Raw genomic sequence first — 57,671 nt, forward strand, 5'->3', positions numbered from 1 at the left:
ATGAAAGAAAAAACAATCTGCTAAAAAATGGTGGACAGGTTTCGACAAAATTATTAGGCCCAATGGTGTTAATGCTGATTATAACCATTGCAATAATAATGGTACCCGCACTATTGTCCATTAACATTTAGCAGAAAGATTTTATGAAAAAAAGTAATTCAAACAGCAAGGCAATTTATATAACAAATTAACTTGGATAACAAACTGATTTAGGAAACAAATATGAAGCAGAAAATAAAATGAACAAAGTTTATTTTTAGGAATGTATCGATGAAATACCCACGACTAAAAGGAGGGGCAATAAATATTATAGTAGGAGGAAATAGCGAATGAAGAGTGTGGTTATGAATTTTATAAATAAAATAAAGAAAAATGTTAATGACGAAAGTGGAATGGGAGTAATTGAAATTGTATTGATTATTTTAGTTTTGGTAGGCTTAGCATTGGTATTTAAAGAACAGATTAGTGGTGTTGCCAATGGCGTATATGAATCAATTAATGAACAGATTGAAAACTTTTAGAATATGAGGATTAATAAAACAAAAAAAGCAAGCATTACAATATATCTTAGCTTAATATTTGTTACAGTATTATTGCTTATTAGCATAATAATAGAATCGGCAAGAATGAATATGGTGCAAAGTGAGTGTAAGACTTTTACATACTTAGCAACGGATTCTGTTTTGGCAGGCTATGCAAGACAGGTATATGAAGACTATGGTGTACTAATGTTTTGGGAAAACGAATCAGTAAATGAGAACTTAAAAAAATATATTCAGGCGAACATCGAATTGGGTGATGTGGAACATAAGGGCTCGAATCTTTTAATGACAAGACTTAAGAATATAAAAGCAAAAGAAAAGAAATATGTGTGGAGTAACGGTGGAGAAGAATTTGTCAGGGAAGTTTCTAATTACATGAAGTATGCAGTAGCTACAGAAGCAATAGATAAAGTTATAAACATATCCGCAAACAAAAGTGATGACCATAGCAATAGTAATATTAGTGGCAATAACAGCAATAGTAACAGCAATAAAATAAACGGCACTGGCAATAATAACGGCAAGAATGATAGCACTGATAGTAATAGTAATGGCAAGAATGATAGCGCTGATAGTAATAGTAATGGCGGTGTTGGGAGTGGTGAGTATAATCTCGGGGATGTAGATGAGATTATAGATGATTCAAAAAGCAAAGAAATCCAGGAAAATGTTGAAAAAATCTGTGATGAAATAAAGAATCTGAAAGATGCAGATATTCAAAAGAAACTAAAAACAAAGAAAAAGAGAGAAATGTTTTTAGAGAAAATAATGTCCATAGAAGAAGATATTAAACTATATCAAAAGGACAAGAAGGAATTTTTAAGTGAATTAAACAAAGATGGTCAAAATAAAGACAATCAGAATAGTATGAAGGATTTTATGGATGATAATTTAAATATATTGAAGTCTATAGAAAAGCAATTAACAGAGGAAATTAACAGATTACCTGAGAATTCAAAGGAGCAGTGGGAGACGATTGCCAAGGATATAGAAAGCAAAATTAGTTCATTGCAAATAAATGAAATAAGTGAAGAGGATAAGAAAAACAAAGGTATTTATGAGAGTGCAAAAGGCTTGATAGAAAAGGGGATTTTATCTTTAGTTATAGATGAAACAGATAAAATTTCGCCAACTACTGTAGAGTTAAAAGACTTGCCCTCGACTATTGACAATAAAGGTGAGAATAGTTTAGACAACGTTAAAACAAAAGCTGCACTTGTACTTTATGGTGCGATGAAGTTTGGAAATTTCACAAATCTTATAAAGAACAGGGAAATAAGTTATGAGCTTGAATATATTGTTGCTGGAAAAGATAGCGATAGAAGTAATTTGGCATCTACTGTGGAACAGATTGTTGCTGTGAGGAACGTTGTTACTTTAGCGTATTTAGTAACTGACAAAGAAAAAATGGCTTTAATTGAAACAACAGCAGCTTCGGCTGCAACAGCAATAGGTCTGCCTTTTTTGGAACCGGTTATTAAAGGTGTACTGTTAGAAGGCTGGGCTTTAGCAGAGGCAATTAATGACGTAAAAACTTTATTAAAGGGTAAGAAAATAGACCTAATGAAAAATGCTAACAATTGGAAAACCAGTTTGAAAAATCTATTAGCAAGTGGCAGTAGTGAATCTAAAAACAAAGCAGCAATAGATTATAAACAATTCTGCATGATATTAATAATGAAAAACAGCATAGAGACAACAGCATACAGAATCATGGATTTGATTCAGTTAAATGTTAGAAAGAACTATAATCAACAATTTGACATGAAGAAATGTGTAACATCATTGGATGTTGAGGCTCAATATGAGTCGGAACCATTGTTTGTTGCAATGCCATGGGTAATTAATGGATTAAATGGAAATATAGGCTCATATAATTTTAGCATAGAAAGTCAGTTAGAATATTAGTACAGATGAAAGAATGTGAGGAGGTGAATAAATATGCCCTTTTTCCCACCTGTTGTACATAGTGAAAAACATAAAAAAATAAAATTAGGATGTGATTCTCTCCAAGTACAGAAGCCAAAAAAATATAAAGAAAAAATAAAAAAAATAAATGTGTCCCAGGGAAAAAGGGTATATTTATTTACCTCCAAAGGAAGCATTACTTTGGAAGCTGCTATTGTTATAACAATTTTTATGTTGGCAATTCTTTCGGTGATAAGTTACATAACAGTTCTTAACAAACAGTTACATAATCAAAAACAAATAAATAATATGGGAATTGCGTTATCAAAACTAAATTACTATAAACAATGTACAGAAAAAAGTAAGAAGTATAGTGAGGATTTAGGACTGTTAGAAAGTGGAGTGCAAAGCCTTAAACAAAGTGGCGAGATAGAGAAAAAAACTTCAGAAGAAGGAGTAATAGATATTGTTTTTCCGTATATCGTTAGAATTCCGTACATTAATAAGCCTATAGTTTTAACTCAACGGTGCTATTTAAAGGATTGGACAGGTTATGATTTAACAAAGGAACAGGAACTTGTTTATATTACAAAAAACGGAAAAGTCTATCATGTTACTAAAGAATGTACACATCTGTCTCTGAAAATAAGCAAGATTGGCGTTATAGAATTAAAAATTAAAAGAAACTGTTACGGGCAGGCGTACAGTAGATGTTCTATATGTGTAAATAAAAAAGGCACATTAGGATCAGAGGTGTTTATTACTGAAGATGGAAATAAATACCATAATAGTTTAATGTGTAGCGGACTTTTGAGAAATATTATCACAGTAGAAAAGAGTAAGGTTAAAAATATGCCACCTTGTAGTAGATGTTCAGGAAAATAATACAAGGTTATATATGGCAATTTGTAGCAAAATATTATGGGCTTTTTATGAAGACAGTATTAGATATATGTATTAGGAGAATAAAATGTATGAAATATGGAGTGTAGTGTTTTTACTTGTATGTGCAATTGCAGATTATAAAACAAAAGAAATTTATGTATGGTTCTGCTTGCTAAATTATTTTTTAGCCATAGTAATGAAAGCGGTAACCAATAATTTGAAATTAGAAAATATTATAATCGGCATTATTGTGTGTACATTATTATATATTATTGCGTTAGTAACAAAGGAAGCAGTAGGTGTAGGAGATATTTTGATAATTTTAACCTTAACGGCAATGGTTGAATTGAAGGTTGTCTTAAACGTAATGATGATTGCATTTATTATTAGTGCGATTTTTTCGATAATAGGTGTTTCTATCGGTAAGATGAGTTTGAAAACAAATATCCCGTTTGTACCATTTATATTTTGTGGAAATATTCTGTTTTATTTATGCAAGGCATAGAAAAGGAAGGTGTATGATAAAAACATTGTACAGGAAAATGGTCAGGAAAACTTTAAAAGGACAAATTACAATTGAGGCATCAATAATTGTACCAATAACAATATTAATTGTAGCATCGTTAGTTTATGTTTCTCTTTATTATCACGACTTGGTGACTGTGAGAAGCACAGCGCTAACTTATATTGACGGTGAACAAAATGGTAATGGAGGGTGCTTTGTAATAACCCCTTTAATAGTTAAAGACGAAGATAAGATTAGCACAAAAGTAAGTGCTGATTTTGGAAGTAAAAGTAATGCTAATTTTTTAAATAAAATAATTAGTCGGAAATCAAAAGATGAAATTAAAATTCAAAAAGTGATGAATAGAGAGCTTTTATACGCAATAAGAGCTATGGAAGATGGATTTGGAAGGAAGTGATAGTATGGAAATATCTTATATAAAAGACGGAAATAGAAACACGATGATTATAAAAGACATAAAAATAGAGAAGAATGATTATAAACTTCAGATGGTATTAAACAATCATATTGAGGGATTAGTTCAAATAAGTGTGGAGTCAATAAATAATGAAACCATGTTATATTATGATATTTCGTCTAAAACACAAATGTCTAACATGTTTACCAGAAAACAAATGTCAGGTAAGGAACTTTACATATTTATAAAAGATATAAAAATGCTATCCGAGAGAATGAGTGAATATTTACTTACATTAGACAATATAATATTTGACACAGATTTAATATTTTTCAACAGACAAAAAGGAAAATATGAGTTTTGTTATGTTTCTGAGAATAAAGAAGATTATCAGGTAAATCTGAGAACTCTTTTTGATAAACTATTGGAATACATAGATCATAATGATAAAGAAGCTGTGCTTATTGCTTATGGAATTCAGCAAATGACAACAAATGCAGATTTCACATTGCAGGAGTTACTTAGATGTGCATTTGAAAATATACAGGAATATAAGAAAGAAAAAAGCAATAGCGAAAAAATAAGAACAGAAGATATAGTAAAACTTGATATAGAAAATAAAAACGAGAATTCAAAGGAAAAATATAGCATAAGAAAGAAAAACAAAAAGGAAGACAAAAAAGAAAATAGAAAACAAAATGAGAAAGAATCTGAAAAAGAAAATGAAAAGAGAAATATATTAAAATCCATAGCAGGTATATTTAAAAGAAAAGACAAATATAAAACGGAAGAAGATTTAGATTTCTTTGATTATCTTGAAGAGGAGGAAGCTTCTTTTGTTGCAGAAGAAACTGGAACTTATAAAGCTGAGGGTTATGGGGAGGAAACTTATAAGAAAGAAATACACAAAAGTGTAGGAGATTACTTTGATAATTCCGTAAAAAGTTTTTGCACAAAGAACAGTCAACAGTTTCAGGAAGACAGGACTATGGTGTTGATTAATCCACTACTATCTAAAGACATAAAACTTGTAGCAGTGGGGACAGAAATACCAATAAATATTAAGCCGTCAAACTATCCTTATATAATTGGAAAAAGCAGTTCAAGTAGTGATTTCTGTATTGATAGTGCAGTAATTAGCAGAGTACATGCACGAATTACAGAAGAGTTAGGAGATTACTTTATTGAAGATTTGAACTCGACTAACGGTACATTTTTAAATGGAGAAAAATTAGAACCTCATAAGCTGTTACCGATAGAAATTGGGGACAAAATTACCCTTGCAAACATAGACTTTATTGTAGAGTAAGAATTGTAAAGATGTTATAATAATACCAGTGTAGCTAAATATAATTGTATTTATACTTATATTTATATTTATAGTTGGTATTAAATAAAATCCTTAATGTAAACCAGTTGTTTGAGAGTGAGTAACAGAACAAGAAAAAGAGGTGCTTATAATGGAAGAAAACATAAAGAAATTAAAAGAGATTATTGATGGAAGCGATAATATTGTATTTTTTGGTGGAGCAGGTGTTTCTACAGAAAGCGGAGTACCTGATTTTAGAAGCGTGGATGGATTATATAATCAGGAATATGCATATCCACCGGAAACTATTTTAAGCCACAGTTTCTATAGAAGAAATCCGGAGGAGTTCTATAGATTCTACAGAAATAAGATGCTTTTTCCTAGTGCAGAACCTAATATGGCTCATAAAGCTTTAGCCAAATTAGAGGAAATGGGAAAATTAAAAGCAGTGATTACTCAGAATATAGATGGTTTGCATCAGGCGGCAGGTAGCAAAAACGTATACGAATTACATGGCTCAGTACACAGAAATCATTGTCAGGATTGTGGAAAATTCTACGGTTTTGATCAGGTTTATGAAATGGAAGGCATACCAAGATGTCAGTGTGGTGGAATTATCAAACCAGATGTTGTGTTATATGAGGAAGGATTAGATCAGAAAACAATACAACTTTCAGTGGAGGCAATTGCCAAGGCTGATGTTCTAATTATTGGTGGAACATCACTGGCGGTATATCCGGCAGCAGGTCTTGTGGATTACTATAGAGGAAATAAGCTTGTTCTTATTAATAAGAGTAAAACACAAAAAGATCAAAGAGCAGACCTTGTAATAAATCAACCGATAGGTGAAGTTTTAGGTCAGGTTGTGGAGTTATAAAGATTAAATTGTAATTAACAAGGCACTGGTGTATTCCCAGTGTCTTTTTTGTCGCAAACTTTTACAAGGGTTCAAACTGTTTTTGACAAAATAGAACAGAGCCTATGTGCTATTATCATTGGGTATTATAGAAAAGGAGGGGCCCATGATAGAGATGGTATATAGTAGCAAAGAGTCTGAGGAACAGGGAAATGTAACTATTCCTAAAAACATACGCCAAATAGGTGAAAATAATTCCAATCAAAAAATTTACGTTGAGGATAATGTTATAACAAATTTAAAGAAAAGAACAGGAAAACAGGAAGATGTAAATTATGGAGTTTTACTTGGGGAAATAAAAAGAAAAAATGGAAATACATATGTTTTTGTTAAGGGAATGGTAGAAGTAAGGGAAGTGATAGAAAATAGTTTGATTTTCAATGATGACATCTGGGCAGCAATATATAAAGACATAAAAAAATATTTCTCTAAAATGAATATTGTTGGATGGTTTGTTTCAGTACCATATAGAGTTCGGGATGATTTGAAAGGCATACGCAAACTGCATTTAGATAACTTCGCAGGCAATGATAAAGTTTGTTTTCTTACAGACAGAACTGAAAATGATGAAAATTTCTATATGTGCAAGCAAGGGAACTTAGAAAAGCAATCCGGATACTATATCTATTATGAGAGAAATGAAAAAATGAAGAAATATATTAAAAGTTTAAATAATGAGAAAAATGAAAGTAATGAGAATAATGTAGCAAAAGAAAATAGTAAGGGGGTAACTTCAAAACAAAAAGCAACCAATGACAATTTGGTGAATAATGATTTGAAAAAAAACTTGGCCGGGAATTCATCGCATAATTCAAGTCAGAATGCAAATCAGAATTCAATCCAAAATTCAACCCGCAAAAACGAAAATCTAATAGACCAAAATAAAAACAAGCTTGGCACAAAGGGTGGAAAGTTAGCAGCAACTTTTAAAAATCAAAGAAATAATATGCGGGCGGGCGGCACAAATCAACATAAGACAATCAAGGGTAGTGAACATGTAGAAATAAAAGAAAGAGATATTAACAGACCAAAAAGCTTTAGAGAAATACTGAAAGAAGAAAGTGGCAACAGAAAGCAGGGGAGAGTTGCTTATGGAATAAGTAGTCTATTAATTATAGCATTATTGCTATCAACGGTTGTAATGCTAAATAATTATGGAGAACTAAAAAACATAAAACAAACATTATCCGGCTACAGCATGAATGAGGAAGCAAGAGCGGTTAATCAACAATTAAATAGTAACAGTGAGGAAACAAAGGAAATTTTAGAAGATAGTAAAGACAAATCCAAAAGTGCTACCAATAGCAATTTAGATAAAAACAACAAAGTAAGTGAAAAGGATGGTGTACAATCTGATGGCGTGAGTAAAGATATGCAAGATGAAAACGACAATCAGGAAAATATTAATCAGAAGAGTAAAAACCAGGGTGATTCTTCTCAAACCGGAACCCAAAAAAACGAAATACAAAACAACAGTTCGCAAAATAGTTCATCAAAAAATAACAGTGAGCAGAACTTTAATGAATTGGAAAACGAAAATGCAAATAGCAGTGTAAAGAAGGAAGCGAATGCAGCTAATGATTCTTCTAAAAAAACGAAAAAAGTAAACAATGTTGCAGGTATGTCTTATACGGTAAAGAAGGGACAAACCCTATACGATATTAGTATGAAAGTTTATGGAACGAGCAAAATGGTAGATGAAATAAAAGAATATAATGATATTGATGATGACTATACAATTATTGAAGGTCAGAAAATTTTATTACCATAAAAAACATAGTGCCATAATCCAAAACTTATTGTATAATCGTTTATAGATTTTAGATAGGAAGTGAGATTGTGGCACAGAGTAATAAAAATTCTGATAAAGTAAGACAGTTTAAAAAGTCTTATTTAGATTTTAATTTTATAGAGGTAATAAAGAAACATACAAATAGATTTACAATAAAAATTGCAATTTGCGTTTTGGTGGCAATCGTAGCAGTTATTGGTATATTCTTGTATAAACGATATAGTAGTTACGATGGCTATAAGGTAATTAATTCCATTAAGATTGATGGAAGTACAGAAAGTAAATATTTATCTTATAAGGATTTCGTAATCAAATATAGTGGAGATGGAATTTCTTATATTGATGATGATGGTACTGTTTGGAATGAAGCTTTTCAGATGAAGTCTCCAATGGTAGATATATGTGGAGATTATATAGCTGTTGCCGACAAAAACAGCAATGATGTTTACATATATAATCAGGATGGCAATCAGGGAAAGGTAACAACTAATTTCCCAATTGTGAAAGTGGAAGTTGCAGAGCAGGGCGTTATAGCTGTTTTGTCAGAAGATAAAGATGCCAATTATATAGAAGTTTATGACAGAGACGGAAATAAGTTGGTTATTCACAAAACCCTTTTAGATGAAAACGGATACCCTCTTGATTTCTCAATATCAAAAGATGGGGACAAAATGGCAGTATCATATATAACTGTCAATAACGGTTCTATGAGTAACAGAGTTGTGTTTTACAATTTTTCTAATGCAGGTAAAAATTCCACTGACAAAATAGTGGGAGAGTTTGACCAGTACAAAGAGGTTATTGTACCTACGGTAAAATTTGTGACAAACGATGATGTTGTAGCAGCAGGTGAGAACATTCTGTCTTTGTATGGATTTAAAAATAAACCTTCATTAAGGGAAGATGTTAAAATAAATGAAGAGATTCAGAAAATATTTTATAGTGACCAGTATGTGGGCGTGATTCTAAAAAATACTAATAGTAAGTTCCCATACAGAATACAGGTTTATGACTTGAATGGAAACAAAAAAATGGAAAAGGAAATCAAATTAGAATATGATAACGTTTCTTTTTCAGGGGATAATGTTTTAATGTACGATGACATGAACTGTCAGATTATATCTTTTGATGGAGTTCAGAAGTTTAAGGTGACATTTAATGGAGCAGTAAATGCAATTATTCCAATTGATGGTTCAAGAACTTTTCTTATTATGACAAAGTCAAAAATACAGAAAGTTAAATTAAAATAAAAAATTAATTGTGTGAAAACAGAAAAATCTTATAAAGTTGTTTAAGATAGATTATACAAATTATAAGAACGAATCAAAAAAAGATAAGGGAAAAGATAAAGAACAAAATAATTTAAAAAATCAGATTAACGGAATAACAAAAAGAAAAGGAAATTTCTTTAAGGAGAATACTAATGGGAAATACATTATTAATAATAGTAGGTATATTTATGGTTGCAATGACGGCAATCGGCTTAAAAAGAGGAATGCTTAAGATGGCATTTTCGCTTATATCAGTAGTAGTAGTTTTATTATTGGTTAATATTTTGACCCCTCCAACTAAGCAGTTGTTGAAAGCAACACCAATTTATACAGGCATACAAAACACAATAGAGGAATATGTTAGTAATAACATAGAATCATCGGCACAAAGTGTAACACAAACAGGTGTTGGTGCTCAAAAGAAAATTATTGAAAAATTGCCTTTACCAAAGGAAATAAAAGCAACGCTTAATGAAAATAACACTGAAGAAAGTTACGCAAGTTTGAAAGTAACTACTTTTTCAGAATATATAGCTGAGTCTTTAACTGATATGGTTATGAATGCAGTTACCTTTATTATTTTATTTGTTATATTAACAATTCTTGTGAAGATTGTAGTTCATGCCTTAGATATTATCGCTAAGTTACCTGTTCTTAGAACTTTCAACACTATTGGTGGAGCATTAATAGGTTTAGGTGAATCATTAGTAATTATATGGATTGCCTGCATTGTTGTAACAGCATTCAGCGCAACAAGTTGGGGACAGCAGATTTGTACAGGAATATCAGAGAATGGATTGCTAAGTCTGATTTATGACAACAACATTATTCAGCATTATATAAGCGGAATCTTCAGCTAAGAATAAAGATTATAACAATGAAAATAATATAAAAATAAATATAAAAAACTCTTGACAAATAAAAATACATTTGATAGACTACTAAAGCTGTTAAGAAACAAACAGCTTTATATGGCTCCTTGGTCAAGCGGTTAAGACATCGCCCTTTCACGGCGGTAACACGGGTTCGATTCCCGTAGGAGTCACTTCCGTTAAGAATTTTATTTCTTGACGATAACAAGAACCCTTGATATAATAAAGGGGTTCTAAATATAAGGCGCAATAGCCAAGTGGTAAGGCACGGGTCTGCAACACCCTGATCACCAGTTCAAATCTGGTTTGCGCCTCTTGAGAATCGTTCATGTGAGCGGTTCTTTTTTTTGTAGCAAAAGCCCAGCAAGCGATATCGTGCTTGCACGAAATATCATTTGCCGGGCGTAAGAACATCGAAACGCTATGCTTTGAGATGTCTGCTAGCTACAATCGAGTAGGAGACAGCCTACTCGGTTGTAATAAAAAAATCCTTCGTAATTTCTTATTACACAAAAAACGTTCCGCTAAAAAACGATATTCTTTGCTATGGATTTTAGTGTACTGCTGTGGTATCATTAAAATAGTGGGCTAAAATTAGAAACAGAATTTGCCGATTATTATGGGAAGGAAACGTTATATGTTTGTAGGAAGATATGGAAGAAATACAGCGGGAGGTTTTGTTTCAAAGACTAAACCACCAATTAAGAAAATAGTAATTTCATTTATTATAGTAGCAGTTATTGAGTTTTTAGCATTTTATGCATTTCTCCCACCATTGAATATTCATTCTATGGAGTTTTGGGAGTTTCAGGGATTCTTTATAGTAGCATTCTTTTTGCTCACATTTAAAATTCCTAATTTTGAAGAGGCAAAAATTCAGTACAATATTGTATCAAAGATATTTGGTATAATTATTTTGTTGGCAGTAATAATTGTAATTATTGGAAATGTAATTTCTGCAAAGATATTTAAAGCAGGCAGATATTCATCTTTAATAGATATAGAGAACACAAAATTTGAAGATACTATTAAAGAAACAGATACAATAACAGACGTAGCTTTAATGGACACAGATAGTGCAAAGGTAGTTGGACAAAGAGCTATCGGAGCATTATCAGATGTAGTAAGTCAGTATGAGATTGGAAGTGATTATAGCCAAATTGCATTAAAAGGTGAACCGATGAAAGTGGCATCTTTGGAATATGCAGGCTTTTTCAAATGGTTTAATAATAGAAAAAACGGAATACCAGGTTATGTATTAGTTGATGCTGTTAAATTTGAAGCTAATTATGTAAAATTAGACAAGCCAATTAAATACACAGAATCTGGCTGGTTTAATGACAATTTGGAAAGACATTTAAGATTTAAATATCCAACAGCAATATTTGAAGGCTATTATTTTGAGTTAGATGAAGATGGCAAGCCATATTATATCTGCCCTACAATGACTGCGCGAGTAGGCATGTTTGGTGGTATGGATGTAAATGGCGTTGTTATCTGTGATCCATGTACAGGCAAAACTAAGAAATATGATTTAGACGATGTGCCTAAGTGGGTCGACAGAGTATATGATGGAGATTTGATTGAGCAGAAGTATAACTGGCATGGAATGTTGGCAGACGGATTTATTAATAGCGTAATCGGTCAAAAGGATTGCAAGAAAGCAACGGAAGATTATGGCTACAAAGTAATTGACAATGATGTTTGGATTTACACAGGAGTAACTTCTGTTATAGATGATTCTTCAAATATTGGATTTGTAATGGTTAATGCCAGAACGGGCAAGGCAAAATATTTTAACGTGGCAGGAGCAGAAGAGTTTTCAGCCATGGAAGCCGCAGAAGGTCAGGTACAGAATCTTGGCTATGATGCAGCATTTCCATCTTTAATAAACATTGATGGAAGACCAACTTATTTTATGGTGTTGAAGGACAAAGGAAATCTTGTAAAACAATATGCATTGGTTGATGTAAAAAAATACAGCATTGTAGCAACAGGAACAAGTCAAAAAGATACATTAAATACTTACAGAAAACTTATAAAAGAAAATGGTGTAAAAACAAGTTCAGGTAAGTACAAAAATATTGAACAACAGTACAAGCATGAGCAGGTTACTGTTAAGGATATTAAATATATAAATATGTCAGGAGAAACCTATGTGTACATTACAAGTAATGTCGGTAATGTATATAAGATGAAGTTTTCTGATGATGAAACAATTGTTTTTGTTCAACCGGGAAGTAAAGTCGAGATATTTTATGACGAAAGCAATGAAACAGGAATACGCAGTATAGAAGAGTGGAAAGTGCAAGGTGAAAACGAAACAAATGAAACAACTAACGAACAAACAGGTAAACAAACAGAAGAAGCAACAAAAAACAATAATCAGTAAATGTGTAAGCGCAGTTTTAGTGCTGGCAATGGTTATAACTTTATGTAATGTTCCATACAAAGCAAAGGCGGCAACAACATATTCAATGTCAACGTCAGCGATAACATTACTAAAAGGAAAGAAGCATAAATTAAAAATTGTCAATGCACCAAAAAATGCAAAGATTAAATGGAAAACTTCTAACAAGTTTGCAGTTACCGTATCAAAAAAGGGTAAATTGAAAGCCGTTAATTACGGAACAGCAACAATTAAAGCTACTTATAAAAAGAAAAATTATTATTGTCAGGTTACAGTTCCTGACAGTTCAAAACGAGTTACATTAAATACTTATAATGTAAGTTTGGTAGAGGGAAGCACATATCAGTTACAGCCAACCTCAGCCAAAACAGTTAAGTATTTTTCAAACAATGATCACATTGCAACAGTTCATGCAAATGGATTAATAAAGGCGCATAATCCGGGAACAGTAGCCATTGCAGCAGAAAATTCTGAAGGATATGCAACATGCACAGTTACAGTTACTCCAAATGAAGAAAATCAGACAGCTTTGGATAATTCAGTTAGCAAAAAAACTACAGCAATTAGACGTTTAACAACTAAGAACAATATAAAATACGAAAGAATTACATGGGCTAAGAATAAGATAATACGATTTAAGATTGCAAATTTAGATTCAGATAACGTAAAAAAATGCGTTTGGTCTACTCAGGATGATGAAATATTGTCAAAGCCAAACAATGACAGCAACGTAATAGTGGCTGGTGCCAAAACAGGAACAACAGGAAAAACAACTATTACGGCTACAGTAACAGATAAGACAGGAAAAACAACAACATATAACAATACCGTTTATGTAACAAAACCCGGAATTAACACAAAGAATCTTGTGCTAATGGGACCTAACATGGGAGCGAACAGACAGCAGTACATATCTTTTTCCGGAATTTCGAAATACAGTAAGATAACATGGGATATGTCACATGCACCGCATGTATCTATTGTAAAATATCACAATAAAGCCAGCATAGTGGGAAACAAGGCAGGTTCAGGTGTGATTAAGGCAACTGTTGATGGGAAAAAATATAATGTAAATTACACAGTTTACAATCCTAAATTTAAGTCAATTAAAGCTGTTTTAGCAAAGAAGAAAACAACAACGATTAAAATTGACGGCATTACAGGCCTTACACCTACATATAAAAGTAGAAATACTGCAGTTGCAACAGTTGATGCTAACGGAAAAATCAAAGGAAAAGGTTCAGGGGTAACATTTGTAGATGTGAAACTTGGTAGCTATACAAAGACATATCGTGTGGAAGTTGCAGCCACAGGTATGAAAACAATAATTTCTAAAGCACAGAAAATCGTTAATACTTGGAAATACAATCAGGGAAAACGTATGCAGTATGGGTATTATGATTGTTCATCATTAGTATGGAAGGGATATCAGGTATACAAAAATTACAACAAGAAGTTGGGTAGCACTTCCTGGGCATATACAGCAGGAGAGTTATTTGACTACTTAAAAGGTAAAAATCAGATAGTATACTACGGCTATATAGGATACAACTATATGAAACCTGGTGACCTTATTTTCTATGGCGATTACAATAGTGCGGTAATGTATAGCACACCTGGAAGAACATTAGATATTTACCATGTGTCAATGTATGCCGGAAATGGTAAAGTTGTAGAAAAAGGCGGTAAGACAATAAATTATAACAACACAAAACACATTGTTGGAATAGGAAGGGTAGTTAAATAGTGGAGTACAATATTGGAAATATAGTAACGCTAAAAAAAGGCCATCCCTGCGGAACAAATCAGTGGAAAATCATACGAACAGGGGCGGATTTTAAGTTGAAGTGCTGTGGATGTGATAGAATAGTAATGATTCCGCGGAAAACATTTGAAAAAAGTGTAAAAAAGATAATTTCGGAATAATACCTTAAGATAATTTCGAAGTTCTGTTTTATGCAACCAATCCAGAAGTTAGTTTTGCATTCAACCAATTAATTATAATTAAATAAGTTTTAATTATAATTAATTGAAAATTAAATACACAAAATTAAACAAAATGTAGAAAAGCCCTTGATTTAGGGGCTTTTTTATGTTATTATGTATATTCGTGAAAAAAATAATTTTTCCTTGCTTTTTTACTTATAGGTAGAAAGGCCAGAGACCAAAAGGAGGTAAACGCATGAACAAATATGAGATGACAGTTGTTATTAGTGCAAAACTTGAAGAAGAAGGAAGAACTGCAGAACTTGACAAGGTAAAAGCTTTTGTTGAAAAGTTTGGTGGTACTATTGCTAACATTGATGACGCTGGAAAGAAGAAATTCGCTTATGAAATCCAGAAGATGTCAGAAGGTTACTATTACTTCATCACATTTGATACTGATAATGTAAACGCTCCAAGCGAAATAGAAAGCCAGCTTCGTATTATGGAAAATGTCCTTAGATTCATGACTGTTGCAGTAGAAGCATAGTTAAGATAGAGAGGTATTTAATATGAACAAGATTATACTAATGGGTCGTTTGACTCGTGATCCTGAAGTTAGATATTCAACATCAGGTGACAATCAGTTAGCTATTGCTAGATATACATTAGCAGTAGACAGAAGATTCAAAAGAGATGGAGAGCAGACAGCAGATTTTATCAGATGTGTAGCATTTGGTAGAAGCGGTGAGTTTGCAGAAAAGTACTTCCATCAGGGAACTAAAATCGTAGCAGAAGGTCGTATTCAGACTGGAAGTTATCAGGACAAAGATGGTAAGACAGTTTACACTACAGAAGTAGTTGTAGAAAATCAGGAGTTTGCAGAAAGCAAAGCAGCGTCTGATAATAACGCAGGATTTGCTCAGGCACCTGCAGCGTCAGCACCAACAGCTCCAGCAGGAGATGGTTTTATGAACATTCCTGATAATGTAGACGATTCAGGATTACCATTCAACTTTTAATTAAATTAGGAGGTCAAGTTATGCCATATAATAAGAGTGAAAGACCAGATTCTCCAATGAGAAGAAGAGGCGGTCGTAGAAGAAGAAAAGTTTGTGCATTCTGTGCAAGCGAAAATAAGGCAATCGATTATAAAGATGTAGCAACATTAAAGAGATACGTATCTGAAAGAGGAAAAATTCTTCCTAGAAGAATGACAGGTACATGTGCTAGACATCAGAGAGCTCTTACAACAGCAATCAAGAGAGCTAGAAATATCGCATTAATGCCATATACAGTAGAATAATCGCGAAGCTTTGAGCAAAGCGTCACAATAAAAGAAGAGACAGGCAACCCGTTATGCTTGCATAAACGGGAGTCTGTCTCTTCTTTTATTGAGCGGCATTCGTTTTGCGAATGCCGCGTGCTTATTGATTTTTCTCAAATGCTTACACAAAATAAACAAGTAAAAATAAAAATCAATAAGTAGTGAGGTATTATTTTTCCGAACTATTTATTTCCATGTTTACTTCATTTTTATTTTTATCCATATTTACATTTACATCCATGCTTTCATCTTCAATAGTATCCTTGTTTACATTCACCTCCATTTCTTCATCGTTACTTTTATAAATGTATTTCCCTTTTTCTGTTTCCTTTAGTTCTGTCTTTTTGCCGTTTTCATCTGTTAGCATTACCTGTATGTTTTTGGTAATACTAGAGCCGGTAGCTGCATATGACACAACGTTTGATGTAGCGAATAAAGCTATAAGAACTAGTGCTACAGCAGCATAACGTAATCTAAAGTTTTTGATTTTATTATTTTTTGCTTCCATATTTCTTACCTTTCTTAAACAGTCATCGGAAATATTAATTTCGTCAAACATTTTTTTATAATTACTCATCTAACCAATCTCCTTTCAACTTGTTTTTTAATTGAGCTCTTGCACGCATTAATCTAGTTTGAATAGTGGTTTCTTTTATATGCAGGATTTGAGAAATCTCCTTTATGGAATATCCCTCGTAGTAATACAAATGAACCACGATTCTATACTTTGAATTTAGATTCATTACTGCATCGTAGAGCGTTGATGTTTTTTCGTCTTCAAAAGAAAATTCGGCATCTGATACAGATTCATCCCAGGATACAATTCTTTTATGCCAAAAAGAAGTACACATATTCTTTGACTCGTTTATGGCTACACGAATAAGCCAGCGTTTTATATGTTCTTCGTCTGTGAAGCCATCCTTGCGCTGTAATAATTTTAAAAAAGTATTCTGCACAACATCTTCTGCATCATATTTGTTTTTGCAATAATTGTAGGCAATTTTGAATACAGTATTGGCATGTTTAGTTACGATCTGATTGTATAATTGTATGTCCACAGGACTTCCTCCTTAATGTCTTGAAAGATCTTTCTAATAATACAACAATTCAAATGGAAAAAATATCACAAAAAAATAATTTTATGAGATAATAAGTTGTATGCAAATCAGAAGTTAGTTTTGCATTCAACCCCTTGAAATTTTTTCGAGACCTTTTTCCACCCCACACCGTCTAATTAATGTATACAAAAAAAGATGATCATCAGGAAGGACGTACAAACAGTATGAAAAAAGAAAAGTTAGGTGAGACAATAATCGAGTCTCAGGAAAAACTGTATCATATAGCAAAGTCAATGCTTTTTGATGATGAAGACTGTTCAGATGCAATTTCTGAGACTATTGTTAAGGCTTTTAGTAAGATCCACACACTCAAGTCAGAGGAATATGTAGATACATGGTTAGTGAGAATCCTAATAAATGAGTGCTACAACGTTATCAGACAGAAGAAAAGAGTAGTGTCATTAGAGGATTATATGATGAAAAGTCAGACGACAGAGCATAAGGATTATACGGATTTGTACAATGCAATCGGACATCTAAGTGAAAATGAACGTATTTGCGTATCGTTATATTATTTAGATGGTTACAAAGTTAAGGATATTGCCGAGATATTGAAAACAACAGAAAGCGCTGTAAAAAATAGATTGGCAAGAGCCAGAGCAAAAATGAATGATGAAAGTTATTCCATGGATAAGATAATGTACATTAATTTTGAAAAACAGTATTATGTAGTCCAGTTAAATCTAGGTGAAGATATTTCAAAAGATGAAGCCGTTAAAATAGCCGAAGGTGTACAACTTGTTGAATCAAAAGTAGCTGACAGAGCGGTTGAAGATTACAGTGACAGTGTGGCTCAGGGAAAACTCGAGTCTACAGATGCTACAGCGGAAGTTACAAGTGTAGATAAGGCTAAAGTTAATTTAGCTAAGGTTGGTAACAGCTTTAAGGAAAGTGGGGCTGATGATGAAAATAAACTCCTAACAGGTAAGGTTACAGATGTAAAAATTTTTGATAACCTTAACATTTTAGGAGCTGATAAGAAAAACTATAGCGAGGTAATTGATTCAAAAGGAAATCTTTTACAGGACACAATTAAATACTACAAGAGTGGGGATGGTGAAAATAGTATAGATAAGGTTGTTAAGTCACGCAAGGTTAATCAGAAATTTATTTATGCAACTGTTCAGTACACAAAAGCTATATTATTATATTGTATCAGAAATAGGTGATATGATACAATGAAAATATAGTATAGATACGGATTAAATTTAAGGAGGGAATTTTTATGAAAAAAATTATTACATTTATTGTAGTGGGAGTTTTGATGCTTTCGACAAACGCTGCAGTGTTTGCTAATAGCACTACAACCTCTATGAGTGTAGGAACAACACATACAGGATTGGTAAAGGAAGATGGACAGCTTGTCATGTGGGGGATGAATGAATATGGAGAGTTTGGAATAGGGAAAACATCTATGTTTAAACAGGGATTTACAGATAGTGAAAAAGATGTTGTAGATGTTGCCTGTGGATATTTTTATTCTACTGCAATATTAAAAAAAGATGGAAGTATGTGGGTTTGTGGCAGGAACAATTATGGACAACTAGGTAACGGAAAACATGGAATTACGCAGATAAGTAAAGAATTTGTCAAATTGGACACGAATGTAGTAAAAATTGGTGCAGGTGAAGGCTATTTCATATATTTGAAAAAAGATGGTAGCTTATGGGGAGTTGGTAGTTCAGACTCAGGTAAATTGACTAACAAGTATAGTGGAGATTACGTTACAAAACCTGTAAAATTAATTGATGGAATTAGAGATTTTTCTACCTACTGTAGAAACACAGCTGCAATTAATAAAAGTAATGAACTCTATATGTTTGGAAATAACACAAACGGTCAGTTAGGAATTGGAAATAATAATGAATCTGTTAATGTAAATTTACCGGTTAAGGTTTTAGAAAATGTAAGAACAGTTTCATGTGGTGTGGATTATGTGTTAGCAGTAAAAAATGACAACACATTATATAGCTGGGGAAAAAATGACTATTGCCAGCTTATGAATGGAAAAACAGCTTATGACAAAGATTATGTTCAGGTATATAAACCAACCAAAGTGGCAGACAATGTTTTGAAAGCCTGTGCGGGAGGAGATGATTCGGCATACATAACAATAGATAATAAATTATACATGACAGGTCGCAGTTTATATGGACAGTCAGGAATAGATCCGGTTACATATATAATTAAAGAGCCAAGATTAGTGGCAGAAAAAGTAAAGGATGTAGCAGTTCAGGAACATACAATATATACCACTTTAGATGGGAAAACTTATACAGCAGGCCATAATATGAATGGGAGTGGGGATTTCTATGATGGATTTATGGAAAGACCTTATACAATAGCAGAAGAATATGAATTTAGTAAATTACTTGATTTTAATAATAAAAGTTACGTTGTTCCAAAAAAAATAAAACAATCCATAATTGTAAAAACAAAAAAGGTAAAGGTTAAGCAGAAAAAACTTAAAAAGAAAAAACAAATCGTAAAAGCCATTACTGTCAAGAATGCTCAAGGAAAAGTAAATTATATAAAAATAAAAAAGGGATCATCGTCCAAACTTTCAATAAATAAAAAAAGTGGAAAAATCTTAATTAAGAAAGGCACGAAGAAAGGAACATATAAGATAAAAGTTAAGGTGGTAGCAGCAGGAAACTCAAAATATGAATCAACATATAAAGTTGTAACGGTAAAAATTAAGGTAAACAAATAAAGATAAAACATTGAAATAATAACAAAGGAAACATTTTTCAAACTTATTGAAGTGCGAAAGATGTTTTCTTTTTTGGTAAACTTTGTTAAAAAAATATCTATTATAGATTTTTGAAAAAAAGAGTTCTATAATAGTAAATCGAGGTGTTATAAATGAGAAAGAAAGTATGTATATTGGCTATTTCAGCGATGACTATATGTTCCGTACCAGTTTCGGCAAATACTCATACTATATCCACAACTCAGAAGGTATTGGAACATTCATCTGAGAATCAAATAGTCGATGATGGCGTTTTTGAAGTAGACAAGGTATCAGAGAAGAAGATTATAAAGTTCTACAAGAAAAATTCCAAAAAGAAAAAATTAACAAAAATTGATAAATATAAATTAAAAGTAGAAGATTTAGGAATTGTTAAGAATTCAAGGGATGACGATTTTACAAAGATTAAGTCAGAGGATAATAAAAAGTCAAAAACAGCAGGCTATATCAAAAACAATTCGGCTGTTAAAGTAATTGAGTATTCTAACAATTTTTACAAAATAAAATCAGGAAAAGTAACAGGCTATATTGGTGAAAAAAATTTATTGGTAGACAAAGAAGTAGAGCCTTTTTTGCTGAAAAATAAAAACGTTACAGCAAGTTTCCATAAAGGAAATACAAACTTAAGAAACAGTGAGAGAAGCAAAAGCACTGTAATTGGTGTTTGCTATAAGAATAGTGAGTACCCAATTGTTAAGTTTTCCAAGGATTATAAGAAAGCAGAAATTAAAAGAAGCGAAACTGTAACAGGTTGGGTTTCGGTGAAAGAAATTAATATTGGAATCGAATCTCATAAGGCAATGACCACGAAAGCATATAAAGAGTATATTGCAGCAGAGAAGAAAAAAGAGCAGGAAGCTTTAGATCAGGCTTTGAAGCAGGCAATTAATGCAAGTGTTGGTACAACGGGCAATAGCTTGGTTGACGCATCAATTTCTTTGATTTCACGTAATGAATCGGGAGATTTTAGAGCCGCAAGAAACAAGTTGTCAAGATTCGCAGGCGAAAAGACAATTACTGTTGGCGCATGGCAGTGGTATGGCGAGAGAGCTCACAATCTTTTGAAGGAAATATATGCTGCTGATAAGGATAAAGCATTTAATCTTGCAAAAAGCGTTTATTATGGCAAAAAGCGAGAAGAAAATGCAAAGAAATTTATTGCAGATATCACTTCATCAGACAACTGGGAAAGTACAAAGCGTAAATTTACTGACAAGGAAATTACGGCTGTAAAAGCACTTCTTGGAAGTGGAAATGGCGTTGCGGTTCAGAAATCGCAGGTGAAAAAAGACGTTAATAACATTGTAAGTATTGCAAAGAATACATATAAATTAAAAAATCCGGCACTTGTTGTATATTTCGCAGATATGTTTTGGCAGAGCCCTAATACGGCAAGAGAAGTGGCAAAACAGACAATAGATTATTTCAAAGGTACAGACAAGTTGAATGCAGACAAAAATGGATTAGCAAAAATGCATGAGTTTGCAACAAAAAGCTCAACTTTTGGAAAATTTTCAACAAGACGCAATTATACATATTCTGCATGTAAAAAACTTAATTCAGGTACTGTGGATACAATAGCGATTGAGAAAAAGAAGCAGAAACTAGCCCAGGAGAAGGCAAAGAAAGCAGAAGAAAAGAAGAAACGTCAGGAAGAAAAAGCCAAAAAGAAATTAGAGCAAAATAAAAAACAGGAAAAGCTCGAAAAAGAGCAGAACAAATAAGAAAATAACTAATATTAGGGAATCCCCCAAAAACGTAAAGCAATAAAAAAGAGATGCTGCTAAGGTTAAAAACTTAGCGGTGTCTCTTTTTTTGAACTAATAATAAACAAGGGGTGACCGATTAGGTCGCCCCTCTATATTACCTTGAAGAACCATTACATCTTCATAAGATCTTCCTGTGAAACTAATTTCACGCCATTCTTTTTCATAATGGCTGCAACTTTGTCATTGTCTTTAACGCGACAAACCATAAGTGCATCGTCAGTTCCTCTTGCAAGGAATGTGTAAACATATTCAACACTTACACCAGCTTCTGCAAGAATGTTCATTGTTTTTGCCATGGCACCTGGTTCATCGGGAATTTTCACACCAACAACCTGTGTAAGATTGCAAATCCAATCGTTATCTTTTAACAATGTAAGCGTATCTAAGGGCTTATCTACAATTATTCTAATAATACCAAAATCGCTTGAATCAGCAATTTCAAAAGCACGCATGTCAACGTGATTATCTGCTAAAAAGTTTGTAAACTTGGCAAGGTTGCCTGGTTTATTTTCTATAAAAACTGAAATCTGATTTATATACATAACTGACCTCCTAAAATATTAAATTTTTCTCTTGTCAATAACACGAACAGCTTTTCCTTCTGAACGAGTAATTGATTTTGGCTCTACTAGTTTTACCTTTGCATAAATTCCAAGCATGCTCTTAAGGGCGGCAACAATATCTTTTTCTTTTGTTTCAATGTCGCTAATTGTGTCAGAGAACATTTCAGGAGTCATTTCAACTAGAACTTCCATTGTATCGCTATTGTTTACGCGGTCAACAATAAGCTGATAGTTTGCAGGCATGCCCTGTTTAATAAGAACTTCCTCAATTTGTGAAGGATAAACATTAACGCCTTTAATAATAAGCATGTCATCTGAACGCCCCATAAGTCTGTGAATTCTTGCATGTGTACGTCCGCATTTACATTTTTCTCTTGTAATGTATGTAATATCTTTTGTACGGTATCTGATAAGTGGAAAGGCTTCCTTAGCAAAACTTGTAAATACTAATTCGCCGATTTCTCCATCAGGAAGTGGTTCAAGTGTATCAGGATCAACTATTTCAGCAATAAAATAGTCTTCGCAAATATGCATGCCCTCCTGAGCTTCACATTCAAAAGCAACACCTGGCCCTTCAATTTCTGTTAGACCGTAAATATCGTACGCTTTGATGCCAAGCTTTTCTTCCAAATTGTGTCTCATTTTTTCAGACCATGCTTCTGCACCGAAAATACCGGCTTTTAACTTGATTTGGTCTTTGATTCCACGCTCTTCAATTGATTCTGCCAAATATGAAGCATAACTTGGTGTACAGCAAAGAATAGTTGAACCTAAGTCTGTCATAAACTGAAGCTGTCTGTCTGTGTTCCCTGATGACATAGGAAGAGTCAGGGCTCCAACTTTATGAGAACCACCGTTTAATCCAGCACCACCTGTAAAAAGTCCATAACCGTATGAGACGTGAACTACATCTTCGTCTGAACCACCTGCGGCAACAATTGCTCTTGCACAACCGTTTTCCCATTTGTCAAGATCTCCATGTGTGTAGAAGTCAACTACTCGTTTTCCGGTTGTACCTGAAGTTGAATGAATTCGCACACAATCCTTAAGAGGAAGTGCCACTAAGTCATATGGGTAAGCATCTCTTAAATCATCCTTAGTTAAAAAAGGTAATTTTGAAATGTCATCAATTGACTTGATATCATCAGGAGTAACTCCTACAGCTTCCATTTTTTTTCTGTAAAAAGGTACGTTTTCATATACTCTTTTTACTACATCTAAAAGTCCGTCGTTTTGCCATTGATTAATCTGCTCTCTTGAGGCAGTTTCAATATCTTCTTGAAAATATTTTCCCATTGTTTAAGTTCCTTTCCTACGTTCATTTTGTAGTAAAATTTTTTGAAAAATTAACTACACATAGTAATTTAATTTTAACTTATTTAGCGCGTTAAAGCAATAAATTACAAAGGGTAAACATAACCAAAAAAAGTTTGAAAATTTATAATAATTATCCAATAAATTTTATATTAAATATGGGAAAAAGATTTTATAGTGTTAAAATATCGTGCGTGATAAAAATACAGTGTTGGGATTAGCGCAATTAGGACAGAATTTGATTAGGAAGAATTAACGGATGATAATGTTGAACAATATAAGGAATATGGTACTCAATTAACAAAGGGCACCAAAAAACAGAAAAGACAGGCACACATTCGGCACTAATAATGTCTCTGGCGACATTATTTCTTGAAAAAAAGTAATAAAAAGTATTTTGTGTTTAAAAATAAAAACGTTACAATTACAGACTGACATTATGTATAATGCCTTTTCACTCTAATAAAAAACAGAAATAAAAATGTTTTCAAAAAAGCGGCAAATTCACGCTAATAAAAACATTTTTCTGCCCATAAAATCTAGTAATTCCCATTTCCCTATGATATAGTGATTTATAGATATTTAGCGTGAGATTTTTAATGAAGAAATCATTGAATTTAATTATGTTAAGGGATAATAAAGTTGGAGGAAAATTGAATGAGCGAGAATTTAAGGGGCGTTCCTGTTAAGGGATTCGCAGAAAAAAGCCGAGAAGCGGCAGTTGAAGGCATTGTTTTACTAAAGAATCAGGACAATGTACTCCCATTTTCAACAGAGGATAAGATTTCAGTTTTTGGTAGACCACAGTTAGAATATTATAGAAGCGGAACCGGTTCAGGTGGAGCTGTTCAGGTAGAATATGCTACAAATATTATAGATGGTTTCAAAAAAAGCAATCTTAATATTAATGAAGAACTTGCAAATGGTTATGTAGAATGGCTTAAGGACCATCCATTTGACAATGGTGGCGGCGGCTGGGCTTGCGAGCCTTGGTTCCAGAAAGACATGGACATTACTGTAGAGTACGCAAAGAAACAGGCGCAGGTATCAAACAAGGCTGTTTATATTATTGGACGTACAGCCGGAGAAGACAAAGATAACTATAATGGTGCGGGAAGTTATTTACTAACAGAAGAAGAAATAGCAAATATTAAAAATATAACGGAAGCATTTGAAGATGTGGTAGTTATATTAAATGTTTCTAACATTATTGATATGAAGTGGGTTAATGATCCACAGTTTAACGGTAAGATTAAGGCGGTAGCATACGTTTGGTCAGGCGGAATGGAAGGTGGCAATGCAGTTGTGGATGTTCTTTCAGGAAAAGAAACACCAAGTGGTAAGTTACCTGACACAATTGCTGAGAACCTTGAAGATTACCCATCACATGAGAATTTCGGAGATCCACTTAAAAATCTTTATAAAGAAGATATTTATGTTGGTTACAGATATTTCGAAACTTTTGCACCTGAAAAGGTTGTATATGAATTTGGCTTCGGACAGTCATACACAACATTTGGTATAGAAACTTTATCTGCAAAGGTTGAAGAGGAAAAAGTTAAACTTCAGGTGAAAGTTACAAACACAGGTGATACATATTCAGGAAAAGAAGTTGTTCAGGTTTATTATAGTGCACCTCAGGGTAAATTAGGAAAGCCTGCAAAGGAATTATGTGCTTATGTGAAAACAAATAAACTTGCACCATCAGAAAGTCAGACAGTTGACATTGAATTTGCTGTAAAAGATATGGCTTCTTATGATGACAGTGGAGTTACAGGAAATAAGTCATGCTACGTTTTAGAAGCAGGTGACTATGCAATATATGTAGGTAATAGTGTAAGAAACGTAAAAGAAGTTCTTACATACAATGTTGAAGAATTAGTACTAACAGAACAGCTATCAGAAGTTTGTTGCCCAAATGATGAGAACTTAACTATTTTAAAACCGGGCAAACAGAAAGCTGATGGAACTTTTGAAAAAGAATATATCCCTTCACAGAAGCCAACAGTAGACATGGTAAAGAGAATTGAAGATAATTTACCAAAAACAATGGAACTTACAGGTGATAAGGGAATTACTCTTCAGGATGTATATGAAGGAAAGAATACAATTGAAGATTTTGTGGCTCAGCTTTCAGTTGAAGAATTAGCACAGATTGTAAGAGGTGAAGGTATGAGTAACCCTAGAGTAACTCAGGGTACAGCTTCAGCTTTTGGTGGAATTTCAGATGCATTATTTAATTATGGAATTCCTGCAGCGTGTTGTGCAGATGGACCAAGTGGTCTTAGATATGATGGAAAAGCTACACAGCTTCCAATTGGTACAGCTCTTTCAGCTTCATGGAATGCTCCGTTAGTAAGAGAACTTTACACAATGGAAGGTGAAGAATTAAGAGCAAATCAGGTAGATACTTTACTTGGACCTGGTGTAAACATTCACAGACATCCGCTTAACGGACGTAACTTTGAATATTATTCAGAAGATCCATACCTTTCAGCAACAATGTCAGTTGCTTCAACAGGAGGTATTAAGGATGGTGGTACCTGGGGAACAATTAAGCATTTTGCTTTAAACGGACAGGAATCACATAGATTTAAGGTTGACGCTGTTTGTTCAGAACGTGCAATTAGAGAAATTTACTTAAAGTCATTTGAAATGGCTGTAAAAGAAGGCACTGTAATGACTCTTATGACAAGTTACAATCCTATTAACGGACATTGGGCTGCATCAAACTATGACCTTTGTACAACAGTTCTTCGTGGAGAATGGGGATACAAAGGTATTGTAATGACTGACTGGTGGGCAAAGATGAACGACGTTGCCTTCGGTGGAGAAGAATCAAATCAGGATATAAGAGACATGGTTCGTTCACAGAATGATGTATACATGGTTGTAAATAACAATGGTGCAGAAGTAAACTCAAACAACGATAACACAGAAAGCTCTGTTGAAGCAGGAACTTTAACAGTTGGAGAACTTCAAAGAGCAGCAATTAACATTTGCAACTTTATCCTTAACGCACAGGTAATTGAAAGAGAATTAGTTGACACAGATGTTGCTAAACATTATCCTTCAGTTCCTGTAAGTGAAGCAAAATATGAACAGTTTAACTTAGCAGAAGACAACAAGGTTATGTTCAACAGTGGCAAGGAAGCAACAATGATTGTAGAAGAAGATGCAGAATACACAATCATTGTAAATATTGCATTTGAGAAATCAAACTTAGCTCAGTCTACTGTAAATGTAAATGCAAACGGCGAGAACATGGCAGTTATTCAGACAAACGGTACAGACGGGAACTGGATTACTCAAAAACTTTGCAAGGTTAAGTTAGACAAGGGTGCATATAATATTAAACTAGAAGTTGTTTTAGCCGGAATCAAGGTTAAATATATGCAGTTTAAGAAACTTAAAAGAAAATAAATTTAGATAAGCCATATATCAAAAAGGAGAGGTCTCTTCAAAACAGTTTGTAGTTTTGGAGTGACCTCTTTACGTTTGAAAATGAATCGTTTTTATACGGTTTATCTCTTGTGTATGAAAAATAAAAAAGTAACGTTACTTAAAGGTGCTATAACCATCAATCTTACTTGAAAATAAGCCCTAAATTTTGTATACTTAAAAGAACTGAAAGGTTAGTAAAACGTAGGAGGCAGAAATGATCAAATTATCAAATGGCGGAGCGTATCTCATTAACGGAACAGAAGTTATTGAGGACGGAAACGAAGAACTTTTAAAAAGTAAATTAGGAAGTAAGTATCTTTCAAAAGAAGAAGCAGGCAAGAACACAATTGCTTATGGAATTTTGAAGGATCATAACACATCTGGAAGCATGGACAAGCTTCAGATTAAGTTTGATAAATTAACATCTCACGATATTACTTTCGTTGGAATTATTCAGACAGCAAGGGCATCAGGACTTGAAAAATTCCCAATTCCTTATGTACTTACAAACTGTCATAACAGTTTATGTGCAGTAGGTGGAACAATTAATGAAGATGACCATATGTTTGGACTTACATGCGCAAAGAAATATGGTGGAGTTTATGTACCACCTCATCAGGCAGTTATTCATCAGTTTGCGAGAGAAATGTTAGCTGGTGGTGGAAAGATGATTCTTGGTTCTGATTCACATACACGTTATGGTGCCCTTGGTACTATGGCAATGGGTGAAGGTGGACCTGAATTAGTAAAACAGCTTCTTTCACAGACATATGACATTAACAGACCTGAAGTAATTGGAATTTACATGACAGGAGAACCTGCAAAGGGAGTTGGACCACAGGACGTTGCACTTGCAATTATCGGCGAAGTATTTGACAAGGGCTATGTTAAGAACAAGGTTATGGAATTTGTTGGACCTGGTGTGTCAAGTCTTAGTGCAGACTTCAGAATCGGTGTTGATGTAATGACTACAGAAACAACATGTTTATCATCAATTTGGAGAACAGATGAAAAGATTAAGGAATTCTATGACATTCATGGAAGAGTAGATGAATACAAGGAATTAAATCCTGGAGAAGTTACATACTACGATGGAATGGTTTATGTAGATTTATCAAAGATTAAACCTATGATAGCAATGCCTTTCCACCCAAGTAACACATATACAATTGAAGAAGTAAATGCAAATCTTGAAGATATTTTAAGAGATGTTGAAAAGAAGGCTTTAGTTTCATTAGATGGTCAGGTTGACTACAAGCTTACTAACAAAATCAGAAACGGAAAGTTATATGTTGATCAAGGTATCATCGCAGGTTGTGCAGGTGGTGGATTTGAAAATATTTGTGCAGCAGCAGATATTCTTGATGGAAAGAGCATTGGTGCTGATGAATTTACACTTAGTGTATATCCTGCTTCAATGCCTGTATACATGGAACTTATAAAGAACGGTGCAGCAGCATCAATTATGGAATCAGGAGCAGTTATGAAAACAGCATTCTGTGGACCATGTTTCGGTGCAGGTGACACACCAAGTAATAATGCATTTAGTATCAGACATTCAACAAGAAACTTCCCTAACAGAGAAGGCAGTAAATTACAGAATGGTCAGATTTCATCAGTTGCACTTATGGATGCAAGATCTATTGCAGCTACAGCAGCCAACAAGGGTTATTTAACAGCAGCTACAGATGTTGATGTAGAATTTAAGAATCGTACATATCACTTTGATAGTAGCATATATTCAAACAGAGTATTTGACTCACATGGCGTTGCAGACCCTGATACTGAAATTCAGTTTGGACCAAACATTAAGGACTGGCCTGAAATGGTTGCACTTACAGACAATCTTTTACTTAAAGTTGTATCAGAAATTCATGACCCTGTAACAACAACTGACGAACTTATTCCTTCAGGAGAAACATCTTCATACAGATCAAATCCTTTAGGACTTGCAGAGTTTGCACTTTCAAGAAAAGACCCTGAATATGTAGGCAAGGCCAAGGAAGTTCAGAAGGTTGAAAAAGCTAGAGAAGAAGGCAAGTGCATGTGCGATTATTCAGATGAATATAAAGCAATCATGGAAACAATCAAGGGACAGTTCCCTGATGTAAATAAAGACAATGTTGGAGTTGGTAGCACAATCTATGCTGTAAAACCAGGTGACGGTTCAGCAAGAGAACAGGCTGCATCATGTCAGAAAGTTTTAGGCGGCTGGGCTAACATTGCACAGGAATATGCTACAAAGAGATATCGTTCAAACCTTATTAACTGGGGTATGCTTCCATTTATTTATGAACAGGAAGAACTTCCATTTAAGAAAGATGACTATATTTTTGTACCTAACATTGCAGAAGCTGTTAAGGACAAGAAGTCAGATATACCTGCATATGTAGTTGGTGAGGGCGAATTAAAACCATTTACATTAAAGTTAGGTGAAATGACAGACGATGAAAGAGATATTATCTTAAAGGGATGTTTAATTAACTATAACAGAGTATAAAAATCAAACTAATAAAGGGCGTATTGGTGCGCGGGAAGGAAGGCCATATGCAAAATAAAAGAGCTATAACAAAAGACGACTGTTATTTATTTGGAGAAGGTACACACTACGAAATATATGAAAAATTAGGAGCACATGTTACGGAAATTGATGGTGTTAAAGGAACATATTTTGCAGTGTGGGCACCACATGCTACAAATGTTTCAGTCATTGGAGAATTTAATAACTGGATTGGATACGACCATAATATGAAGATGGAGAATGATTCAGGTATTTGGGAACTATTCATTCCGGGAGTAGACGAAGGAGCATTGTATAAGTACGTTATTTCTACTCAAACCGGAGACACTTTATATAAAGCAGATCCTTACGGAAACTGGGCAGAAATGAGACCTGGCAACGCTTCTCGTGTAGCCAATATCGACTCATATACATGGAATGACCAAAAATGGATTAAGGAAAAAGCGTCTGAAAATCATTATGAAAAGCCAATGTCTATATACGAAGTACATCCTGGCTCATGGAGAAAGAACTATAAAGGACCTGACGATGAAGATGGCTTCTATGACTATAGAAGAATGGCTGATGAACTTGTAAAATATGTTGTGGACATGGGATACACACATGTAGAATTAATGGGAATTTTGGAACATCCATTTGATGGTTCATGGGGATATCAGGTAGTAGGTTATTATGCACCTACTTCAAGATATGGAACCCCACAGGATTTTATGTATCTTGTGGATTCATTCCATGAAGCAGGAATTGCGGTAATACTTGATTGGGTTCCTGCACATTTCCCAAGGGATGAACATGGTTTAGCATTTTTTGATGGAACACCATTGTATGAATATGCTGACAGCAGAATGGGTGAACATCCTGATTGGGGCACAAAGGTATTTGATTATTCAAAGACAGAAGTAAGCAATTTCCTTATTGCAAATGCTTTATTCTGGGTTGAAAAATATCATATTGACGGACTTAGAGTTGATGCCGTAGCATCAATGCTTTACCGCGATTATGGTAGAGAAGACGGTCAGTGGATTCCAAACATTTATGGTGGAAAAGAAAATCTTGAAGCTGTAGAATTTTTCAAACATTTAAGCAGTGTTATGAACTACAGAAATCCAAGAGCTTATATTATTGCTGAAGAATCAACAGCATGGCCAAAGGTAACAATGGATCCTAAAGAGGGAGGACTTGGTTTCTCTTACAAATGGAACATGGGCTGGATGCATGATTTCTTAGAATATACTAAGTTAGATCCATTGTTTAAAAAGAACAACCATAACAAGATGACTTTTGGCATGACATATGCATTTAGCGAAAACTTCATTTTAGTTTTATCACATGATGAGGTTGTTCATTTGAAATGCTCTATGATTAATAAGATGCCAGGTTATCCTGCTGATAAATTTAAGAATTTAAAAACTGCATATACATTTATGTTGGGTCATCCCGGACGTAAGTTACTGTTTATGGGACAAGAATTTGCACAGTTACAGGAATGGTCAGAAAGCAGAAGTCTTGATTGGTATTTATTAGACGAACCAGAACACAAGGATATGCAGGATTATGTAAAGAAATTATTGCATTTATACAAAGAATATCCTGCTCTCTATACAGAGACAAAAGGTTATGGTGCTTTCGAATGGATTAATGCAAATGATGCAGACAGGAGTATTTTTAGTTTCATAAGAAAAACAACAGAACCTGACAATAAGAATTCAATTGGTTTTGTTTGCAACTTCACTCCGATAGAAAGACCTGACTACTGCGTTGGAGTACCAAAGGCAGGAACTTATACACGACTTCTTACTACAGAAACAGGAGAAAAACAGGAGGTTACATATAAGGCAATTGAAAGCGAATGTGACGGTATGCCGTTTAGACTTGAAATGCCACTTAGACCTTACGAATCAGTTATTTTTAAATTTCCTGAAGTAGTAAATAAGAAAGTGAAAAAGAAAGAACCAAAGGCAGAAACTAAAGCCCAGGCAAAGAACGAAACTATAGAATCTGAAAAGGCAAAGGAAGAACCAAGTGTTGAATCTAAGCCGGTACAGAAAAAGCATACAAAGAAAATGTCCAGAAGAGACAGAAAAAAACAGAAAGTAAAAACAACAAAAGGAAAATAAATTAACTAAAGGGCAGCTTGAACTGCCCTTTCAGTGCCTAAAAAGATAGGTTGAAATAGGAGATATAATGAAAAAGAAGACAACAGTAGTGGTATCTGTTTTGGCAGTAATACTTATAGCAGTTGCAGGTGCAATTGTTTTCAAAAGCCATCAGGATAACACAGCACAAAATAACAATCAAAAAGAAGAAACAAAAATGAAAAAACTTCCTACAATTACATTGAAGTATGGTGATGAAGTTATAGGAAAACTTGACGGTTACACAATGCCAATGGACGAGAGCTTAATGAGAGATGTAATCGTTCCAATTTCAACAAGTCATAAGGTTCCTATGGCTATCAAAACGCAGGGAAACAGAATTAAAACTGTTAAGTATGAAGTAAAAGAATACAACAACAATAGTCTTGTTGATAATGGTACAATTGAAGATTGGAAAGAAAATGGAGGAACTATTGATTTAACATATCAGGCAAGTGCCATTATGGAACAGGGAAAAGAATATTTCCTTAAATTTATAATCGAGACTGCAAGTGACCATGAAGTATATTACTACACAAGAGCCACAATTATGAATGGAGATAAGATTGTTCCTAATCAGATTAAGTTTGCTAAGAAGTTTAGTGAAAATACATTTAACGAGGAAAAATCAAGTGATGTTGCGGCGTATTTGGAACCAAATTCAAAGTATGCAAGTGACAGTTTAGGTCAGGCTACAATCAGATCAACTTTGGGAATGGTAATTTGGAAAACCTTCAGACCTAAGAAAATAAGTGACGTGGTTGTGTCTGCCAAAGATATTTATATTAAAGACACAGGTGAATCAGGCACATATACTTTAAACTATCAAATTGAGGCTACAAATGCTCAGAAAGTAAAGGAAAAGTATAATGTAGCAGAAACAGTGACTGTTTGGACTTTTAAAGGAAAGAATTATATTCTCGCATACAATAGGGAAGTAAATCAAATCTGGGATTGCAACGAAAATAATGTGGGAAATTCGTTTATCGATTTGGGAATACAGAAACAGACAACTACAGTATATAAGGAAAGTAGCAATCAGCAGTACATTGCCTATGAAATAAATGGCGATGTTTATGTAATGGATATTATAGGAAAAAATATTAAGTCACCATATAAACTTAAGGCAAAGTCTTCAGAGACATTGTATAAGACTAAGGCGAAGGTTGTAAATGTTGATGACAAGGGAAATCTTACGTTTATTATTTACGGTTACAGCACAAGTGGCTATCACAGGGGCAAAAATGGTATTTCGGTAATGGATTATAACTGGGAGAAAAATACTACAACAGAAATTGCCTTTATACCTAGCGATGAACCTAGCCAGATTCTTACAAATGAAATGAAGGATTTATGCTATAAAGGTGATGGAACAGTTTATTTAATGATAAATAATACAATTTATTATGTTAATTTGAAAACAAAAGAGTGGGGCATACTAGTAGATAAGTTAGAAGACGGAAGCTGTGTTTCAACTGATGATGGAAAAGTCATTGCTTACAATACAAATGGAACATTAGATGATAGTGATTCAATAACTGTTGTAGATTTATCAACAGGTACTAAAAAAGAAATAACAGAACCAGGCTACAAAATAACAGTATGTGGTTTTACAGGCGAGAATCTTGTTTATGGTATGGCAAAAGTAAAATCAACAAGAAAGTATGCGCGTTTTCCAATTACAACTTTAAAGATTGTTGATAACAAGTTGCAGGAAGTTAAGACATATAAGAAATCAGGGGTGATTTTGTCAAATATTGAGGTGACAGATTCTGTAATTAGTTTTAATAAGTGGAAAAATAATAAGAAAATTGGTGATGACCAGATTCTTAATAATACGGAAATTAAACAGCCCGTAGTAAAGTCCAGCTTTTACATGGATGATATAAAGATGCAGGAACTGGCAATTGCATTTACAAACAATTTAGATTCTAATACAGCCTTGAAAATAAACAAACCGGCAACAGTTACTTTTAGTAGTAATGTTGAAGTTTTAAACGCTGACATATATAAGAATATTGAAGGTAAATTCTTTGTTTATTCATACGGAAGACTTCAAGGAATTTACAATGACAAAAAATCAGCTATTAATGCCGGCAAGGAAAATTTTGGTGTCATTGTAAATGACAAAGGAAGCAAGATTTGGACTTTTGAAGATAATTATAATTAAGTGATAATAATAAAAGCAAAGATTGTGATACTCGCAACCTTTGCTTTTATTATTTTTTAGAAAGTATGGAAATTACTTCTTAATTTTAGCTTTGTACAGTTCATCATTAGATGATGAACTGATATTTATCTTTGACCATGATTCCTTTGAACCAGTATAATAAATGTCCTTTAAATTTTTACAATTCTCAAAAACACTAAAACCAATATAAGTTAAGGATTCCGGGAAATTAATACTTTTTAACTTGGTGTTCCTTCTTGAAAAAAGAGGTGGGATACCATTTTTTTATTGTTAATAAATTAAAAATAAATCAATCCTTGCTGAAAACATTATTAACGTATAAAATAGAAATATACATTGGGGATCTACGATGTTTAACATACATATGGATAAAGCATGAATAAGCTGAATACTTAATGATGCAAAGGAAAATTGAAAATGGTTATTGGAATATGTGATGACGAAAAAATCATGCGTGAATCAGTTGAGGCTATTTGCAAACAGGTAGCAAATAGTTACAAGGATGAGAATATAATAATTGAGACCTTTACTGATGGCAAGGAAGTTTTAGAGGGGGAGTATGATATTCTGATATTGGACATTGAAATGGAAAATTTAGACGGGATTTCTGTAAAAAACAATTTCCAAAATAGAAAAAAGGATACAATAATTATTTTTGTAACAAGTCATGATGAGATGATGAATCAGGCGTTTGGCGTAAATGTTATGGGATTTGTTACGAAAAAATATTTGGACGGTCAATTGCCGGTAATGCTTGATAATGCCATAAAAAGAGTTATGAATACAGTTAATATTGATGGTATTGACAGCAGAGATATTTGTTACATTCAGGCAGAGCACGTATATAATATTCTTCATTTAGAAGATGGAAGTAAAATGTCGGTGCGCCGTTCAAGCACAGAGTTAGAAAAGACACTTGCCGGTGTGGGATTTATACGTGTTCATAGAACATATATTGCAAATATGGCATATGTAGAAAAAATAAAAGAAAAAACAATTATTGTAAATGGAGAAGAGATACCGGTTAGTGCAAGGCTTAAAAGTAAAATAAAAAAAGAATATAGTCAGTATTGCAAAGAAAATGCGAGGTTTTGCTAATGGATAAAATTATTGCATTGTTAATATACATTTTTGAAACAATGAAATTTGTTGTTATTTCATATTATATTATTGGTTTAAAATCATCCAATGGAAAGAAAAAATATTTAATGATACCTATATGGCTACTACTTGGTATAGGAACATACATACAGGGAAGTTTGAGCCTTTTAAACAACTTACTACTTATTACCATGATAGTAACGATTTTATTTTCAGAGGGTAGGCGATTATCTATATTAAGTATAATTATAGAATGGTTTACAGCATCATTTATAGATTTGATGATGTGGTTGGTATTGGTTGCAGTTACTCCACTTGGAGAGCAGTATCGGGCAAATGAACAGTACATTGATGTTCTGGCAGATGTGGTAGGTATTTTACCACTTCTCATAATCGGCTATATAATGAGAAAGAAAAATGTCGTTTTACGAGAAAGGCTAAAATACATTCACATTGTTAAGTACATATTGATAATATTAGCAATCGTTGCTATGTGTATTGTGTCAGCCTGCATGCAGGGGATGATGTTAGGGGAAATCACATATGGCACAAAAAGATTAGTTGTGATTACAACAATAGTGTTATCATTTTTCGTAGTAACCCTTTGTGTTCTTTACATAAACGTAGAAAGTTCCAGAAAGCAGTTGACGGAAATTAATGCCTTAAACGAAAAATGTATTGAAGATCAGAAGAATTATTACCTAAATGTTATGAAAAAAGACGAAGAGCTTAGAGCTTTTAAACATGATGTAAACAAGCATATGACAGCGTTAAAAGTGTTGGTTGAAAAGAAAGAATATGACGAAATAGAAAAATATTTAAATGGTCTTAAAAGTTATTCAAAAACAGATACCATTTACAAAACAGGAAATCTTATTTCAGATTACATAATAAATGCAAAGATACAGGAAATTCGTGAAGATGGTCCTCTTGATGTGAAAATTATTGGAAAATTTCCTCAAAATATTATTCTTGGAAACACTGAAATATGTGTTATTTTTGCAAATATTTTAGATAACGCAAAGGAAGCAATTCTTGAATATGCAGGCAAAAGAAGACTTGAAATGGAGATTCGAAATTATCGTGACAGACTTTACATTACGATAAAAAATAGCTCTCCAAAAAGAGATTATGAGGAAGGAATTTCTACCAAGAAGGACAAAGAAAATCATGGCTATGGCATGAAAAATGTTCATAGAATACTGGAAAAGTATGACGGAACAATCGAAACAGAGTGGAAAGATTGTATGTTTATAACAAAAATTGAAGTTTAAAATGAACTAAAAATAAATATGTTTTTATAAAAAAAGCGTGCTCGCCAAAAAAAACGACACTTGTAAAACTTTTTTGCAAAGTATACTATAAGGGAGAAAGACGTACGGGAATAAGAGAGGAGCTAGGGAATATGTTTTTTGAACCATACAACAGTCATTTTTTTTGGAATTTAATTAAACTTATATTCGGAATAAAATAAAGGATGCAAAAATACAAAGAAAAATCTGCTTAGTAGTTTTAAGCTAAGCAGATTTTTTTATGTAATAGAAAGTACCGTCGAAATTGTAGTTTATTCTACAAGCTTTACGGAAGTTGACGTTGAAGTAGTAGTTTCTGTAGTTGAATCTTTTAAAACCGTGTCATACAAATCATCAATTATGGAATTTGTAAGTGGATAGATTTGTATTGCAGATGTAAGATTTAACTTATTTGCAATCAGATTTCCATGTACAGTTGTAACGCCACCAAGAGAAATAGTTCCTTTTGGAGCATAAACAATACCGTTAAACTCCTGAGAACCGGCAGTCAGATCAATGTCGCCGTTTTTACTGACCACAGCAAGAGAACCGCTTACGCTGTTAGATGATGATGTAAATTTAATTTTGTTTTCTGCAACCAACACGCCTGAAATATCGGCTTTTCCACCAGGGATAAAGTTGTTGCAGTATACATAGTCGCAATTTATGGAACCAATGGAACCACCATCTGAATTAATATCACCACAACAGTATATGTTGCCATTGACTGTTATATCGTCATTAGTTGAAAAAGTTGTATTCCCACTTACATATAAATTACCATTTATGGTCAACTTGCATCCATAAGCTGAAAGTTTTAAATTGCCATCTACATAAATATCTCCATTAATAACAATATCATTGGTTCGTGAATTAATTTCTAAATCACCATCGGCATAAATTATATGAGAAAAACTCTTTGTTAAAGTTCCTGATTTACCGGTAAAGTGTACATTGTTAGAAGAAGCAGAATTAATATCGCTGCTAATAGTATCCCAACCGGAAAAACTGGTTAAGGTTGGTCGCTGTGACGGAATCAAAGCATCAACATTATCAATTATAAAATCAGGCATAGTAAGTTCTTTTTCTTCTTTGATGTAATATTCAGAATTTGTAATATCATCAATAATAGAACCATCGTTTGATTGAATTTGTATTTTGTATGGCCACCATTGAATTTTAGCTGTACCAACTTCTTCAAACTCCCCTGTTGACTCGTTTTTCTTAACAACCGGAAAACTGCTTGTAGCATATAAATTATTACCAGATTCAGATATACCGCCTAAGGCACATAGGGCTGCGTTAATTTTTATGTTACCATTTCCATGAACCTGACCGTAAATACCCATACCGCCTGAATTGAAAACCATATCGTCTGTACTGCCCTGAAAAAGAAGATAATTAAAAATATTGTTAAGTTTTTTGTGGGTTTCCACAACAGGAACGGTTTCCTTGCTTGCAATTGCTCTCTTTTGTACAGTAACAGTATTAATACCAAGAATTTTGGCGAATCCGGTATTAACTTTTTTGTTTATGCTGACTTCCACTCGGGAAGAAGAATCGTTAATGGTGATCTTGGCATATTTAGGATTAATACCGTTTTCCTTTACAAATTGTTTTGCCACTGATTCTGTTGAACAGCGGTTTGGTAATTCCTTGGCTGCGGCAAGTGCAGCAGCATCACATGTATTTTGCACTTTAGCACCGGTGGAGTAGGCTGAACCAAGATCCATAGCAAGTGCAGCAGCGCCTAATAAAACAACGAGCATCAACGCAACAATAATTGCGGATGCTCCACTTTCGTCTTTTATATGTTTCGTCCATTTCATCATATTACATCCCTTTCTAAACGTCTAAGCACAAAAAGTACAACAATTAAACATCCATTTTGATATAACAAAGTACGAAATGACATTCTTTTCTTAATTATGCAATTTTGAAAAAGTAATGTCAACCTAATATTATTATGTTTTTCAAAATATGTTTAGTTGCTTTATGGAAAAACTAATTTAATATAGAATATAGAAATATTATGTTAATGAGTAATCTTTAATAAGCAAAAATAAGCAAAAGAAAAAATAATTTATAGAACGAAAGATGTAAATCCTAATTTTTACAATGGGTGACGATATGTTGGTTATAATGTATAAAAATTCTGCTAAATAAGTCTACTAGAAGTAAAAACGTTACAAAACATACGTTCAGAACAAAAATCTCCACTTGGGAACAAAGCAATAGAAAACAAGAATCAGTTATGCTATACTTTAGGAATGACAAAGATACGAAAAGACAAAGGAGGTAAGAAATGCTGGCAATCAAATTAATTGCCGGTGCATTGATTGGAACAGCTCTTAAGATTGCTTGTGATTTTATTGAGCAGAGACTTTTGTTGAACAGGAATATCGTGTACAGCCAGTGTAGAAACGAAAGGATTATTTTACATATAATAATGGCATTGGTAGGAGCTACTATTATGTGGAAACAGAATTCTTTGTATAACATAATATACAGTTTCATATTATTAATGATTTGCGAAGTAATCGCTGTGACAGACCTGCATCACAGAATTATCCCCAATGATTTAATACTTGCAATTTTGGCTATTAAGGTAGCTTTTAGTATACCCTATGTTTTAGGAATAGAAGGTTTTCCTGAATTTTCATTAGTTTCTTCATTGTTAGGATTAGTTGCCGGATTTGCAATTTTTTCATTCCCGGCATTGTTGGCTAAGAATGTAGGAGCCGGAGATATTAAGCTGGCAGCAGCAGTTGGATTTTGTTTAGGAATTACTAATTTATTATATACCATAGTACTTATGGGAATTTGTGTATTGGCATATACAGTGGTTCAATCCAATATGGCATTTAAGTTGGTTATACATGAGATGATTCCAATGGGGCCATTCATTGCAGTGGCGATGGTAACCGTAATGAACTTTTGTTAATAGGTTCGATACAACAGAATAAACTGTTGAGAGAATATAGAATTAAAAATATTATCCATAGGAGGAGTAAATTATGTTAAAGAAATTTTTTAAAGATGAGAGTGGACAGGGAATGGTTGAGTATGCATTAATTATTGCTTTAATTGCAGTAGTTGTTATTGTAGCTGTTACAGCATTAGGTGGTGGAATCAGGGACACATTCAATGGTGCTAAAGATGAATTAAATAAAGCAACAACAGCAGCAGCTGGTGGTGGACACTAAGATTAAACAAAATAACAATTTTATATTTATAAAAAAGACAGAGCAGGTTCGAAAAAATGCTCTGTCTTTTTCATTGTGGATACACTGTCAGGAAAGGAGGCATTCCATTGTTTGGTAAATTAAAAAAAAGTGAAAAAGGTCAGTCAATTGTAGAGTTTGCCCTTGTTTTACCACTGTTACTAACTTTACTTTGTGGAGTAATTGATTTTGGGTGGATATATTCTAATCAATACAGAGTAGAGAACGCATCTTATGCAGGAGCAAGGTATGCTTCACTTTATATTTCAGATTATGATGAATCAACTATGAATCAATTGATTAAAAAGGTTGAAACAAGAGCAAAGGAAGATTTATGGAACGGAGGCGAGGGAGCTACCATTTCAGTTAGCGTTGACAGTGACAAAATCAATGTGACGGTGGAATACCCGGTGAAGAATTTAACTTTCGTTGCTCAAACATTTTTTGGAAAATATTATAAGGCAACATCAACTAGTGTAACATCAATTTAAGAAGGAGCTCACATGAAGAAAATATACATTATAGCATTAATATCGGCAGCCGTTTGTGGCGTTCTTTTATATAGTTTTTTTAGCGGATATGAAAAAAAGCAAGAACAGGTGGCAGAAACACAGGTGCAGGAAACTGAACAGGTGGTAGTTGCCGTTAAAGATATTAAAGGATATACAGAAATTAAAAGCAATATGGTGCAATTAATATCTGTGCCGGCAGGTTCATCACATAGTAATGCCGCCCATAATCTAAAAGATGTAATTGGAAAAATAACTGAAAGAGAAATTGCATCTGGAGAACAGATTTTAAATAATAAAATATACAAAAAAGGTGACTCTGGAAACAGCTTATCATATCAGATTCCAAAAGGTATGAGAGCAATGACCATTGCAGTTGATTTGCAACAGGATGTAGCAGGGTATTTATCAGAGGGAGATTTAATTGATATTATTACAACTCCAACTAATTCAAAAAATAATAAGAAGATTGTAGCTCTTTCTGCTATAAAGATTTTGAAGATTGGTGAAGTGACAGCAGCAGGAGCCGGAAATGTAAACACAAACATAACATTACTTTTAAAACCAAAACAATGTCTTGTAATGTCGGGGCTAAGTAGTTTTAACATTACATTAAGAGAGAAGACAGACAATACTAAGTAGCAATTTACATAATATTAGGATAAAAAGAAGGTATAACATGAAGCATTATAAAATACTTGCAATGGCATCTATGGAAAATGAAAAAAAAGCAGAAGAACTTCTGGACAATGATAGCTTTAAATATATGGGAACTGTTTTACTTGACTCAAAGGGTGTTGGAAAGGTAATGAATACTTCTGTTGATGCTCTTGTAATAGTGACAGATGTTTTAACAAGCGAAGATACAAAATTGCTTGAAAGAATTTATATGTCAAAGAAGAATCTGGTTATGATTCTTCTTACAGGAACACGTGATATAGAAATACTTACAGAGGCAATGAGCTGTGGAATTGGAAAAGTGCTGACAACAGACATGGAGCAAAGTCAGATACAGGAAGAAATAATTTCTGAAATTGCAAAAAACAGAAGTCGTGGCACAGATGCCGGAGAACAGAAATATGACTCAAAAATTTTATCGGTTTTTGGTACAAAAGGTGGGGCAGGAAAAACTACAGTTTCGGTTAATATGGCTGTAGCGTTACAGAAGAAAGGCAAGAAAGTTTTATTGATTGATTTAGATTTACAGTTTGGAGATGTAGGCGTTTTTATGGATATACCAGTGTATGATACCATTTCAGATTTAGTGGCTGAGAATGACTATAGTCTGGCAACGGTAAACAGCTATTTATATACACATTCTTCAGGCGTACGCGTTTTGTTAGCACCTCAGTCTCCGGAATTTGCAGAATTGGTAAAACCTACACATGTGAATGCAATTATAGATGCGGTAAAAGACTCTTATGACTACATAATATTTGATTTGGGACCAACATTAGATGACTGTGTGCTTCAGGCGTTGGAATTGTCAGACACTGTTTATTTTATTATAACACCTGAAATTTCAACTTTGAAAAACGCGAAAAACTGTATGAATGTATTAAATACACTTGAATTATCAAAAAAAGTAAAATTTATTTTAAACAAAGATGGTGATTCCTATGTTAAGAAAAAAGACGTGGAGTCAACTTTAGACGAAGATATTGAGTTGGTAATTTCAAGTGACCCAAAAACAACAATAGCAAGTATAAATAGGGGAGTTCCTATTGTAATTGCCAGTCCAAAATCAAAAGTAGGTAAGGAAATAATTCGTTTTGTAAACAGGGATGAAATTTAGGAGGTTGCTATATGAATCTAATGGAGAGAATGGAGAAAAAAAGCAGCTCTGAAAATAAAGAAAAAACAGAAGAAGTGGTAACTAAGATTCCCGAAAGAGAAAATAACAGTGAATTAGGAAATCTTTTTAATGAACAGCAAACTACAAAAAACACAAGAAATGACTATGCAAAAGTAATTGAAGAAACTCACAGAGAAGTAGCATCAATGTTGGCAAAGCTTGATAATGTTACTGAAAAAGATGTGGAGTCTTTAATAAATGAATATCTTACAGAGAATTATCCTGAAATTGGAAGAAATGACAGAACTTATATTTCTAAGTCAATTCAAAATGAAATTACAGGGTTAGGTCCCTTAGAAGAATTGATTAATGACAGTACCGTAAGCGAAATTATGGTAAATGGACCTAATCAGATATATGTAGAAAGAAAGGGAAAACTTGTTCTTTCAGATGTGAAATTTCAGGATGAAGAACATGTTAGAAGAATAATTGACAGAATAGTAACACCATTAGGACGAAGAATCGATGATTCTAACCCTATGGTTGATGCCAGATTAAAAGATGGCTCTCGTGTAAATGCGATAATTCCTCCTTTGGCACTTTGTGGTTCGACCATAACAATTCGTAAATTCTCAGATACTCCTCTTACCATCGAGAATCTGATGAAGTTCGGATCGTTATCACCGGAAATGGCAGGCTTTCTGGAGGCAGGTGTCAGAGGAAAATTAAATATATTAGTATCGGGAGGTACAGGTTCAGGAAAAACAACATTGCTTAATGTGTTGTCAGCCTTCATACCTCATGATGAAAGAATTGTTACAATAGAGGATGCTGCGGAACTTAAATTGATGCAGGATCATGTAGTTTCTTTGGAAAGCAGACCTGCCAATTTAGAAGGGACAGGAGCAATAACAATTCGTGATTTAGTAAAAAACGCACTTCGTATGAGACCTGACCGAATAGTTGTTGGTGAGGTTCGTGGTGGTGAAACACTTGATATGCTTCAGGCAATGAACACAGGGCATGACGGTTCCTTAACTACAGCACATGCTAACTCGGCAAGAGATGCATTGGCACGTATTGAAACAATGGTAATGATGGCAGGTATGGATCTTCCGGTTACAGCCATCAGACAGCAGTGTGCAGGAGCATTGGATTTGGTTGTTCAGCAGGCGCGTCTTAGAGATGGAAGCCGTAAAATCACAAGTATATGCGAAATAACCGGTATGGAAGGTGACATTATTACAACTCAGGAAATTTTTAAGTATGTAGTAGATGGTATGGACAAAAATAATAAATTTGTCGGACATTTTGAAAGCACCGGGGTTGTTCCAAAGTGCTGTGAGAAGGTAAAAACCAACGGCGTTGATATGGATAACAGATGGTTTTTTAAGGAGTAAAAAGAAGGGAAAATAATGTTAGTAATATTAATTATAGTATGTGCCATGGTATTTTTCTTTTGTATTTTTACTATTATTCTACATGGCATTGCAAAGGATAAATTAAAAGTTGAAGAAAGAATTAAGGATTTTGTATTAGAAGAAAAGGAAGAACGTAAAAAAACAACAACAAAGAAAAAGAGACTGAAAGTTAAAAAAAATACAGGATTTAAAACAAGAAAAGAATTGGCACAAATTGAAAATGAACTATATAATGTAGGAATTCAAATTCCGGTACAACAATTTATCGTTATATGGATTTCAGCATCAATAATGGTTCCTATTATTTTGGTAATAGTTGGGGTATCGAGTGTTATATGCATTGCATTGGTTGCTCTGATAGCTTTTTTTCCAATGATTTATGTACGTGGAAAAAAGAAAAAACGAAAAAATAGATTAGAAGGACAGCTAATTGAAGCTATTGGAGTTTTGTCAAACGCCTTAAAGGCAGGACATTCTTTTCAATCGGCAATGAGTAATATTGCAACAGATATGGAAGCACCAATTTCGGAAGAGTTTGGTAGAGTTTTTAAGGAAACTCAACGTGGAATGACTTTGGAAGAAAGTATGAATCGCATGGTGGAGAGAACAGATAGCGATGATCTGGATATGTTATGTACCGCAATTATTATTCAACGAAAAGTTGGCGGAAATCTGGCAGAAGTTTTGGAAAAAATATCAGGAACAATACAAAGCCGTATTAGTTTACGAAAAGAAATCAAAACAAGAACAGCCAGTGGGCGAATGTCAGGTTTTATAGTAGGTGCTTTACCGTTTCTATTACTCGGCATGATGGCTGCAATTAATAGGGAGTATGCATCACAATTGTTTGAAACATCAGCAGGAAGAGCGATGCTTGCCTTTGGATTTGTCTGGGAGTGCATAGGATTTGCGGTAATTAAGAAAGTGGTAACCATTAAATATTAAATGCAAACTATTAGATATCAAAGATTAGATGTTAAATACTAAAGATTTAATGGTAGAAATTAAAAAGGAGTGGCACTATGGTTATATTATTAACAATTATGTGCTCTGTTGTTATATTTTTCTTAGTGCTTATTATTTCTTATAATTTAGGTTTAAAAAACAACTGGAAACGTAAGCGTATCGAAAGTGTAAAAAATGTTGGTGATACACCGAGAAAAAAACAGCCTAATCAGGAAAAGAAAAGCATTAAAGAGAGATACAAACAATATTTAAAGAGTAGCAAAAAGGAAAAGGCTGGGAAAAACAAAAAAAAGAGAGAAAAAACCAACAAAAAAACTTCGGTTATAGAAGGTATGCTTGAAATGACAGGAACAGAGTTATCTGTGGAACAGTTTTCTATGCTAAAGATTGGTTTATCTGCAATATTAATGCTTGTTGCATTGATTGTCTGCAAAATTTTGAATCTGGGAATGGCATATCTGATTCTTGCTATGGCAGTGGTAGGTTTGGTTGCAATTATACTGCCGGGAGAGTGGCTGAAGGCAAAGGCGAAGAAACGAAAAGAGCTATTACGTCAGCAGTTACCTGATATAATGGACTTACTCGTTGTAAGCGTTGAGGCAGGTTTAGGATTTGATTCAGCATTAATTCGTCTTTATGAGAAAGATAAGTCAGAATTAATGACTGATCTTATGCAGGCAACAAGAGACATCCAGCGAGGAATGAGTAAAAAAGAAGCTTACGAAGGCTTGGCAAAAAGATGTGATGTTAAAGAATTAACAAGCTTTTTAACAGCCTTAGTACAGGCAGACCAATTGGGAATCTCCATTAAATCAGTGTTAAAAGTACAGGCAGAAAATCTGCGAAAAGATAGAAAAATGAGAGCGGAAGAAAAAGCTCTAAAAGCGCCGGTTACAATGCTGATACCAATGGTATTATTTATATTCCCGGTAATTTTTATCGTACTTTTAGGTCCGGCAGCTCTTAATATAATGGAAATGTTTGGAAAATAAAAGTTTATGCAGCAGTTAGTTAATAAGATAGATTATAGATAATGTAGCATTAACATAATAAGAGGCAGGTTACAGGTGACGCGGCTGTAAGGTAATAAGGGACAAGTATAGATGATTCAGTAATAAGATAACAATGAACGGTGCAGATGATAGGCAATAAGGTAACAATTGATAATTGGGATGCTGTAGTGGCATATGAAAGAAACACGTTGTGAAAGAAGGAAGTTATGAAAGAAGAAAGTTATGAAAGAAGCGGCAGTATATATTGAGAAAAGGAAAATCACAAACATAAAAATAGCAAATAATTTTTGGACAAGGTTTATGGGATTAATGGGAAAAAGCCCGAAACAAATTGAAAACATGGGTGGACTTCTTATAAAACCATGTTCGCAAATTCATATGTTTTTTATGAAAACACCAATTGATGTGATATATTTAAATAAGAACAACGAAATCATAAAAATTGACTCTGAAGTTCCCACAGGTATTTGTTGTAAAAAAGTCAAAGGCAGCAAAAGTGTTCTTGAACTACCAAGTGGCTATGCAACAAAACTGGGATTTAATAGCAAGGACAGATTGGAGGTAGTGTAATGGATAATGAAGGAAAAACAACAATCGAAAATTTAAGAAAAGACTTGGAAAATAAACACAGATTTACAAGCGTATGGCGGGGATACAACAAAAAAGAAGTAAATGATTATATGCAAAATATAGAAAATGAGCAGGCAAGACGAATTGAAGAAGAACGAAATAGTGTTAAAGAAGAACAGGAAAGAAGCAAAGAATTGATTTTGCAGATTCAAAAACAAAATCAGAAAATTCAGGAGTTACAGAAAAAACTAGATAATAGAGACGCCACCGAAAAATCTGTAGTTCAGAAAATGATGGATGAGTTAAAAGAAACCAACAGTAAACTAATGAAAGAAAATAGCAGAAAGCAAATGGAAATAGCAAATCTTGAAGAACGAATCACAAAGATGAGGGAAGACGTGACTAATTACACAGCTATGCTTTCAGCATTAGATAAACAATTGAAAGAATTGCTAAATGAAAAAATGGATGAATGCAATAGCATAATTGATACATGGGAACGACAATTTTTGCAAACAAAAAATGGTATAGAAGAGAAACTAAAATAAATTAATCTAATAATGCAAGTTTATTTGTAAAATCCGAAAGAATCGAGGACATATACATAATATATGTGTATATCCTGGTGAAACTTTCGGATTTTTTTGTGTAATAGGAAAATTAGTTGCAAAATCCATTAATTTGAAATGAAAAAATAATACCTAAAAGTGAAAAATAGGAGACTTAAAAAAATATTACTGTTATGATAGGAAATAAAAAAACAGTAAAATTAAAGAAAGCAAAGAAAAAAGTTAAATGGAAAATTGTTGCCGGAAAGAAAAATATTTCTATTAAGAAAAAAGGCAAGCTAAAAAATAAATTAATTGTTAAAGGCAAAAAAGTTGGAAAAGCCAAAATAAAGGCAATTTGCGGAAAGAAAAAATACACATTAACAACAGCAAATGACAATGAACAATATAAAGGAAGAAATCCAAAATCATGGATTTTATATGGCTCAAAGGACGGTAACAATTGGGAAACAATTGATGTTGTAAATGATAGTGGCATGGAAGATAAAAACTTTAAAACATATAATTACACGGTTGATAAAGTTGGAACATACCAGTATTACAAATTAGATGTACAAGCTATTTATGGAAGTGGATGCCAGATTTCAGAAATTTCCATGAAAGGTGCAACTGTTAGTCCAAGCAAATATGATATTTTATTTACAGGAGATTGGAAAGATGTTACTGTAGATGGATATTTAGAGGAACTTACAAGATTATTCTACAATAGTTACCCACGTTTATATCAAAGATGGGGTAACGGCACAGAACCAACAACAATTACATTTAAGGCTGATAACAATTATGATGGAGTAGCGTATTGCCAGGGAACTACAGTTTGTGTATCTACAGCATATGCAAACAGTCACCCAACAGATATTGGATTTTTCTCACATGAAATCACTCACTCTGTTCAGCAGTACAGTGGAAAATTAAATTACGGTGATGATGTTGCCTGGTGGACTGAAAACATGGCAAACTATGGTGGGTTCAGATACTTCCACTGGTCAAATCCTAAATATGTTCAGATATATGAGGCAACAGATACTTCATTACAGGATTGGGGTTACCAACAGTACAGAAATAATAAATGGTTCTTTGCCTATATGGATTCAAAATATCCAACAAGAAAAAATGCAGACGGAACATTGAAGTTAGGATTAATTGATAGCATTAATAAATTAATCAAGGATAACAATACAGGAAGTACTTATACAGATGATCCTTATAATGTAACAACACCATTTAATAAAGTGGTAAAAGATATTACAGGATATGACTGCATTGAGTCCTTAAGAAAGAAATATGTTGAAGAATTAAAAGCGGGAACATGGACATTTAAAGGATTTGGTGATTACGAAGACAACTGGTTAACAGAGAATATAGAGGGGATTGCAAACTCTGAATATCCAATGGTTGGGGAAAAAATCCACGGAAACAAGACAGCCGCTAAGTTGAGTAATGTTATTAACGATGACACAAACTTATGTCTTGGAGCAAAAGTTTTTGATTGTTCAGGATTTACCAATGATTCAGAAAATGCATCAATGCTTATAGACGGTAAGCTTGGCACAAAGTGGTGTGCTACAAGTTCAAACGTTACTAAGGGTCAGTATAAATTAAATGGTGTTAAACATTGGATTCAAATTGACTTAGGTAGTGAAAAGGAATTTAATACATATACTCTTTATAATACACAAAGTAAAGAAGGCTTTGGTAATGCAACTGAATGGGAAATTCTTACATCAAATGATGGACAAAGAAATATCTTACAAATTAGCCGTTTGCATAATTTAACATAAAGTAGAAAGTTAGTAAAAAAGTTGGTAAAATATTAAGAAAGTATTGGAATATTATTAGAAAGCAGTTGAATATTTGACCACCAATATCTTTAATGATATACTGAAAATTGGGTTAGACTATAAATTAACAGCAGTTTGGGAGGCTATATGAAATTTATTCATACAGGTGATATACATTTAGGCGCACATCCTGAAAATAAGAAAGAATGGGCGGCAAAAAGAGGAGACGAAATTTGGGAATCCTTTGAAAGATTAATAAAGAAAATAAAGATGCAGCCAGTGGATTTGCTTATTATTGCAGGCGATATGTTTCATAGACAACCACTGCTAAGAGAAGTGAGAGAGGTAGATTACCTTCTGTCAACAATTCCTGATACAAAGATTGTAATATGTGCAGGAAATCACGATGCCATAAAGAAGGGATCTTTTTATGATGGTTTTAAATGGAGTGAAAATGTAATCTTTATAGATGATAAAAACATTACCAAGGTTGATATTCCGGAACTTAATACATGTGTTTATGGTTTAAGCTACCATGAAACAGAAATCCAGGAAAATTTATATGACCACATTATTGTAGAAGATATTGATAAAATTAATATTTTAGTAGCACATGGTGGCGATGAAAAACACATACCTATTAGTAAAAAGAAACTTGCAATGTCAGGTTTTGATTATGTAGCGTTAGGTCATATACATAAGCCGGAAATGGACGAGAAAAACCGTATGGCTTATTGTGGTTCCCTTGAACCAATTGACATGAATGACATGGGTGAGAGAGGATATATATACGGAGAAGTGACAAAGAATAGTCTTGAGTTAGAGTTTGTTCCTTTTGCAAAACGTATATATAAGGAAATTGATTTTCAGGTAACTACAACAGCTACTAATATGGAAATTAGACACAGACTTACGGATATGATTGAAGAAAATGGAAAAGATAATATGTTTAAGATTTTCTTTTCAGGTTACAGAGACCCCGATTTTGAAATAAATGAAAAAGAAATTGAGAGCGTTGGAAATATAGTTCAGATTGTAGATGAAACCGTACCGGATTTTGATTTTCAGGAATTATATGAAGATAATCATGATAATATATTGGGAATGTTTATTAAAAGATATTTGGACAAAGGAAATTTAAGCGAATTAGATCGAAAAACTTTATATTATGGTGCAAAGGCTTTAATAGATGCAATGGAGGACAGACAATGATTATTAAGGATTTACAATTAACTAATTTCGGAAAATTTAATCATAAGTCCATGTCTTTGGAGCCGGGATTAAATATTATATATGGTGAAAACGAGGCCGGTAAGACTACGTTTCATACATTTATTAGAGGCATGCTTTTTGGAATAGAGAAGCAAAGGGGAAAAGCTAGCAGTAAGGATACGTACAGTAAGTATGAGCCTTGGGACAACCCATCTAATTACCAAGGGATGATGAGAATCGAAAGCAATGGTGTTGATTATCGAATCGAAAGAAATTTCAACAGACAGAATAAATCATTTAAGGTGATAAATGAGGATTTAGGTCGTGAACTTACACAAGATGAAATTGACAAACTATTTACAGGGTTAGATGAAAGTTGTTACTACAATACAATAAGTATTAGCCAGTTGGGAAGCGTAACAGACAAGGAATTAGAAAATATTTTAAAAAACTATGCGGCAAACTTAGGCTCCACTAAGTCTATGGAAATAGATATTAAAGAAGCCTTTACGGATTTGGATGCACAGAAGAAAAAGATTGCAACTGATAACCGAATCGGTGAGGAATATGATGTGGAACGTTGCATATACACTGTTAAGGAACAACTGGAGGTCTCTGAAAGAGAGCAACATGCAATTATTGCATCAATTGAGCAGAAAAAAGATTCAGTTTTAAGGTTATCTTCAAGAAAGGAAGAACTTTCAGCATTAGACAAGCAAAGACTTGGAGAACTCGCAAGACAAAATGCCAGAAAAGATAAGCTGTATCAGGATGTTATGACATACACATCTGAGGTTGATAAGACAAATGAAATACTTGAAAAAATAAAAGCACATAAAGCTGAACTTACAAGTCAACTTATGGAAAAAGGCATAGACGGCCATGAAACAATGGAAATGCTGTCTGAAAAAGTACATACACGTAGTAGTATGCCGGTTGCATTTATTATTTTAGCATTGGCATTTGTAGGTACAGGTGTAGGGCTGATACTTGGAAATTTGAATTTCTTAACAGTTACAGAATTTTGGATTAGACCAATTGGCTGCTTTGTAGGAGCTTTTATTTGTACAATCTTGGCAATCATAAGATATTGTTTTAATAAAAAGAAGAAAAAGCGTAAGTTAGAGGCAATCAAGGAACTGAAATTAGCTTTGGATAAATTGGAAGCTGCAAAACATGAAGAACTTTACACACAGCGTCAGTTAGAAAGCAAGAAAGAACTTTTGAAAAATACAAAGCTTATGATTAAGCAGGAAGAAGATCGTTCCATAGACTCAGCAGATTACAGCAATGAAATTAAAGACATTGAAGAGCAGGAACGTGAACTTAATGAGGTTATATCAAAGGCGCGTTGGGCACTAGAGCAGAAAAAAGAACAGGATATTCAATGCGAAAGACAGTTGGATGAACTAACAGAGAGACTTGATAATATTAAAAAAGCCAAAATTGAAATTCAGGCAATAGAAGATGCAAAGGAAAACATTGAGGATATTGCTAATGAAATACGAAATAGTTTTGGCAAGCGTTTAAACGAGAGAGCTTCCTACTATATGTCGCAGATAACAAATGGTAAATATGATAATTTGTCAATTGATGAAAGATTGAATATTTTAGTTAATAGCAAAAAAGCATTGCTACCAGCTTCTAAGTTAAGTAAGGGAACAGTAGAACAAATATATATGGCATTGCGTTTGGCAGCAGCAGATATAATATTTGAAAAAGACTACAAACCAATTTTACTTGATGATGCTTTTGTAATGTATGACAACAAGAGAATGGGAAACACATTAAAGTTTATGGGCGAGAATATGGAACAGGTAATTTTGTTCTCATGTCATACAAGAGAAAAAGTTATGGCAGATAAATTAGAAATTAAGCATAATTTCATAAAACTGTAGACATATAAGTAAAGACGCAGGCAAAAGCACGAGCAAAGGCGTAAGTAGAAATACAATTAAAAAAATAAAATTAGCTATAATAAAATAATAAAAAGGCTACGGGTTTTATAGATTTGATACTATAAACCCATAGCCTTTTTACTTTATCTCAAATTAGTTTCAACAATAATGATTACATAAATGCTTGAATAACATAAATACATAACACAATTGTTAGAAATTATTATCTGTTTTTATATGCTTCAACGCATTTTTCAATCTTCTTGTATGGATTTAGTAAATCACTAATAGAAGAATCGTGGTTTAATCTGTCGATGAAGTATGCTGTGTATTTAGCAACGTCTACGTTAATGTACCATTCTCTTGAAAGAAGTTCAGGTGTCTGGTAAATGCAGTTTGTTGTCATAATACGATAAATTGTTCCATCAGCGTAAGCTTCGTCAAATCTTTCAAGACCATTTGTAAATAAACCAAATGTTGAAGCAACGAAAACTCTCTTAGCTTTACGTTTCTTAAGCTGTCTTGCAACGTCAAGCATACTATCACCTGAAGAAATCATATCGTCAATAATTAACACGTCTTTACCTTCAACAGATTCACCTAAGTATTCATGAGCAACGATTGGGTTTCTTCCGTCTACAACCTGTGTAAAGTCACGACGTTTGTAGAACATACCCATATTGATTCCAAGAGCGTTTGCAAAATAAACTACTCTGCTCATTGCACCTTCATCAGGGCTGATTACCATAAGGTGATCATCATCAATAATAAGGTCATCAACATTTCTTAAAAGGTTCTTAATGTACTGATATGTTGGCATAATTGATTCAAATCCGCTAATAGGAATTGCGTTGTTTACTCTAGGATCGTGAGCATCAAATGTTAAGATGTTGTCAACACCCATGCTTACTAATTCCTGAAGCATTACTGCACAGTCCATAGATTCTCTAGAAGAACGTCTATGCTGTCTGCTTTCATATAAGAAAGGCATAATAACTGTAATCTTCTTTGCTTTACCGGCAGCGGCAGCAATAACACGCTTAATGTCAGCATAGTGGTCATCAGGTGACATATGGTTCTTGTGACCACAAACAGTGTATTCTACGCTGTAATTTGTTACATCATCGATAATGTAAAGGTCTGTACCTCTAACAGTATCTCTTAATGTACATTTGGCTTCACCTGTACCAAAACGTGGTGTGTCTACATCAAGAAGATATGAGTCTTTTACATATCCTTTGAAAGTGATAGGTGATTCCTTTGCTTCGATTCTCTCGCTTCTCCAGTCAGAAATATATGCGTCTACAGTTTCACCTAAAGCTTTGCTTCCTGATAAAGCTACAATCGCAAGTGGTCCAACAGGAATTGATTCAATGAATTTTTCGATAGCCATTAATTTTTCCTCCATGTGTAAAAAAGTGTTAATTAATAAATTTTTTTATCCTTATATCATCACCAAAAATCTTAAATGTATTATAGTTACCAAGAATTCTCGAAAATGTTCTGTCAGTATAAACTTCATTAAGATCTGACAATGAGAAATTGGTTGATATAATTGTTGATTTATGGTGTATAAGTCTGTAGTTTAAACAATCAAACAAAGCTGAATTGGTAAAAGAATTAGCCATTTCGCTTCCAAGATCATCAATTATAAGCACATCGCACTGTAATAGCTCATGCTTTGTAATTTGTCCAAATGCAGATGATTCCTTTTGATTAAAAGTAATTTTTGACAACAAATCAAAGAAAGATACAGCTGTTAAATATAGCACTGTATGTGACTTGTTAATCAGTTCATTTGCAATGCAGTTAATGAGAAAAGTTTTTCCCGAACCTGCTCTACCATAAAATAAAATACTATTATTGTCAATATTATCAAAATTATCTACAAATTCTTTACAGAAAGTTACAACGTCCTTAATGTTATCAAGAGCAGTAACACCTGTTACTTCATCTACAAAATTATTTGAATATAAATCAAAATTAAATGTGCTGAAATTTTCCTTTTGTAGTATATCATTTAATTCTTCGGTTGTGTAAAGAGATTTTATAACTTCCTTCTGAAGACATTCACAAGGTTGTCCGTTCACAAAACCAGTATCTTTACAAATAGGACAATCATAAATGGGCTCAAGATAATCACTCTGATAACCGTTTGCCATAAGGAGAGCCTTCTTCTGATTGCTTACATTGGCGATATCTTCTTTTAAATTGTCTTTTAAAGATGTATCCCCATTAAGTGCACTACGTGCAGCATTAACTGCCAGAGAGCTGATTTTTAAGTCACAATCCTTAATCTGAGGAATCTTTTCATAAATCTCTTTGAGACGCTTGTCCTGTTTAATACTATTGTCCAATCGTCTATTATTATACTTATTATAAATAATGTCAAACTGTTCTCTTGTTAATCCCATAAAAAACTCCATTCATAGGGTATATGTTGATTGCTGTCTATTTTTCTTTTGAAGAAATGTTAGCAACCATTTCTTTTCGGTTCATAATAAGCTGCTTTTCGAAGTCCTGATGATTATAATTTCTACTTTCAATAGCTCTAACATTTTTTGGACGACTGATTTTCTTAGCAACTTTTGCCTTAGCACTGTAAATCTTCTGTGATTCTTCTTTGTGTTCCTTGTCCAACTTTTCAATGTCAGCCATTGATGTTACATTTTTTTCTGACCATTTTAGTAAAATTGAATCAGCATAAGAAAACTTTCCGCTGTTTGTACTTGCGTGAGCAGCAGATCTGTTGCAGGCTTCAATAATGAATTCATCAGAAAAATCTAACTCATCAGTCCACTTTGTTATGTAAGACATTTCACGTTTAATAGGTCTTGCTGGAACATCTAAACCAAAAGCTTTGTAAATGCTTTTTGAAATATCTTTCTGTAATTTTAAGTAATCCTTAAGTTCCTTTAATGTTCTAATGTCTTTTTCAAAGTAAAAAACAATCTGTTTTTCTATGTATGAAAGGGACTTCTGCCCTGATGAAATGCAAGATTCCATAACGTATTCGATAAAGTCGGCACTAAGCTGTAAACCATCAAGTATGTATAAAATGCTGTCGATTTCTGTAGGGCTTAGTAACTTGCCTAAATATGTTTCAGCAAGGAACTTAATCTGCTGGAAATCTTCATTGTCTGAAAAAGCTTCAACTTCTCTTGGTGAATATTTCTTCTTGTTAGGAACGATAATTCCTGATGCTGTAGGAACTGCAATAGGAGCTGATTCTCCGGCAGCAGATGCTAAAACTTCAGTGTTTGTATCAAGTTTATTGTTTAAATCCCTAACAATGTATCTGTTTGTTGAAAGTGCTTCAAGCTTGATTCCGTTAATGGAACCATCCTCGTCAAGTGATAGTGAGAGTAAATTCTCTCTTGACCAGAATTTCAAAGCACGAACAACGTCGCTTTCAAGTATATTAAAAGTATCAGCAATAGTTGGAATTGAAAGATCTTCGCATCCAGTGTTTACAAGACGTAAAAGTAATAAATAAATCTTTACAAATTCACCATTTGCAGTTGGCATGTATTCATCTACAAAAACATTCGAAATAGAAGTAAAATCTGTAAAATTACCTCTGTCAAAAATTAACTTGCTCATATCTTTATGTCCCTCTTTTTCCAAAAAAAATATTAAAAATTTGTACAGGAAAATTCCTGCCTGTCCCAAAATATTTCAACAGAAAATTCGTCAAAAATATTACTGTTTTTTCTCAAAAACACATACAGGGGATTTCCTGCGTGCAGGAATGAGTATAGCATAAAGTATAAAAAATGCAATGTTGCAAAAGGCTTGAATGCCCCATTTTTAAAGGACTTTTGGCAATGTTAATAATGTTAATAATGTTAATACATCAGCCGGAAAAAATGCTGAAAAATGTCGAACACCTTATTTTATGGGGAAAACAAACCAATGTTAATTACTTGAAAATTATGAACAAAAAAACCACAAAATTTTGAAGAAAGTTATCAACAAAATTTTGTGGGATGTTAATAAGTTATTTTCCTAAAAGATGTTCCCCTATTTTAACTACATCTCCGGCACCCATTGTTATTAACAAATCGCCAGGTGAACAACTTTCTAGTAAAAAATTTTCTATTTCACTGAAACTTGGGTAGTAATGTACCTCAGTTCCGTATTTTTCGATTTCTTTTTTTACATCTAAAGAACTAACACCTAAAGTGTCTTTTTCTCTTGCAGCATAAATATCTGCTAAAACTACAGCGTCAGCTTCCTTTAATGCTTTTCCAAATTCAGGAAGTAATGACTTAGTTCTTGAATATGTATGTGGCTGGAAAACTACCCACATTTTCTTATGAGGATAGTGTTTAGCTGTTTTGATAGTTGCTGTAATTTCATCTGGGTGATGTGCGTAATCATCAATAATAGTAACATCGCCCACTTTACCCTTGTACTGGAATCTTCTGTCAGTTCCACCGTATTGTGTAAGACCGGCCTTGATGTTCTCGTCACTAATTCCCATTGCGTGAGCAGCGGCAATAGCAGCAAGAGAGTTGTAAATATTGTGTTCTCCTGTAACATTTAAAGCTACATGGAATGACTTTTCACCGTTAACAACCAGGTCGTATGAACCTTTAGCAAACTGATCAAATTCAATATTTGTAGCACTGTAATCACTCTTTGCAGGATCTGAACCTACAGTTATAACCTTACATTTTAGCCCGTCAGTAAAATATTCTAAGTTGTCAATATCACTATTTATAACAAGAAAACCGTCGTCAGGTACAAGTTCAGCAAATTTTCTGAAACTGTGTCTAATGTCATCTAAATCCTTAAAGAAATCAAGATGGTCTGCGGCAACGTTCAAAATAATTGCCATATTTGGCTTAAATGATAAGAAACTATTAGTGTATTCACAAGCTTCTGTAATTAATTTATCTGAATGTCCAACACGTGTGTTTCCATGAATTGCAGGCATAATACCACCTACTAATATAGTTGGATCAGTGTTTCCTTCTAACATAATCTGTGACAACATTGAAGTTGTAGTGGTTTTTCCATGGGTTCCTGAAACTCCAATTGCCATAGGGTAGTTAAGCATAATTTGACCTAAAAACTCAGCTCTTGTAAGAAGTGGAATACCAAGTTCCTTTGCCTTAACAAGCTCAGGGTTGTCCTGCTTAATAGCAGCAGTATAAATTAAAACGTCTATATCAGATGAAATATTACCAGCTACCTGATTATAAAAAATCTTCGCTCCTAAAGATTCTAAATGATCAGTGATTTTTGATTCGTGTGAATCTGATCCTGTAACTGTAAAACCTCGTGAAATCATAATTTCTGCAAGAGCACTCATGCTAATGCCACCAATTCCTGTAAAATGTAAATTGGCAGGAGTATTAAAATCTAAATTGTACATAATCCTTCTCCTAAATTAAATATATAAATTTTTGCACAGGCAAAACCTAATAAAATTAACATATAAATATGTATAAAAATAAATTGCATATTAATATGAAGAAAAAAATTTTAAAAAGGCTCCCTTTACATCTTAAAATACTTAATTATTATACACTTCTTATGACAAATTTTAAAGGTTCAATATGGTAAAAATATATAGCAGAAAATTGCTAAAAATTTAACAAAATCAAAATGCAACAAAAAAATAGTCGAATGATGTACAAAATGCACAAAGAAAAAAGAAAAAAACATCAAAAAAACGAAAAAACTAATAAAAAAAAGCACCAAAAGATACTTATTACCCTTTTAATATGTCACATTTAATGTTATACTTTTAGTACACAATTTTTTTAAGCAGCGAGGTGAAGGACATGGTAAAAAAAGAAATGATAGCTATGTTGTTAGCCGGCGGCCAAGGTAGTCGTTTAGGAGTGCTAACAGCGAAAGTAGCAAAACCTGCAGTTGCCTTTGGAGGAAAATACAAAATCATAGATTTTCCATTAAGCAATTGCATTAATTCAGGTGTGGATACAGTTGGTGTACTTACTCAGTACCAACCACTTAGACTAAATGCTCATATTGGAATTGGTATTCCATGGGATTTAGACAGAAATATAGGCGGTGTAACAGTACTTCCACCATATGAAAAAAGTGAAAATACAGAATGGTATACAGGAACAGCAAACGCAATTTACCAGAATTTAGATTATATGGAATCATATAATCCGGACTATGTGCTAATTTTATCAGGGGATCATATTTATAAGATGGATTATGAAGTGATGCTTGATTACCACAAGGCGAACAATGCGGATGTAACCATAGCAGCTATGCCGGTTCCAATTGAAGAGGCAAGTAGATTTGGTGTGGTAGTAACAGATGATAATCATAAGATAACAGAATTTCAGGAGAAGCCGGAACATCCAAAGAGTAACCTGGCATCCATGGGAATTTACATATTTAGTTGGCCTGTATTAAAAGAGGCTTTGTTAAAGTTAAAAGATCAGCCAA

49 protein-coding genes and 2 tRNA genes (2 of these 51 cut by a window edge) are annotated in these 57,671 nt (G+C 33.4%); 42 read left to right on the forward strand and 9 right to left on the reverse strand.

Annotated features, from left to right (window positions below):
* The 19 genes from DW006_RS04715 to rpsR all read left to right on the forward strand — a co-directional run.
* Positions 1-131, forward strand: partial view of an immunoglobulin-like domain-containing protein gene (locus DW006_RS04715; RefSeq protein ID WP_117999271.1) — the 3' portion only. It extends 1,303 nt beyond the left edge of the window; the window shows 131 of its 1,434 coding nt (coding positions 1,304-1,434); the start codon falls outside the window, past its left edge; the stop codon is at positions 129-131.
* A gap of 198 nt (positions 132-329) precedes the next feature.
* The gene (locus tag DW006_RS04720) at positions 330-521 is read left to right on the forward strand and encodes a Flp1 family type IVb pilin (protein ID WP_243002582.1); all 192 of its coding nucleotides are present in this window, start codon (positions 330-332) and stop codon (positions 519-521) included.
* Between the two features lie 3 nt (positions 522-524).
* Complete coding sequence (locus DW006_RS04725; RefSeq protein WP_117999272.1) at positions 525-2,450, forward strand: DUF5702 domain-containing protein; 1,926 nt, start codon at positions 525-527, stop codon at positions 2,448-2,450.
* Positions 2,451-2,651: 201 nt separating this feature from the next.
* Entirely contained in the window at positions 2,652-3,335 is a 684-nt protein-coding gene (locus DW006_RS04730) for a hypothetical protein (protein WP_147337636.1), read from the forward strand.
* Positions 3,336-3,420: 85 nt separating this feature from the next.
* Positions 3,421-3,840 carry a prepilin peptidase gene (locus DW006_RS04735; protein WP_117999274.1) on the forward strand — a complete coding sequence of 140 codons (420 nt, stop codon included), beginning with the start codon at positions 3,421-3,423 and terminating at the stop codon, positions 3,838-3,840.
* A gap of 13 nt (positions 3,841-3,853) precedes the next feature.
* Positions 3,854-4,258, forward strand: coding sequence for a pilus assembly protein (locus DW006_RS04740; RefSeq protein ID WP_117999275.1), 405 nt, complete (start codon positions 3,854-3,856; stop codon positions 4,256-4,258).
* A 4-nt stretch (positions 4,259-4,262) separates the two neighbouring features.
* Entirely contained in the window at positions 4,263-5,567 is a 1,305-nt protein-coding gene (locus tag DW006_RS04745; protein WP_158561072.1) for a DUF6382 domain-containing protein, read from the forward strand.
* 151 nt (positions 5,568-5,718) lie between these two features.
* Positions 5,719-6,444 (forward strand): NAD-dependent protein deacylase, encoded by a 726-nt coding sequence (locus DW006_RS04750; protein ID WP_117999277.1) that lies wholly within the window; start codon positions 5,719-5,721, stop codon positions 6,442-6,444.
* Between the two features lie 145 nt (positions 6,445-6,589).
* Positions 6,590-8,254, forward strand: a complete 1,665-nt coding sequence (locus tag DW006_RS04755; protein WP_117999278.1) for a LysM peptidoglycan-binding domain-containing protein — start codon at positions 6,590-6,592, stop codon at positions 8,252-8,254.
* Between the two features lie 68 nt (positions 8,255-8,322).
* Positions 8,323-9,525: a DUF5711 family protein gene (locus DW006_RS04760; protein WP_117999279.1), complete on the forward strand. Its 1,203-nt coding sequence runs from the start codon at positions 8,323-8,325 to the stop codon at positions 9,523-9,525.
* A gap of 173 nt (positions 9,526-9,698) precedes the next feature.
* Positions 9,699-10,406: a CvpA family protein gene (locus tag DW006_RS04765; RefSeq protein ID WP_022165691.1), complete on the forward strand. Its 708-nt coding sequence runs from the start codon at positions 9,699-9,701 to the stop codon at positions 10,404-10,406.
* A gap of 113 nt (positions 10,407-10,519) precedes the next feature.
* Positions 10,520-10,591: transfer RNA gene (locus DW006_RS04770), tRNA-Glu, on the forward strand.
* A 70-nt stretch (positions 10,592-10,661) separates the two neighbouring features.
* Positions 10,662-10,732, forward strand: a tRNA-Cys gene (locus tag DW006_RS04775).
* Positions 10,733-11,055: 323 nt separating this feature from the next.
* A complete protein-coding gene (locus DW006_RS04780; RefSeq protein ID WP_117999280.1) occupies positions 11,056-12,810 on the forward strand; it encodes a hypothetical protein in 1,755 nt (584 codons plus the stop codon).
* The gene (locus tag DW006_RS04785; protein WP_117999281.1) at positions 12,746-14,575 is read left to right on the forward strand and encodes an Ig-like domain-containing protein; all 1,830 of its coding nucleotides are present in this window, start codon (positions 12,746-12,748) and stop codon (positions 14,573-14,575) included. The genes DW006_RS04780 and DW006_RS04785 overlap by 65 nt, the downstream gene beginning before the upstream one ends.
* Positions 14,575-14,754, forward strand: coding sequence for a DUF951 domain-containing protein (locus tag DW006_RS04790; RefSeq protein WP_117999282.1), 180 nt, complete (start codon positions 14,575-14,577; stop codon positions 14,752-14,754). Before DW006_RS04785 ends, DW006_RS04790 begins: the two co-directional genes overlap by 1 nt.
* 256 nt (positions 14,755-15,010) lie before the next feature.
* Positions 15,011-15,301, forward strand: a complete 291-nt coding sequence (gene rpsF, locus DW006_RS04795; protein WP_022165694.1) for a 30S ribosomal protein S6 — start codon at positions 15,011-15,013, stop codon at positions 15,299-15,301.
* Positions 15,302-15,323: 22 nt separating this feature from the next.
* The gene (locus DW006_RS04800) at positions 15,324-15,773 is read left to right on the forward strand and encodes a single-stranded DNA-binding protein (RefSeq protein WP_117999283.1); all 450 of its coding nucleotides are present in this window, start codon (positions 15,324-15,326) and stop codon (positions 15,771-15,773) included.
* A gap of 20 nt (positions 15,774-15,793) precedes the next feature.
* Complete coding sequence (rpsR, locus tag DW006_RS04805; protein WP_022165696.1) at positions 15,794-16,057, forward strand: 30S ribosomal protein S18; 264 nt, start codon at positions 15,794-15,796, stop codon at positions 16,055-16,057.
* Between the two features lie 190 nt (positions 16,058-16,247).
* Here the strand turns inward: rpsR and DW006_RS04810 are convergent, their stop codons facing one another.
* Both DW006_RS04810 and DW006_RS04815 read right to left on the reverse strand, forming a co-directional pair.
* On the reverse strand, positions 16,248-16,655 hold the full coding sequence (locus DW006_RS04810; protein ID WP_117999284.1) for a hypothetical protein: 408 nt from the start codon (positions 16,653-16,655) through the stop codon (positions 16,248-16,250).
* Positions 16,648-17,136 carry a sigma-70 family RNA polymerase sigma factor gene (locus DW006_RS04815; RefSeq protein ID WP_117999285.1) on the reverse strand — a complete coding sequence of 163 codons (489 nt, stop codon included), beginning with the start codon at positions 17,134-17,136 and terminating at the stop codon, positions 16,648-16,650. Before DW006_RS04815 ends, DW006_RS04810 begins: the two co-directional genes overlap by 8 nt.
* Before the next feature lie 224 nt (positions 17,137-17,360).
* On the opposite strand from DW006_RS04815, the gene DW006_RS04820 reads away from it, so the two are divergent.
* The 3 genes from DW006_RS04820 to DW006_RS04830 all read left to right on the forward strand — a co-directional run bounded on the left by DW006_RS04820 (position 17,361) and on the right by DW006_RS04830 (position 21,672).
* A complete protein-coding gene (locus DW006_RS04820; RefSeq protein WP_117999429.1) occupies positions 17,361-18,365 on the forward strand; it encodes a sigma-70 family RNA polymerase sigma factor in 1,005 nt (334 codons plus the stop codon).
* 56 nt (positions 18,366-18,421) lie between these two features.
* Entirely contained in the window at positions 18,422-19,909 is a 1,488-nt protein-coding gene (locus DW006_RS04825) for a hypothetical protein (RefSeq protein ID WP_117999286.1), read from the forward strand.
* 152 nt (positions 19,910-20,061) lie between these two features.
* A complete protein-coding gene (locus tag DW006_RS04830) occupies positions 20,062-21,672 on the forward strand; it encodes a hypothetical protein (RefSeq protein WP_117999287.1) in 1,611 nt (536 codons plus the stop codon).
* A gap of 155 nt (positions 21,673-21,827) precedes the next feature.
* Here the strand turns inward: DW006_RS04830 and DW006_RS04835 are convergent, their stop codons facing one another.
* Positions 21,828-22,259 carry an acetolactate synthase gene (locus tag DW006_RS04835; RefSeq protein ID WP_117999288.1) on the reverse strand — a complete coding sequence of 144 codons (432 nt, stop codon included), beginning with the start codon at positions 22,257-22,259 and terminating at the stop codon, positions 21,828-21,830.
* Between the two features lie 18 nt (positions 22,260-22,277).
* Positions 22,278-23,576, reverse strand: a complete 1,299-nt coding sequence (locus tag DW006_RS04840; RefSeq protein ID WP_117999289.1) for a phenylacetate--CoA ligase — start codon at positions 23,574-23,576, stop codon at positions 22,278-22,280.
* A gap of 675 nt (positions 23,577-24,251) precedes the next feature.
* Here DW006_RS04840 and DW006_RS04845 point away from each other — a divergent pair.
* The 6 genes from DW006_RS04845 (at position 24,252) to DW006_RS04875 (ending at position 36,260) form a co-directional block, all read left to right on the forward strand.
* Entirely contained in the window at positions 24,252-27,017 is a 2,766-nt protein-coding gene (locus tag DW006_RS04845; RefSeq protein ID WP_117999290.1) for a glycoside hydrolase family 3 protein, read from the forward strand.
* A 235-nt stretch (positions 27,018-27,252) separates the two neighbouring features.
* Positions 27,253-29,538 carry a hydratase gene (locus DW006_RS04850; protein ID WP_117999291.1) on the forward strand — a complete coding sequence of 762 codons (2,286 nt, stop codon included), beginning with the start codon at positions 27,253-27,255 and terminating at the stop codon, positions 29,536-29,538.
* Positions 29,539-29,585: 47 nt separating this feature from the next.
* Positions 29,586-31,676 carry a 1,4-alpha-glucan branching protein GlgB gene (glgB, locus tag DW006_RS04855; protein ID WP_117999292.1) on the forward strand — a complete coding sequence of 697 codons (2,091 nt, stop codon included), beginning with the start codon at positions 29,586-29,588 and terminating at the stop codon, positions 31,674-31,676.
* Between the two features lie 67 nt (positions 31,677-31,743).
* On the forward strand, positions 31,744-33,864 hold the full coding sequence (locus DW006_RS04860; protein WP_117999293.1) for a hypothetical protein: 2,121 nt from the start codon (positions 31,744-31,746) through the stop codon (positions 33,862-33,864).
* Positions 33,865-34,302: 438 nt separating this feature from the next.
* The gene (locus DW006_RS04870) at positions 34,303-34,983 is read left to right on the forward strand and encodes a LytTR family DNA-binding domain-containing protein (RefSeq protein WP_117999294.1); all 681 of its coding nucleotides are present in this window, start codon (positions 34,303-34,305) and stop codon (positions 34,981-34,983) included.
* Complete coding sequence (locus tag DW006_RS04875) at positions 34,983-36,260, forward strand: GHKL domain-containing protein (RefSeq protein ID WP_117999295.1); 1,278 nt, start codon at positions 34,983-34,985, stop codon at positions 36,258-36,260. Before DW006_RS04870 ends, DW006_RS04875 begins: the two co-directional genes overlap by 1 nt.
* A gap of 290 nt (positions 36,261-36,550) precedes the next feature.
* On the opposite strand, the gene DW006_RS04880 is transcribed toward DW006_RS04875, so the two are convergent.
* Positions 36,551-38,110 carry a TadE/TadG family type IV pilus assembly protein gene (locus DW006_RS04880; protein ID WP_117999296.1) on the reverse strand — a complete coding sequence of 520 codons (1,560 nt, stop codon included), beginning with the start codon at positions 38,108-38,110 and terminating at the stop codon, positions 36,551-36,553.
* A 473-nt stretch (positions 38,111-38,583) separates the two neighbouring features.
* On the opposite strand from DW006_RS04880, the gene DW006_RS04885 reads away from it, so the two are divergent.
* From DW006_RS04885 to DW006_RS04945, 13 genes are all read left to right on the forward strand, one after another.
* The gene (locus tag DW006_RS04885; protein ID WP_117999297.1) at positions 38,584-39,222 is read left to right on the forward strand and encodes an A24 family peptidase; all 639 of its coding nucleotides are present in this window, start codon (positions 38,584-38,586) and stop codon (positions 39,220-39,222) included.
* 73 nt (positions 39,223-39,295) lie between these two features.
* Positions 39,296-39,484 (forward strand): Flp family type IVb pilin, encoded by a 189-nt coding sequence (locus DW006_RS04890; RefSeq protein ID WP_117999298.1) that lies wholly within the window; start codon positions 39,296-39,298, stop codon positions 39,482-39,484.
* 107 nt (positions 39,485-39,591) lie between these two features.
* The gene (locus DW006_RS04895) at positions 39,592-39,993 is read left to right on the forward strand and encodes a TadE family protein (RefSeq protein WP_158561073.1); all 402 of its coding nucleotides are present in this window, start codon (positions 39,592-39,594) and stop codon (positions 39,991-39,993) included.
* 12 nt (positions 39,994-40,005) lie between these two features.
* Positions 40,006-40,653, forward strand: a complete 648-nt coding sequence (cpaB, locus tag DW006_RS04900) for a Flp pilus assembly protein CpaB (protein ID WP_117999300.1) — start codon at positions 40,006-40,008, stop codon at positions 40,651-40,653.
* 37 nt (positions 40,654-40,690) lie between these two features.
* Positions 40,691-41,806 carry an AAA family ATPase gene (locus DW006_RS04905; protein ID WP_117999301.1) on the forward strand — a complete coding sequence of 372 codons (1,116 nt, stop codon included), beginning with the start codon at positions 40,691-40,693 and terminating at the stop codon, positions 41,804-41,806.
* 11 nt (positions 41,807-41,817) lie between these two features.
* Entirely contained in the window at positions 41,818-43,206 is a 1,389-nt protein-coding gene (locus tag DW006_RS04910) for a CpaF family protein (protein ID WP_117999302.1), read from the forward strand.
* 15 nt (positions 43,207-43,221) lie between these two features.
* Complete coding sequence (locus DW006_RS04915) at positions 43,222-44,172, forward strand: type II secretion system F family protein (protein WP_117999303.1); 951 nt, start codon at positions 43,222-43,224, stop codon at positions 44,170-44,172.
* Positions 44,173-44,249: 77 nt separating this feature from the next.
* Positions 44,250-45,185: a type II secretion system F family protein gene (locus DW006_RS04920; protein WP_117999304.1), complete on the forward strand. Its 936-nt coding sequence runs from the start codon at positions 44,250-44,252 to the stop codon at positions 45,183-45,185.
* A gap of 243 nt (positions 45,186-45,428) precedes the next feature.
* Positions 45,429-45,776, forward strand: coding sequence for a DUF192 domain-containing protein (locus DW006_RS04925; protein ID WP_117999305.1), 348 nt, complete (start codon positions 45,429-45,431; stop codon positions 45,774-45,776).
* Positions 45,776-46,324, forward strand: a complete 549-nt coding sequence (locus tag DW006_RS04930; RefSeq protein ID WP_117999306.1) for a DivIVA domain-containing protein — start codon at positions 45,776-45,778, stop codon at positions 46,322-46,324. Before DW006_RS04925 ends, DW006_RS04930 begins: the two co-directional genes overlap by 1 nt.
* A gap of 194 nt (positions 46,325-46,518) precedes the next feature.
* Positions 46,519-48,126: a discoidin domain-containing protein gene (locus DW006_RS04935; RefSeq protein ID WP_117999307.1), complete on the forward strand. Its 1,608-nt coding sequence runs from the start codon at positions 46,519-46,521 to the stop codon at positions 48,124-48,126.
* A gap of 147 nt (positions 48,127-48,273) precedes the next feature.
* Positions 48,274-49,338, forward strand: coding sequence for a metallophosphoesterase (locus tag DW006_RS04940; RefSeq protein WP_117999308.1), 1,065 nt, complete (start codon positions 48,274-48,276; stop codon positions 49,336-49,338).
* On the forward strand, positions 49,335-51,236 hold the full coding sequence (locus DW006_RS04945; RefSeq protein WP_117999309.1) for an AAA family ATPase: 1,902 nt from the start codon (positions 49,335-49,337) through the stop codon (positions 51,234-51,236). The genes DW006_RS04940 and DW006_RS04945 overlap by 4 nt, the downstream gene beginning before the upstream one ends.
* A gap of 223 nt (positions 51,237-51,459) precedes the next feature.
* Here DW006_RS04945 and DW006_RS04950 read toward each other — a convergent pair whose 3' ends face one another.
* The 4 genes from DW006_RS04950 to murC all read right to left on the reverse strand — a co-directional run bounded on the left by DW006_RS04950 (position 51,460) and on the right by murC (position 56,619).
* The gene (locus DW006_RS04950; RefSeq protein ID WP_022164894.1) at positions 51,460-52,629 is read right to left on the reverse strand and encodes a ribose-phosphate pyrophosphokinase; all 1,170 of its coding nucleotides are present in this window, start codon (positions 52,627-52,629) and stop codon (positions 51,460-51,462) included.
* Positions 52,630-52,657: 28 nt separating this feature from the next.
* Positions 52,658-53,650, reverse strand: a complete 993-nt coding sequence (locus DW006_RS04955; protein ID WP_117999310.1) for an ATP-binding protein — start codon at positions 53,648-53,650, stop codon at positions 52,658-52,660.
* Between the two features lie 37 nt (positions 53,651-53,687).
* A complete protein-coding gene (locus DW006_RS04960) occupies positions 53,688-54,839 on the reverse strand; it encodes a DnaD domain protein (RefSeq protein ID WP_022164896.1) in 1,152 nt (383 codons plus the stop codon).
* Between the two features lie 397 nt (positions 54,840-55,236).
* Positions 55,237-56,619 carry a UDP-N-acetylmuramate--L-alanine ligase gene (murC, locus tag DW006_RS04965; protein WP_117999311.1) on the reverse strand — a complete coding sequence of 461 codons (1,383 nt, stop codon included), beginning with the start codon at positions 56,617-56,619 and terminating at the stop codon, positions 55,237-55,239.
* Between the two features lie 412 nt (positions 56,620-57,031).
* Here murC and DW006_RS04970 point away from each other — a divergent pair, with 412 nt between their 5' ends.
* Positions 57,032-57,671: the 5' portion of a glucose-1-phosphate adenylyltransferase gene (locus DW006_RS04970; RefSeq protein ID WP_117999312.1), read on the forward strand. It continues 635 nt past the right edge of the window; only the first 640 of its 1,275 coding nucleotides appear in the window; its start codon is at positions 57,032-57,034; its stop codon lies beyond the right edge, outside the window.

Source organism: Eubacterium sp. AF36-5BH, from assembly GCF_003460505.1.
In the GTDB taxonomy this organism is placed as follows: Bacteria; Bacillota; Clostridia; order Lachnospirales; family Lachnospiraceae; genus Eubacterium_G.

Coding starts and splice junctions, on each gene's coding strand:
- DW006_RS04935 (WP_117999307.1), top strand. CDS start 46,519: ATGATAGGAAATAAAAAAACAGTAAAATTAAAGAAAGCAAAGAAAAAA.
- DW006_RS04735 (WP_117999274.1), top strand. CDS start 3,421: ATGTATGAAATATGGAGTGTAGTGTTTTTACTTGTATGTGCAATTGCA.
- DW006_RS04825 (WP_117999286.1), top strand. CDS start 18,422: ATGAAAAAAATTATTACATTTATTGTAGTGGGAGTTTTGATGCTTTCG.
- DW006_RS04785 (WP_117999281.1), top strand. CDS start 12,746: ATGAAACAACTAACGAACAAACAGGTAAACAAACAGAAGAAGCAACAA.
- DW006_RS04720 (WP_243002582.1), top strand. CDS start 330: ATGAAGAGTGTGGTTATGAATTTTATAAATAAAATAAAGAAAAATGTT.
- DW006_RS04920 (WP_117999304.1), top strand. CDS start 44,250: ATGGTTATATTATTAACAATTATGTGCTCTGTTGTTATATTTTTCTTA.
- DW006_RS04810 (WP_117999284.1), bottom strand. CDS start 16,655: ATGAGTAATTATAAAAAAATGTTTGACGAAATTAATATTTCCGATGAC.
- DW006_RS04910 (WP_117999302.1), top strand. CDS start 41,818: ATGAATCTAATGGAGAGAATGGAGAAAAAAAGCAGCTCTGAAAATAAA.
- DW006_RS04765 (WP_022165691.1), top strand. CDS start 9,699: ATGGGAAATACATTATTAATAATAGTAGGTATATTTATGGTTGCAATG.
- DW006_RS04755 (WP_117999278.1), top strand. CDS start 6,590: ATGATAGAGATGGTATATAGTAGCAAAGAGTCTGAGGAACAGGGAAAT.
- DW006_RS04925 (WP_117999305.1), top strand. CDS start 45,429: ATGAAAGAAGCGGCAGTATATATTGAGAAAAGGAAAATCACAAACATA.
- DW006_RS04820 (WP_117999429.1), top strand. CDS start 17,361: ATGAAAAAAGAAAAGTTAGGTGAGACAATAATCGAGTCTCAGGAAAAA.
- rpsR (WP_022165696.1), top strand. CDS start 15,794: ATGCCATATAATAAGAGTGAAAGACCAGATTCTCCAATGAGAAGAAGA.
- DW006_RS04950 (WP_022164894.1), bottom strand. CDS start 52,629: ATGGCTATCGAAAAATTCATTGAATCAATTCCTGTTGGACCACTTGCG.
- DW006_RS04955 (WP_117999310.1), bottom strand. CDS start 53,650: ATGGGATTAACAAGAGAACAGTTTGACATTATTTATAATAAGTATAAT.
- DW006_RS04945 (WP_117999309.1), top strand. CDS start 49,335: ATGATTATTAAGGATTTACAATTAACTAATTTCGGAAAATTTAATCAT.
- rpsF (WP_022165694.1), top strand. CDS start 15,011: ATGAACAAATATGAGATGACAGTTGTTATTAGTGCAAAACTTGAAGAA.
- murC (WP_117999311.1), bottom strand. CDS start 56,619: ATGTACAATTTAGATTTTAATACTCCTGCCAATTTACATTTTACAGGA.
- cpaB (WP_117999300.1), top strand. CDS start 40,006: ATGAAGAAAATATACATTATAGCATTAATATCGGCAGCCGTTTGTGGC.
- DW006_RS04725 (WP_117999272.1), top strand. CDS start 525: ATGAGGATTAATAAAACAAAAAAAGCAAGCATTACAATATATCTTAGC.
- DW006_RS04905 (WP_117999301.1), top strand. CDS start 40,691: ATGAAGCATTATAAAATACTTGCAATGGCATCTATGGAAAATGAAAAA.
- DW006_RS04870 (WP_117999294.1), top strand. CDS start 34,303: ATGGTTATTGGAATATGTGATGACGAAAAAATCATGCGTGAATCAGTT.
- DW006_RS04860 (WP_117999293.1), top strand. CDS start 31,744: ATGAAAAAGAAGACAACAGTAGTGGTATCTGTTTTGGCAGTAATACTT.
- DW006_RS04885 (WP_117999297.1), top strand. CDS start 38,584: ATGCTGGCAATCAAATTAATTGCCGGTGCATTGATTGGAACAGCTCTT.
- DW006_RS04940 (WP_117999308.1), top strand. CDS start 48,274: ATGAAATTTATTCATACAGGTGATATACATTTAGGCGCACATCCTGAA.
- DW006_RS04880 (WP_117999296.1), bottom strand. CDS start 38,110: ATGATGAAATGGACGAAACATATAAAAGACGAAAGTGGAGCATCCGCA.
- DW006_RS04780 (WP_117999280.1), top strand. CDS start 11,056: ATGTTTGTAGGAAGATATGGAAGAAATACAGCGGGAGGTTTTGTTTCA.
- DW006_RS04845 (WP_117999290.1), top strand. CDS start 24,252: ATGAGCGAGAATTTAAGGGGCGTTCCTGTTAAGGGATTCGCAGAAAAA.
- DW006_RS04750 (WP_117999277.1), top strand. CDS start 5,719: ATGGAAGAAAACATAAAGAAATTAAAAGAGATTATTGATGGAAGCGAT.
- DW006_RS04800 (WP_117999283.1), top strand. CDS start 15,324: ATGAACAAGATTATACTAATGGGTCGTTTGACTCGTGATCCTGAAGTT.
- DW006_RS04830 (WP_117999287.1), top strand. CDS start 20,062: ATGAGAAAGAAAGTATGTATATTGGCTATTTCAGCGATGACTATATGT.
- DW006_RS04930 (WP_117999306.1), top strand. CDS start 45,776: ATGGATAATGAAGGAAAAACAACAATCGAAAATTTAAGAAAAGACTTG.
- glgB (WP_117999292.1), top strand. CDS start 29,586: ATGCAAAATAAAAGAGCTATAACAAAAGACGACTGTTATTTATTTGGA.
- DW006_RS04740 (WP_117999275.1), top strand. CDS start 3,854: ATGATAAAAACATTGTACAGGAAAATGGTCAGGAAAACTTTAAAAGGA.
- DW006_RS04835 (WP_117999288.1), bottom strand. CDS start 22,259: ATGTATATAAATCAGATTTCAGTTTTTATAGAAAATAAACCAGGCAAC.
- DW006_RS04850 (WP_117999291.1), top strand. CDS start 27,253: ATGATCAAATTATCAAATGGCGGAGCGTATCTCATTAACGGAACAGAA.
- DW006_RS04960 (WP_022164896.1), bottom strand. CDS start 54,839: ATGAGCAAGTTAATTTTTGACAGAGGTAATTTTACAGATTTTACTTCT.
- DW006_RS04745 (WP_158561072.1), top strand. CDS start 4,263: ATGGAAATATCTTATATAAAAGACGGAAATAGAAACACGATGATTATA.
- DW006_RS04840 (WP_117999289.1), bottom strand. CDS start 23,576: ATGGGAAAATATTTTCAAGAAGATATTGAAACTGCCTCAAGAGAGCAG.
- DW006_RS04915 (WP_117999303.1), top strand. CDS start 43,222: ATGTTAGTAATATTAATTATAGTATGTGCCATGGTATTTTTCTTTTGT.
- DW006_RS04890 (WP_117999298.1), top strand. CDS start 39,296: ATGTTAAAGAAATTTTTTAAAGATGAGAGTGGACAGGGAATGGTTGAG.
- DW006_RS04875 (WP_117999295.1), top strand. CDS start 34,983: ATGGATAAAATTATTGCATTGTTAATATACATTTTTGAAACAATGAAA.